The 57,247-nt window shown below is 60.1% G+C and carries 55 protein-coding genes (1 of these 55 cut by a window edge); 10 read left to right on the top strand and 45 right to left on the bottom strand.

Going from position 1 to position 57,247, the window contains the following annotated elements:
* Window positions 1-454 carry the final stretch of an HNH endonuclease signature motif containing protein gene (locus HMPREF2692_RS11325; protein ID WP_070823635.1) on the top strand. It extends 536 nt beyond the left edge of the window, so the window shows 454 of its 990 coding nt (coding positions 537-990); its start codon lies off the left edge, out of view; the stop codon is at window positions 452-454.
* Between the two features lie 50 nt (window positions 455-504).
* On the opposite strand, the gene nusB is transcribed toward HMPREF2692_RS11325, so the two are convergent.
* The 15 genes from nusB to aspS form a co-directional block, all read right to left on the bottom strand.
* Entirely contained in the window at window positions 505-984 is a 480-nt protein-coding gene (gene nusB, locus HMPREF2692_RS11320) for a transcription antitermination factor NusB (RefSeq protein ID WP_062038889.1), read from the bottom strand.
* Between the two features lie 8 nt (window positions 985-992).
* Entirely contained in the window at window positions 993-1,556 is a 564-nt protein-coding gene (efp, locus tag HMPREF2692_RS11315; RefSeq protein WP_062038886.1) for an elongation factor P, read from the bottom strand.
* An 82-nt stretch (window positions 1,557-1,638) separates the two neighbouring features.
* Window positions 1,639-2,730: a M24 family metallopeptidase gene (locus tag HMPREF2692_RS11310; protein ID WP_070823633.1), complete on the bottom strand. Its 1,092-nt coding sequence runs from the start codon at window positions 2,728-2,730 to the stop codon at window positions 1,639-1,641.
* Window positions 2,731-2,793: 63 nt separating this feature from the next.
* On the bottom strand, window positions 2,794-3,219 hold the full coding sequence (aroQ, locus tag HMPREF2692_RS11305) for a type II 3-dehydroquinate dehydratase (RefSeq protein WP_070456635.1): 426 nt from the start codon (window positions 3,217-3,219) through the stop codon (window positions 2,794-2,796).
* Between the two features lie 12 nt (window positions 3,220-3,231).
* On the bottom strand, window positions 3,232-4,302 hold the full coding sequence (gene aroB, locus HMPREF2692_RS11300; RefSeq protein ID WP_070456632.1) for a 3-dehydroquinate synthase: 1,071 nt from the start codon (window positions 4,300-4,302) through the stop codon (window positions 3,232-3,234).
* Window positions 4,303-4,315: 13 nt separating this feature from the next.
* Entirely contained in the window at window positions 4,316-4,852 is a 537-nt protein-coding gene (locus HMPREF2692_RS11295; RefSeq protein ID WP_070456629.1) for a shikimate kinase, read from the bottom strand.
* Between the two features lie 3 nt (window positions 4,853-4,855).
* Window positions 4,856-6,067, bottom strand: coding sequence for a chorismate synthase (gene aroC, locus HMPREF2692_RS11290; protein WP_070456626.1), 1,212 nt, complete (start codon window positions 6,065-6,067; stop codon window positions 4,856-4,858).
* A 51-nt stretch (window positions 6,068-6,118) separates the two neighbouring features.
* Complete coding sequence (locus HMPREF2692_RS11285; protein ID WP_070456623.1) at window positions 6,119-6,508, bottom strand: prepilin peptidase; 390 nt, start codon at window positions 6,506-6,508, stop codon at window positions 6,119-6,121.
* An 11-nt stretch (window positions 6,509-6,519) separates the two neighbouring features.
* Window positions 6,520-7,326: a shikimate dehydrogenase gene (locus HMPREF2692_RS11280; RefSeq protein ID WP_070823631.1), complete on the bottom strand. Its 807-nt coding sequence runs from the start codon at window positions 7,324-7,326 to the stop codon at window positions 6,520-6,522.
* Window positions 7,326-8,513 (bottom strand): endolytic transglycosylase MltG, encoded by a 1,188-nt coding sequence (gene mltG, locus HMPREF2692_RS11275; RefSeq protein WP_062038863.1) that lies wholly within the window; start codon window positions 8,511-8,513, stop codon window positions 7,326-7,328. The genes HMPREF2692_RS11280 and mltG overlap by 1 nt, the downstream gene beginning before the upstream one ends.
* Before the next feature lie 37 nt (window positions 8,514-8,550).
* On the bottom strand, window positions 8,551-9,093 hold the full coding sequence (gene ruvX / locus HMPREF2692_RS11270; RefSeq protein WP_061922754.1) for a Holliday junction resolvase RuvX: 543 nt from the start codon (window positions 9,091-9,093) through the stop codon (window positions 8,551-8,553).
* A 216-nt stretch (window positions 9,094-9,309) separates the two neighbouring features.
* Window positions 9,310-11,997, bottom strand: coding sequence for an alanine--tRNA ligase (alaS, locus tag HMPREF2692_RS11265; protein ID WP_061922756.1), 2,688 nt, complete (start codon window positions 11,995-11,997; stop codon window positions 9,310-9,312).
* A gap of 91 nt (window positions 11,998-12,088) precedes the next feature.
* Window positions 12,089-13,453 (bottom strand): replication-associated recombination protein A, encoded by a 1,365-nt coding sequence (locus tag HMPREF2692_RS11260; protein ID WP_062038854.1) that lies wholly within the window; start codon window positions 13,451-13,453, stop codon window positions 12,089-12,091.
* 3 nt (window positions 13,454-13,456) lie between these two features.
* Entirely contained in the window at window positions 13,457-14,626 is a 1,170-nt protein-coding gene (locus HMPREF2692_RS11255; RefSeq protein ID WP_070823687.1) for a phosphotransferase, read from the bottom strand.
* Between the two features lie 197 nt (window positions 14,627-14,823).
* Window positions 14,824-16,629, bottom strand: coding sequence for an aspartate--tRNA ligase (gene aspS / locus HMPREF2692_RS11250; RefSeq protein WP_070456610.1), 1,806 nt, complete (start codon window positions 16,627-16,629; stop codon window positions 14,824-14,826).
* Between the two features lie 195 nt (window positions 16,630-16,824).
* Between aspS and HMPREF2692_RS11245 the strand changes: the two genes are divergently transcribed.
* The 3 genes from HMPREF2692_RS11245 to HMPREF2692_RS11235 all read left to right on the top strand — a co-directional run bounded on the left by HMPREF2692_RS11245 (window position 16,825) and on the right by HMPREF2692_RS11235 (window position 19,653).
* Entirely contained in the window at window positions 16,825-17,745 is a 921-nt protein-coding gene (locus HMPREF2692_RS11245; protein ID WP_070823685.1) for a KPN_02809 family neutral zinc metallopeptidase, read from the top strand.
* A 126-nt stretch (window positions 17,746-17,871) separates the two neighbouring features.
* The gene (locus HMPREF2692_RS11240) at window positions 17,872-18,984 is read left to right on the top strand and encodes an LLM class flavin-dependent oxidoreductase (protein WP_070823629.1); all 1,113 of its coding nucleotides are present in this window, start codon (window positions 17,872-17,874) and stop codon (window positions 18,982-18,984) included.
* Window positions 18,985-19,653, top strand: coding sequence for an FMN reductase (locus HMPREF2692_RS11235; protein ID WP_062038844.1), 669 nt, complete (start codon window positions 18,985-18,987; stop codon window positions 19,651-19,653). It abuts the gene before it with no gap.
* Between the two features lie 12 nt (window positions 19,654-19,665).
* On the opposite strand, the gene HMPREF2692_RS11230 is transcribed toward HMPREF2692_RS11235, so the two are convergent.
* Together HMPREF2692_RS11230 and HMPREF2692_RS11225 are read right to left on the bottom strand one after the other, a co-directional pair.
* Window positions 19,666-19,848, bottom strand: coding sequence for a YbdD/YjiX family protein (locus HMPREF2692_RS11230; RefSeq protein ID WP_371326209.1), 183 nt, complete (start codon window positions 19,846-19,848; stop codon window positions 19,666-19,668).
* On the bottom strand, window positions 19,848-22,115 hold the full coding sequence (locus HMPREF2692_RS11225) for a carbon starvation CstA family protein (RefSeq protein ID WP_070823628.1): 2,268 nt from the start codon (window positions 22,113-22,115) through the stop codon (window positions 19,848-19,850). The genes HMPREF2692_RS11230 and HMPREF2692_RS11225 overlap by 1 nt, the downstream gene beginning before the upstream one ends.
* 432 nt (window positions 22,116-22,547) lie before the next feature.
* On the opposite strand from HMPREF2692_RS11225, the gene HMPREF2692_RS11220 reads away from it, so the two are divergent.
* The gene (locus HMPREF2692_RS11220) at window positions 22,548-23,957 is read left to right on the top strand and encodes an L-serine ammonia-lyase (protein ID WP_061922766.1); all 1,410 of its coding nucleotides are present in this window, start codon (window positions 22,548-22,550) and stop codon (window positions 23,955-23,957) included.
* Between the two features lie 79 nt (window positions 23,958-24,036).
* Window positions 24,037-24,711: a TetR/AcrR family transcriptional regulator gene (locus HMPREF2692_RS11215; protein WP_246823450.1), complete on the top strand. Its 675-nt coding sequence runs from the start codon at window positions 24,037-24,039 to the stop codon at window positions 24,709-24,711.
* Here HMPREF2692_RS11215 and hisS read toward each other — a convergent pair.
* The 3 genes from hisS to tpx form a co-directional block, all read right to left on the bottom strand.
* Window positions 24,708-25,988, bottom strand: a complete 1,281-nt coding sequence (gene hisS / locus HMPREF2692_RS11210) for a histidine--tRNA ligase (RefSeq protein WP_062038838.1) — start codon at window positions 25,986-25,988, stop codon at window positions 24,708-24,710. The two genes, HMPREF2692_RS11215 and hisS, sit on opposite strands and share 4 nt — an antisense overlap.
* A 5-nt stretch (window positions 25,989-25,993) precedes the next feature.
* Window positions 25,994-26,647 carry an MBL fold metallo-hydrolase gene (locus HMPREF2692_RS11205; RefSeq protein ID WP_070823626.1) on the bottom strand — a complete coding sequence of 218 codons (654 nt, stop codon included), beginning with the start codon at window positions 26,645-26,647 and terminating at the stop codon, window positions 25,994-25,996.
* A 77-nt stretch (window positions 26,648-26,724) separates the two neighbouring features.
* Window positions 26,725-27,225, bottom strand: coding sequence for a thiol peroxidase (tpx, locus tag HMPREF2692_RS11200; RefSeq protein ID WP_061922775.1), 501 nt, complete (start codon window positions 27,223-27,225; stop codon window positions 26,725-26,727).
* A 153-nt stretch (window positions 27,226-27,378) separates the two neighbouring features.
* Between tpx and HMPREF2692_RS11195 the strand changes: the two genes are divergently transcribed.
* A complete protein-coding gene (locus tag HMPREF2692_RS11195; protein WP_070456568.1) occupies window positions 27,379-28,242 on the top strand; it encodes a peptidylprolyl isomerase in 864 nt (287 codons plus the stop codon).
* A 297-nt stretch (window positions 28,243-28,539) separates the two neighbouring features.
* Window positions 28,540-28,845: a hypothetical protein gene (locus tag HMPREF2692_RS11190; RefSeq protein WP_061922779.1), complete on the top strand. Its 306-nt coding sequence runs from the start codon at window positions 28,540-28,542 to the stop codon at window positions 28,843-28,845.
* 202 nt (window positions 28,846-29,047) lie between these two features.
* On the opposite strand, the gene HMPREF2692_RS11185 is transcribed toward HMPREF2692_RS11190, so the two are convergent.
* From HMPREF2692_RS11185 to HMPREF2692_RS11115, 15 genes are all read right to left on the bottom strand, one after another.
* Window positions 29,048-29,227: a hypothetical protein gene (locus HMPREF2692_RS11185; RefSeq protein ID WP_061922781.1), complete on the bottom strand. Its 180-nt coding sequence runs from the start codon at window positions 29,225-29,227 to the stop codon at window positions 29,048-29,050.
* Window positions 29,228-29,314: 87 nt separating this feature from the next.
* Window positions 29,315-29,869, bottom strand: coding sequence for a hypothetical protein (locus HMPREF2692_RS11180; RefSeq protein WP_141741049.1), 555 nt, complete (start codon window positions 29,867-29,869; stop codon window positions 29,315-29,317).
* 100 nt (window positions 29,870-29,969) lie between these two features.
* Window positions 29,970-30,554, bottom strand: coding sequence for a DUF421 domain-containing protein (locus tag HMPREF2692_RS11175; protein WP_070823624.1), 585 nt, complete (start codon window positions 30,552-30,554; stop codon window positions 29,970-29,972).
* Between the two features lie 99 nt (window positions 30,555-30,653).
* A complete protein-coding gene (locus HMPREF2692_RS11170) occupies window positions 30,654-32,735 on the bottom strand; it encodes a bifunctional metallophosphatase/5'-nucleotidase (RefSeq protein ID WP_070823622.1) in 2,082 nt (693 codons plus the stop codon).
* A 217-nt stretch (window positions 32,736-32,952) separates the two neighbouring features.
* Complete coding sequence (locus HMPREF2692_RS11165; protein ID WP_371326283.1) at window positions 32,953-35,268, bottom strand: RelA/SpoT family protein; 2,316 nt, start codon at window positions 35,266-35,268, stop codon at window positions 32,953-32,955.
* 43 nt (window positions 35,269-35,311) lie between these two features.
* Window positions 35,312-35,866 carry an adenine phosphoribosyltransferase gene (locus HMPREF2692_RS11160; RefSeq protein ID WP_061922793.1) on the bottom strand — a complete coding sequence of 185 codons (555 nt, stop codon included), beginning with the start codon at window positions 35,864-35,866 and terminating at the stop codon, window positions 35,312-35,314.
* 50 nt (window positions 35,867-35,916) lie between these two features.
* On the bottom strand, window positions 35,917-37,566 hold the full coding sequence (locus tag HMPREF2692_RS11155; protein ID WP_246823449.1) for an ABC transporter substrate-binding protein: 1,650 nt from the start codon (window positions 37,564-37,566) through the stop codon (window positions 35,917-35,919).
* Window positions 37,567-37,599: 33 nt separating this feature from the next.
* Window positions 37,600-38,793: a protein translocase subunit SecF gene (gene secF / locus HMPREF2692_RS11150; RefSeq protein WP_061922797.1), complete on the bottom strand. Its 1,194-nt coding sequence runs from the start codon at window positions 38,791-38,793 to the stop codon at window positions 37,600-37,602.
* Window positions 38,794-38,795: 2 nt separating this feature from the next.
* The gene (gene secD / locus HMPREF2692_RS11145; RefSeq protein WP_201040720.1) at window positions 38,796-40,580 is read right to left on the bottom strand and encodes a protein translocase subunit SecD; all 1,785 of its coding nucleotides are present in this window, start codon (window positions 40,578-40,580) and stop codon (window positions 38,796-38,798) included.
* Window positions 40,581-40,813: 233 nt separating this feature from the next.
* A complete protein-coding gene (gene yajC / locus HMPREF2692_RS11140) occupies window positions 40,814-41,170 on the bottom strand; it encodes a preprotein translocase subunit YajC (protein ID WP_070433166.1) in 357 nt (118 codons plus the stop codon).
* A gap of 60 nt (window positions 41,171-41,230) precedes the next feature.
* A complete protein-coding gene (ruvB, locus tag HMPREF2692_RS11135; RefSeq protein WP_061922803.1) occupies window positions 41,231-42,316 on the bottom strand; it encodes a Holliday junction branch migration DNA helicase RuvB in 1,086 nt (361 codons plus the stop codon).
* Window positions 42,317-42,382: 66 nt separating this feature from the next.
* Window positions 42,383-42,997, bottom strand: a complete 615-nt coding sequence (gene ruvA / locus HMPREF2692_RS11130; RefSeq protein ID WP_061922806.1) for a Holliday junction branch migration protein RuvA — start codon at window positions 42,995-42,997, stop codon at window positions 42,383-42,385.
* A 101-nt stretch (window positions 42,998-43,098) separates the two neighbouring features.
* Window positions 43,099-43,680 carry a crossover junction endodeoxyribonuclease RuvC gene (ruvC, locus tag HMPREF2692_RS11125; protein WP_061922809.1) on the bottom strand — a complete coding sequence of 194 codons (582 nt, stop codon included), beginning with the start codon at window positions 43,678-43,680 and terminating at the stop codon, window positions 43,099-43,101.
* A 190-nt stretch (window positions 43,681-43,870) separates the two neighbouring features.
* The gene (locus tag HMPREF2692_RS11120; RefSeq protein ID WP_061922812.1) at window positions 43,871-44,626 is read right to left on the bottom strand and encodes a YebC/PmpR family DNA-binding transcriptional regulator; all 756 of its coding nucleotides are present in this window, start codon (window positions 44,624-44,626) and stop codon (window positions 43,871-43,873) included.
* 108 nt (window positions 44,627-44,734) lie between these two features.
* Complete coding sequence (locus tag HMPREF2692_RS11115) at window positions 44,735-45,628, bottom strand: acyl-CoA thioesterase (protein ID WP_070498584.1); 894 nt, start codon at window positions 45,626-45,628, stop codon at window positions 44,735-44,737.
* A 111-nt stretch (window positions 45,629-45,739) separates the two neighbouring features.
* Between HMPREF2692_RS11115 and HMPREF2692_RS11110 the strand changes: the two genes are divergently transcribed.
* Both HMPREF2692_RS11110 and HMPREF2692_RS11105 read left to right on the top strand, forming a co-directional pair.
* Window positions 45,740-46,222: a DUF3817 domain-containing protein gene (locus HMPREF2692_RS11110; RefSeq protein ID WP_062038794.1), complete on the top strand. Its 483-nt coding sequence runs from the start codon at window positions 45,740-45,742 to the stop codon at window positions 46,220-46,222.
* A gap of 13 nt (window positions 46,223-46,235) precedes the next feature.
* Window positions 46,236-47,516, top strand: coding sequence for a DUF2029 domain-containing protein (locus tag HMPREF2692_RS11105; protein ID WP_070823621.1), 1,281 nt, complete (start codon window positions 46,236-46,238; stop codon window positions 47,514-47,516).
* Window positions 47,517-47,522: 6 nt separating this feature from the next.
* Here the strand turns inward: HMPREF2692_RS11105 and HMPREF2692_RS11100 are convergent, their stop codons facing one another.
* From HMPREF2692_RS11100 to HMPREF2692_RS11055, 10 genes are all read right to left on the bottom strand, one after another.
* A complete protein-coding gene (locus HMPREF2692_RS11100) occupies window positions 47,523-47,987 on the bottom strand; it encodes a hypothetical protein (protein ID WP_070823619.1) in 465 nt (154 codons plus the stop codon).
* Between the two features lie 53 nt (window positions 47,988-48,040).
* Window positions 48,041-49,168, bottom strand: coding sequence for a glycosyltransferase family 4 protein (locus HMPREF2692_RS11095; protein ID WP_070823617.1), 1,128 nt, complete (start codon window positions 49,166-49,168; stop codon window positions 48,041-48,043).
* 14 nt (window positions 49,169-49,182) lie between these two features.
* Window positions 49,183-50,127, bottom strand: a complete 945-nt coding sequence (locus tag HMPREF2692_RS11090) for a phosphatidylinositol mannoside acyltransferase (RefSeq protein ID WP_070823615.1) — start codon at window positions 50,125-50,127, stop codon at window positions 49,183-49,185.
* 12 nt (window positions 50,128-50,139) lie between these two features.
* Window positions 50,140-50,766, bottom strand: coding sequence for a phosphatidylinositol phosphate synthase (pgsA, locus tag HMPREF2692_RS11085; RefSeq protein WP_061922830.1), 627 nt, complete (start codon window positions 50,764-50,766; stop codon window positions 50,140-50,142).
* Window positions 50,759-51,307, bottom strand: a complete 549-nt coding sequence (locus HMPREF2692_RS11080; RefSeq protein WP_062040476.1) for an HIT family protein — start codon at window positions 51,305-51,307, stop codon at window positions 50,759-50,761. The genes pgsA and HMPREF2692_RS11080 overlap by 8 nt, the downstream gene beginning before the upstream one ends.
* Window positions 51,294-53,357, bottom strand: coding sequence for a threonine--tRNA ligase (thrS, locus tag HMPREF2692_RS11075; protein WP_070823613.1), 2,064 nt, complete (start codon window positions 53,355-53,357; stop codon window positions 51,294-51,296). The genes HMPREF2692_RS11080 and thrS overlap by 14 nt, the downstream gene beginning before the upstream one ends.
* A 93-nt stretch (window positions 53,358-53,450) precedes the next feature.
* Window positions 53,451-54,737 (bottom strand): Dyp-type peroxidase, encoded by a 1,287-nt coding sequence (locus tag HMPREF2692_RS11070; RefSeq protein ID WP_070456539.1) that lies wholly within the window; start codon window positions 54,735-54,737, stop codon window positions 53,451-53,453.
* A 68-nt stretch (window positions 54,738-54,805) separates the two neighbouring features.
* Window positions 54,806-55,465: a copper chaperone PCu(A)C gene (locus HMPREF2692_RS11065; protein ID WP_070456537.1), complete on the bottom strand. Its 660-nt coding sequence runs from the start codon at window positions 55,463-55,465 to the stop codon at window positions 54,806-54,808.
* 83 nt (window positions 55,466-55,548) lie between these two features.
* Entirely contained in the window at window positions 55,549-56,127 is a 579-nt protein-coding gene (locus HMPREF2692_RS11060; protein WP_070456535.1) for a copper resistance CopC family protein, read from the bottom strand.
* Between the two features lie 296 nt (window positions 56,128-56,423).
* The gene (locus HMPREF2692_RS11055; RefSeq protein ID WP_246815636.1) at window positions 56,424-57,101 is read right to left on the bottom strand and encodes a Type 1 glutamine amidotransferase-like domain-containing protein; all 678 of its coding nucleotides are present in this window, start codon (window positions 57,099-57,101) and stop codon (window positions 56,424-56,426) included.
* Window positions 57,102-57,247: the final 146 nt, after the last annotated feature.

Below are 57,247 nucleotides of genomic sequence, written 5' to 3'. Positions count from 1 at the left end.
CATCGTGCGCCTGCCAGAGTTTATCGACGTCCTGCACGGCACGGGCGACGAGATCACCCTGCGGCTGACCAACGGCGCCACCATGACTGGAAAAGATTACCTGGAGCGCGTGCTTGCCGACGCCGGCCTCGGCGAGCTGTTTACGCTCATCCACCCGGTGGAAGGCCCGGTGAACCTATACCGCGCACAAAGGCACGCCAGCTCGAAGCAGCGACTTATGGCGGCCGCGGAAAATCCGACGTGTCCGTGGCCGGAATGCAACATCGGCGCCGATGAAGCCCAGGTCCACCACATGCACCCCTGGCGCTTAGGCGGCGAGACCAACATGGCGAATCTGACCACCTGCTGTGGCTACCACAACGGGGTTAACCAAGACGACCCGAACGCCCCGCCAGGCCGCGGGAGGCTAGACCGCATCGATGGTGTGGTCACTTGGCACCGCGGGCGCTGCTAAAAACGCGCAAAAGCGCTGCTCCTTAAGGGGAACAGCGCTTGTTGGCGTGCCTAATGTTCCTCTGACATGGGGTTGTCTGCGGACTGGGCTTGGATGACGTCGTCAAGCACGGCGTGAATATACGGCGGTGCCTGATGATTGGAGTACTCGGAAGCTAGCTCCACGCCCTCCACGAGTGCGGTTGCGTTCGGGACATCCTCGTTGAAAAGAATCTCCCACACGGCCACGCGCATAATTGCGCGGTCGACGGCCGGGATACGGTGCAGCTCCCACTCAGAAGAAAGGTAACGCTCGATGGTCTCGTCGATGGCGTCGAGCTCTTCGGCCGCGCCCTTGACGATGACCTGAGTGTACTCGGCAACCGGGGCGACGCCGTTGGCGTCCTCGCGGGCCAGTTGGACGCGGTCCTCGATGATGCTTACGGGATCGACGTCGCGGTTTTCTGCCTCGTACAGAATGTCCGCGGCGCGGCGGCGCGCGCGGTAGCGCGCCGTGTGGCGCTTGTAGTTGATGTCTTTTTGCTCAGACACGTTGCGCCCTAGTTGTTGACGCGGGAGAGGTACTCGCCGGTGCGGGTATCGATCTTGAGGACGTTGCCGATCTCAATAAACAGCGGTACCTGGATCTCGGCGCCGGTCTCGAGGGTAGCTGGCTTGGTGCCGCCGTTGGAGCGATCGCCCTGCAGGCCTGGCTCGGTGTGCTCAACCTTCAGGTCAACGGAGATAGGCAGCTCGCCGAAAAGAGCCTCGCCGTCGTGGAAGGAGACCTGCACACGCATGTTCTCCAGCAGGAACTTGCCGGCCTCACCGAACTTGTCGAAAGGCAGCTCGAACTGCTCGAAGGTCTTATCGTCCATGACAACGAAATTCTGGCCATCGTTGTACAGGTAGGTCATGTCGCGACGATCTACCGTTGCGGTCTCCACCTTGACGCCAGCGTTGAAGGTCTTATCGGTGACCTTGCCGGAGACGACGTCCTTGAGCTTGGTACGCACGAATGCAGGGCCCTTGCCCGGCTTAACGTGCTGGAACTCGACGATCTGCTGCAGCTTGTTGTCAATCTTGAGAACGAGTCCGTTCTTGAAATCGGTGGTATCAGCCATGGATCAAACTCCCAGTAAAAATAGTGGTGAAAACAGTGTTCCAGCATACCTTATGCAGGTTTGCCAGCATAACAGGGCCAAATTATAGAACCTGCAAGTCCTTCGGGAATGAAGTGATGATCTTCGGCACGCCGGAGGTGATGATAAGCGTATCCTCAATGCGCACTCCGCACTTGCCCGGTACGTAGATACCCGGCTCGATGGTAAGGGTCATGCCCTCGGCAAGTTCGCCCTTACCCGTTTGCGCAGCAGCCGGGCCCTCGTGCACGTCAAGGCCGATGCCGTGGCCGGTGGAGTGCACGAAGTACTCGCCGTAGCCGGCCTCGGTGATGATGTCGCGGCAGGCGGCGTCGACGTCGACAAGCTTGGCCCCTGGCACCGCCGCCTTGACGCCAGCCTCTTGGGCGCGCAGGACGATATCGTATATCTCGCGGGAGAGCTCGTTCGGCTCCCCGACCGCGAAGGTACGGGTGCAATCGGAGTTAAAGCCACGCAGGTGCGCGCCGAAGTCGATGGTTACGAGGTCGCCGGAGACCAGTACGCGATCGTCGGCGCCGTGGTGCGGCTTTGCGGAATTCGGGCCGGAGGCGACGATGGTATCAAAGCTCACGCGCTCAGAACCCAGCTTGCGCATGCGGTATTCCAGGTCTGCCGCGATCTGGCGCTCAGTGCGCCCCACTGCTACCTCGCTGGCAGCAACCAAGCCCTCCAGCGCTTCGTTGGCCAGCGCCGCGATGCGTTCGAGGCGCTCCAGCTCCTGTGGGTCCTTCACCAGGCGAATGTCTTCGATGACTCCGCTCATCGGAACCAGCTCCACTCCCTCAGGAGCTGCCTCTTCCAAGGCCTTGAACTCAGATACGGAGACATAATCGGCCTCAAAGGCCACGCGCAGTGGTCCCTCGAGGCGCCTGAGCAACGCCGGACCCACCGGGCGGCCCAAGACTGCTTCGAGGTCTGGGACTTCTTCTGCAATCTGGGTGGTATAGCGGCCATCGGTTGCCATCAGCGCCGAGAGGTCCTTGCGCAGCAGCAGGCCACCGTTGGAGCCGGAGAAGCCGGAAAGGTAGCGCACATGCACCAGGTGGGTTACCAAGACGGCGTCGATGCGCATGCCGGCTACCTCTGCAGCGAGCTTGCGGCGGCGGTCACTAAAGCGGGTATCAGCGAGTGTCATGTGTTAATCCTTTTCTTCTTGACGGTCAACCCATGATAACGCCCACCACCCGCGGGTTTGGGGCTAATCGCTGAGAAAATAACCGAGTGCGGCCTCGTAGCCGTAGATACCCAATCCGGCGATAACCCCGCGCGCGATCGGGCTTAAATAAGAATGTTGGCGGAACGGCTCGCGCGCGTGCACGTTGGAGATATGCACCTCGACGAAGCCGGCGCCGTCGGCAACCTCAGCAAGGGCGTCGCGCAGCGCGACTGAAGTATGCGTAAAGCCGCCAGGGTTGATGATGACGGGCCAGCCGGCGTCGGCAGCCTCGTGGACCTTATCGATGAGCTCGCCTTCGTGATTGGACTGGTAGAACTCCAGCTCTGCCTCACCTGCGGCCGCACGCATGCGCTTTTCGACGTCCGCGAGGCTCGTCGTTCCATACACTTCCGGCTGCCGCTTGCCCAGGCGGTTTAGGTTGGGGCCGTTGAGAACCAAAATCTTCATGTCTGCTCCGAACTAGTGGGAAATGGCTGCATAAGCCGCGCGCAATTCGGCCTCGGTGGCATCTTCGATGCGGGTGGTCTCGCCGATGCCGGTGAGGGCTACGAAACGAATAGCACCCCCGCGGTTTTTCTTATCCCTCGTCATGGCCTGGTAAAGCTCGTCGAAGTGGCCTGCTTCGTAGGTCGTGGGCAGGCCGAGCGAGCGCAGGATCTGGGTGTGGGTGTCCAAAACGGCGGCGTCGATAAGCCCGCGGGCGTGGGCTAGGTTGGCGACGAACATCATGCCCACGGCCACGGCGCGGCCGTGACGCCAGGTGTAGTCCTCGCGCAACTCGATGGCGTGGCCGAACGTGTGTCCATAGTTGAGGGTCTCGCGCAGGCCGGCCTCTTTGAGGTCCTCGCCCACCACGCGGGCCTTGACCGCGATGGAGCGCTCGATAAGCTCGGGCAGACCGCTAAGCGGGTCGAGGCAAGCGGCGGGATCTGCGAGGTAACGCGAGATGATGACTGGATCGTGGATGAAACCGGTCTTGACGATCTCCGCCGACCCGGCGACGATTTCATCCTCTGGCAGGGTGTGCAGGCGGTCCGAGTCTACGAAGACGGAATCGGGCTCGTGGAATGCCCCGACCAAGTTCTTGCCGGCAGCGGTGTTAATGCCTGTTTTGCCGCCGACGGCGGCGTCTACCATCGCCAGCAACGTGGTGGGCACCTGGATGACCTTGATGCCGCGCATCCACGTCGCGGCAAGGAACCCCGCGAGATCGGTGGCCGCTCCCCCTCCGAGTCCTACGATGGCGTCGCGGCGACTGAAGTTTGCCTCGCCAAGGCTGTCCCACAGACCACCCACGACGTCGAGGCGCTTGGCGGCCTCGGCATCGGGAATGGGCAGCAGGGTAACCACGACGTTGCGCGCGGCAGCCTCCGCGGCAAGCTGACGAGCGACGGCCGCGACGGCAGGCTGGAACACGATCCCCACTTGGCCCGCGCCGGTTGTGCTGAGCCGGTTTGCGATGGCTTCGGTCAAACCCGCGCCGACGGTGACCTCATAAGGGCTAGGGCCTGAAACTGGAATCGTGGTCATAAAAACTCGTTTCTTAAAGCGTGTCGATAAAGCCCAAGATGGCGCCGACTACCTGCTGTGGGCTGCGCTTATCGGTGCGGACCTTCAAGTTGGCGACCTGCTCGTAGTACGGCCTGCGCAACTCCAGCAGCTCAGCGTAGTGCGCCAGGGGGTCGGCGGCGGCGAGGACGGGGCGGTTGGCGTCGCCAAGCGTGCGGGTTACCCCTTCCTCCGGGGAAACGTCAAGGAAAATGACGGTGTGGCGGTCCAGGAGGTCGCGGGTGCCTTCATCGAGCACGGCCCCGCCGCCCAGGCTGACGACGCCGCGCGAACACAGCGCTTGCTTTACCACTTCCGCCTCCAGCTCGCGGAAGGCCGACTCACCCAGCGAGGAAAAGACCTCTCCACAGGCCGCGCCCTCGCGCTGTTCAATCATCTGGTCGGAGTCGACGAGTTCGCAGTTGAGGGAATGAGCTAAACGGCGCCCGATGGAAGACTTACCCGCCCCAGGTGGCCCAATGAGAACAACGCGGGGACGCGGGCTACCAGTCACGGAAACCGGTGTGGTCATTACTTACTCCTGTTCAAAAGCAAGACGCTGGGAAACATACTCATTGTAGGCGGCGATATTGCGCTTGGTCTCCATGACGCTATCGCCGCCAAACTTTTCTAGCACCGCGCGCGCGAGAACGAGGGCGACCATGGCTTCGGCGACCACGCCCGCGGCGGGCACCGCGCACACATCGGAACGCTGGTGGATGCCGGTGGCCGCCTTGCCGGTTGCCATATCCACGGTGCGTAGGGCGCGCGGGACGGTGGAGATCGGCTTCATGGCAGCGCGCAGACGCAGGGTCTCGCCGTTGGTCATGCCGCCTTCGAGACCGCCGGCGCGGTTGCTCAGGCGAGTAACGCCCGCGCCTTCCCGCACCATTTCGTCGTGGGCCTCGGAGCCGCGGCGGCGGGCCTCCTCGAAGCCGTCGCCTACTTCTACGCCCTTGATGGCCTGAATGCCCATGAGCGCAGCGGCGAGCTGGGCATCGAGGCGGTCCTCGCCGGAGATGTGCGAGCCCAGGCCAATGGGCAGGCCTTCGACAACGACCTCGACAATGCCGCCTAAGGTATCTCCCTGCTTTTTGGCGGCCTCAATTTCCGAAATCATCGACGCTTGCGCATCCTCGCCGAAGGCGCGCACGGGTGAAGCATCGATGGCGTCGAGATCCGCGTGCGTCGGTGTGGGGCCCGCATAAGGCTCCGAGGCGCCGATGGAGATGACGTGGGAGATAACCTCCACGCCGAGGGTCTCGCGCAGAAAGTTACGCGCGATGGTGGCGGCGGCCACGCGCGCGGCGGTCTCACGAGCTGAGGACCGCTCCAGGATCGGACGCGCCTCGTCGTGGCCGTATTTGACCATGCCTGCAAAATCCGCGTGGCCCGGCCGCGGGCGGGTCAGCGGGGCGCCACGGCCGGAAGCCATGGCCTTGGCGGTCTCCTCGTCGGACATGTCCAGCGCGTGTGGTGACATGATGGTGGTCCACTTTGGCCACTCGGTGTTACCGATCATGATCGCAATCGGGCTGCCCAGAGTCTTACCGTGGCGGATGCCAGAAAGGAGAGTTAATTCGTCGGCTTCGAACTTCATGCGGGCGCCCCGGCCATAGCCTAAGCGGCGGCGTGAGAGCTGGGCAGCGATGTCATCCTGCAATACTGGTACCCCGGACGGCATGTGCTCAAGCATGGCGATGAGCGCCTGGCCGTGGGATTCACCTGCGGTAGTCCAACGAAGCATGCGGGTTATTATCGCACGCCGCGCACACGCGGGCTAGCACTAGGGTCGAACTTAGAGCGCAATCACACACGCCGCCGCAGCCAGCAGCATTCCGGGCCCGTGCGGGGGTGCGGCGTCGCGGCGGGCAAGGCCCCATAACGCAGTGCTAAGCGACGCCCCCATCATCGCCAGCAACTGCCCCATCACCCCTGCTTCGTGGACGGTCCACATGCCCAGCGGAAAGGCGAGTTTAATGTCGCCGCCGCCGACCCCGCCGCGCCATAGTGCGAGTGCGAGGTAGAGCCCCGGCCAGATGAGCCCGGCCGGGGAAAAGATACAAAGCGAGATAAGGCAGGCGGGCAGGGTAAGCCAATTGGGTAGGCGTTTATAGCGGATGTCGAATATACACAGCATGACTATCCACGCGGCGATGCAGGCGTGGATATAAAAGTTTCCCCCCATGGGGCCACAGCCTAGCTCAAGGCTGCATCGAGGGCAGCGCGCATGGTGGCTTGCGGCGCGGGATGGCCGGTAAACTGCTCAAACTGACTGAAGGCTTGATGCGCGAGCATGACGTGGCCGCCCACCGTGGCGTAGCCGTTGGCGGCCGCATGCGAGACGAGCGGCGTGGGCCAGGGATCGTAGATGACGTCGAGGACTGGCGCGTGGGCTAGGTCAAAGAGGTGACCGTCGAGGGCCGCGGAGGGAACCGTGGAGACGATGAGGTCTGCCTCGCGCGCGAGGGCGGCGAGGTCAGCGTCGAAGGTGGCGCGATAAAGCTTGAGGCCGAGGGCGTCGGCAAGCGGGGCGAGCTCGGCGCGCCGGTCAGAGCGGTTCAGCACGGTGACGTCGGTAATGCCGCGCTGCGCCAGGGCCCAAAGCGCGGGGCGGGCGGTGCCGCCGGAGCCGATGAGAAGCGCGCGACGGGCGGTCTTTTCCCCCATTAGGACCGCCAACGCACCGGCGACGCCCTCGGTGTCGGTGTTGTCGGCGCGCCAGCCCTGCTCGGTGCGTACAAGGGTATTCGCAGAGCCAATGAGTTCGGCACGTTCAGTGCGCTCCGTGGCGCAAGAAAGGGCGGCGAACTTGCCCGGCATGGTCACGGAGAAACCGCGGAAATCAGCAGGCGCTTCCTCGAGAAAGCGCGGCAGCGACGCCGCCGTGACCTCAAAGCGGGTGTAGTCCCAATCCTCTAGCCCCAGGGCTGCATAACCGGCGTTATGCAGCACCGGGGACAAGGAATGGTCGATGGGTTGACCTAGAACCGCCGCGCGTGGCATTACTCGGCTGGCTTTGCTTCAGAATCCTCGCCACCCTGCACGCCGCCGCGCTGGGACTCGAGAATGCCGGAGTTGATGGCCTTATCGACGTTGGCCAAGTGCTCGTCGTAGTTATCGGTGAACACGGTGGTGCCATCAGCGTCGATTGTGGCGAAGAACAGCCAGTTGCCCTCCTCCGGGTGCTCCATGGCGTCGATTGCCTCAACGGAAGGAGAAGCAATCGGGGTATCCGGCAGGCCCTCCTTGGCGTAAGTATTCCACGGGGTTACCTCGGCGCGAGCTTCGTCGGAAGTCGCCAGCTCCACGTCCGGCAGGCCGTAGTTAACGGTGGAGTCCAGCTCCAAACGCATCGGCTCGTCCAGGCGGTTCAGGATGACGCGGGCCACCTTGCCGAACTCGCCGGCCGGGGACTCGCGCTCGACCAAGGATGCTGCAACCAGCAGCTCGTATGGGGTCTTGCCCATAGCCTGCGCGCGGTCGACGATGCCGGTCTCGTTGTAGCGCTCGGTAGAACGAGTAATCAAGTCCTTCAAGATGGCCTGCGCGTCCATGTTCGGATCGACCACATACTGGCCCGGAGCAATAAGACCCTCAAGGCGCTTCGGGTCCTCGCCACGGGAGCGAATCTTCTCCAGCGCCCATTCGGGCGCGCCAAGCTCGGCCGGATCGACGGTCGCCGCGACCTTCTCCAGTTCTTCCTTGGTCACGGAGCCGCCCTCTTGCTCAGAGACTTGCGCGATCAGCGAGTAGACGCCGTAGCGAACATCGCCGCCGACAACCTTAACGTCGGAAAGCGTGGCTCCGCCCTGCACGTCCAAAGGATCGACCTTGTTTTTGTCATCGAGCAGCGCAGAAACCGCCGCCTTTGCATTCATCTCCTCCTGCAGGCGGTAGAAGCCCGGCTGAATGCTGCCAGCGCGAGGGTTGGAGTTGGCCGCCGAGGAGAAAGCATCCGCGGTCTTGACCACGTTCTTTTCCACGAGCTCCGGGCCGAGCTGGCTCATCGACGAGCCTTCTGGGACCTCGACCAGCTGCACGGTGCCGTTGCCGGTTCCCTCATAGTCCATGCTGCTGCCTCCTCCAAGCAAGCGGAAGCCGATGTATCCCAGGGCGCCGATGATAAGCACCACGGAGGCCACCACCACGGCAAGGCCGCGCTGGCGGCGCTTGACGTGCTTCGGCTCCATGGAGCGCCCGATTCGTTCTTGGTTTCGGCTCACGTAACTAGTCTCCTGCTGTTGAAGGCTCGTGGGTGGTTGCATCTGCTTGAAGCGCGTTGTTACGTGCGTCCAACCAGGATTGCAAGATTTCTACTGCGGCTGCTTGGTCGATGACTTTGCGGCCCTTTTTCTCGGATACCCCTGACGCCCGCAGCGCTGTCGTGGCGGCGACTGTGGTCAGCCGCTCGTCAGCCATGCGGACAGGTGGTTGCCCTATCGTTACATCTTTTCCCAGCCTGCGGCGGATGCGAAACGCGATTTCCTTGGCGTGTTTGACACTTTTCGAGCCGTTGCCCTGCAGATCGCGGGGCAGGCCTACTACTACCTCTACCGCTTGGTACTCGTGAATGAGCTCCAAAATGCGGTCGATATCGCCTTTATCGCGGTCTTTGAAACCGGTTTCGCGAGCGACGGTCTCGACAGGAAGCGCCAGCTTGGCGTTGTTGTCAGAGACCGCGACACCGATGCGTACGGTGCCTACATCTAGCGCTAGTCGACGCCCATTTCCCGGGTCGTCCACCCCGGGAGTATCGGGTTGTACGGCCATGCTCTATGAATGTCCCTTCGCGGTTGGTTGCGACGCAAAAGTCGCAAAACGGTAACGATGACATGTAGATTCTAGTCATATTATTTGCGGCTATGGTGCGCAGGGGGCATAAGTTTTAGGTTATTGGCTGTTTAAAGGCCTAATACCTACCCCTATCGCGCAAAAATCCCCGCACCTTTTGGTCTAAAGATGCGGGGAGTTAAGCGGTTAAAAAATTTAAGCCTTTTCGAGTTCGTCTCGCAGGGCGTTGAACGCGGCCGGAAGGCCTTCGGCGTTAGCGCCGGAGCCTTGCGCCATGTCTGGCTTACCGCCACCCTTGCCGTCGATGTAGCCGGCGAACAGCTTGACCAAGTCGCCAGCCTTGATGCCGCGCTCGATGGCGGCTTTGGTGACGCCGGCGATAAACGGCAGCTTGCCGCCCTCATTCTCGGAGGCGAGGACAACCACGCCCGGCTTGTCGCCGAGGCGGTTCTTCAGGTCGGTGGCTACGGTGCGCAGGTCGCCGCCGCTGACGTTGTTCGGCAGACGGGTTGCCACGAGGCTAAAGCCGTTGACCTCGACGGCGGAGTTGACCATCTCAGCGGTCTGGGACATCAGCTGGGCCTTGTGCAGGTCCTCGATCTGCTTCTCAGCAGCCTTGAGGCGCTCGGTCAGCTGCGCGATGCGCTCTGGAAGGTCCTCGGACTGAATCTTCAGCTCGCGGGAAACGCCCTCCACAAGTGCGGTTTCCTTTGAGTAGTAGCGGAACGCATCCAGGCCAGAGTAGGCCTCGATGCGGCGCGCACCGGAGCCCACGGAGGACTCGCCCAGCACGGAAACCGGGCCGATCTCCGCCGTGTTGGTGACGTGGGTGCCGCCGCACAGCTCGATCGAGAACGGGCCGCCCATCTCGACGACGCGGACCTCAGAGCCGTAGTTCTCACCGAACAGCGCCATGGCGCCCATCTGCTTCGCCTTCTCCAGCGAGGTCTCGATGGTGTTGACGGCAAAGTGGGCGTCGACAGCCTGATTGGTGATGAGAGCGATCTCCTCCAGCTGGGCCGGGGTCAGCTGCTCGGTGTAGTTGAAGTCGAAACGCAGGTAGCCCGGGCGGTTCAAGGAACCTGCCTGAACTGCGGTTGGGCCCAGCACCTTGCGCAGCGCCGCGTGGATGAGGTGGGTGGCCGAGTGCGCCTGGACTGCGCCGTGACGCCACTTCTTATCGACCTCAGCGGTCACGGAAGCACCCAGGTCGATGCCGCCGGCAGTGACGGTGGCCTTATGGACCCACAGCTTCTTGCCGATCTTTTGGACGTCGCCCACCTCAAGCAGGCTCTCGCCCGCGTACAGGCGGCCGCGGTCCGCGGTCTGTCCACCGGCCTCAGCGTACAGCGGCGACTGGTCGAGGATGACCTCCACCTGCTCGCCCTCGTGGACCTCGTTGACCTTCTCTCCATCGCGAACCAGACCGATGATCTTGGCGTCGGAAGTAAGCGTCTCGTAACCGGTGAAGACGGTCGGGTTGTTATCGACCCACTCACGATAGAGAGAAAGGTCGGCGTGGCCGTGCTTCTTGGCCTGGTTATCGGCCTTCGCGCGGCGGCGCTGCTCTCCCATCGCGTCGTTGAAGCCATCCATGTCGACCTCAAGGCCGGCCTCCTGGGCCATCTCTAGGGTGAGGTCAATTGGGAAGCCATAGGTATCGTGCAGCTCGAAAGCCTTCTCGCCGGAGAGCACTTTGGAGGTTGCAGCACGCGAGGTGGACTTGAGCTCTGCAACGGCTTCGTCGAAAAGCTTAGTGCCCGACTCCAAGGTCTTGAGGAAGGCCTTTTCCTCCGCGATGGCAACGCGCAGGATGCGCTCGCGGTGCTCCGCAATTTCCGGGTAGGACGGAGTCATGGTGTCCATGATGGTGTTCATGAAGCGCTCCATGCTCGGCGCGGTAGCCCCCAGCAGGCGTGCGGAACGGATGATGCGACGCAGCAGGCGGCGCAGGATGTAGCCGCGGCCTTCGTTGCCCGGGGTAACGCCGTCCAAGATGAGCATCATGCCGGTACGGGAGTGGTCCGCGATGACGCGGAATCGGATGTTGTCCTGATCGCTTGCGCCCTCGCCGTACTTGGAACCAGAAAGCTCCTCCGCGGCGTCGATAACCGGGCGCAAAAGGTCGGTTTCGTAGACGTTGTCTACGCCCTGCAGGATGCAGGCTACGCGCTCGATGCCCATGCCGGTATCGATGTTCTTCTTCGGCAGCGGGCCCAGGATTTCGAAGTTGCCCTTGCCGATGCCCTCACCGCGCTCGTTCTGCATGAAGACCAGGTTCCAGATCTCCATGTAACGGTTGTCGTCGGCCACTGGGCCGCCCTCGGCACCGTATTCCGGGCCGCGGTCGTAGTAAATCTCGGAGCACGGGCCGCACGGGCCAGGAATGCCCATGGACCAGTAGTTATCCTCCATGCCCAGGCGCTGGATGCGCTCCTTCGGCACGCCTACTTCGTTGTGCCAGATATCGGCAGCCTCATCGTCGTCCAAGTAAACGGTAACCCACAGACGCTCCGGATCGAGGCCAAAACCGCCGTCCTCCACGGAGCCGGTAAGAAGGCCCCAGGCGTTTTTGATTGCGCCTTCCTTGAAGTACTGGCCGAAGGAGAAGTTACCGGCCATCTGGAAGAAGGTGTTGTGGCGGGTGGTAATACCTACCTCTTCGATGTCCAGGGTGCGCACGCACTTCTGGATGGAGGTTGCCAGGCCGTTGGGAAACGGCGGGTTCTGCTGGCCGAGGAAGTACGGCTTGAACGGAACCATGCCGGCGTTGACGAAGAGCAGGTTCGGGTCGTCCAAAATGAGCGACGCGCTGGGAACCGCCTCGTGTCCGGTATTCACGAAGTGCTGGGTAAAGCGTTCCCGGATCTCATGAGTCTTCACGAGCTAAAAGTCCTTCACTGTTTAAGCGGTACGTAACAGCGCTCAACTTTACCCGTATCGCTTCCTAGCACGGGTATCGGGGGAGAAAACTTTAGCGCCGCTTGCCGCGGATGATGTTGCGCAGCCGCCCCAGGTAGTCATGGATGCGCTTCTCGGCACCATGTTCGGTGGGTTCGTAGTACAGCGCGCCTTCCAATTCATCCGGGAGGTACTGCTGCTTAACGACGCCGCGCGGGTCATCATGCGGGTAAACATACCCCACGGCATTGCCGAGCTTTTTCGCTCCTTCGTAGTGGCCGTCGCGCAGGTGGGCCGGGACGTGACCGATGCGCCCAGCTTGCACGTCGGCTTGCGCGGCGCTGATTGCTTGGATCACTGCGTTCGACTTCGGTGCGGTGGCCAGGTGGATGGTGGCTTGGGCCAGCGGAATTCGCGCTTCCGGCATGCCGATCAATTGCGCGGCTTCGGCTGCTGCCACGGCGGTTTGCAGCGCGGAAGGGTCGGCCATGCCGATGTCTTCGGAGGCATGCACGATAAGACGGCGTGCGATAAAGCGCGGGTCCTCGCCAGCCTCAATCATGCGCGCCAGGTAGTGCAGCGCGGCATCAACATCCGAGCCGCGGATCGACTTAATGAACGCAGAGACGACGTCGTAGTGCTGGTCGCCGTCGCGGTCATAGCGCACGACGGCGCGGTTGACGTTGTCACGGATGACTTGGGCGGTCAATTCTCCACCGTCGGCCACGGCCTCGGCCGCGGCTTCCAGGTAGGTCAGCGTGCGACGGGCGTCGCCGCCGGCGAGCAGCACGAGCTGGTCGAGCGCTTCGTTGTTTGCGCTAATGCGCCCGCCCAGGCCACGTTCGCTGGTGAGGGCGCGTTCGGCGAGTGCTTTCAGGGAGGCGTCGTCTAGCGGCTGCAACTGCAGCAACAACGAGCGCGAGAGCAACGGCGCCACCACGGAAAAGGAGGGGTTTTCCGTGGTCGCGGCGACGAGCAACACGGTGCGATTTTCTACTGCCGCGAGCAACGCGTCCTGCTGGGTCTTGGAAAAGCGATGCACCTCGTCGATAAACAGCACGGTGCGGCGGCCATGGATGAGTTCTTGGCGTGCTCGGGTGATGACCTCGCGCACCTGCTTGACTCCCGAATCCAAGGCGGATAGGCCCACGAAGTTTTGGCCAATCGATTTTGCGATCAGCGAGGCGATGGTGGTCTTGCCAGTACCGGGAGGGCCATACAAGATGACAGAAGCCTCGCCGGAGCCTTCGATGAGCCGGCGCAGGGGCTTCCCTTCTTCAAGTAGGTGGCCTTGACCCACAACCTCATCGAGGCTCTGCGGGCGCATCCGGGCCGCCAATGGCGAGCCGGAATGGGTGGCAAAGATTTCTTGGCCAGGCAGCGGTGCTGAGGCCTCTGCCCCGCCGGGTGCTGGACCAAACAGAAAATCCTGGCTCATGGCCTAGCCCTCACGCAGACGGCTGGCTACGGTCTGGCCAAACTGCGCAACCGGTTCGCATGCGGCGGAATCGCACTTGGCGGAATACCTCGCCAACGCCTCAAAGGTCTCGTACAAGTCGCGGCGGATGAGAGTTTCCTCTTCGCTAAATGGACCCTGGTCTGCAGGACGCAGCAAGGAATGGCGTGCGTCGTGCTCGATGCCTGCGGAGCCTTCCGAAAGAGCCACAACGCCCTCGATACCGCCGGCGTACATCGTGGTCACACTGGACAAAGCCCAGCCGATGAGCGAGGCGACGATGAGCTCGTGGAGCTCGATATCGTCCCCAAGACGCGGCCATACCTGCACCACGCGGCGCTGCCAGGCGGAGATGAAAATCTCGGCCTCTTCATCCGAAATCGGGCGCGCGAAAAGAAACTGCGGGAAGCCGGCGATGACACAGGCGACGTCGAAGCCGACACTGCGATAGCCCGCCCACTCATAATCCAAAAAGGCTAGGTTTTGGGAAACGATGACGTTATCGGGCGACAAATCAAAAGGCGTAAATGCGCGCTCGCGACCGATGGACAGCGAGCTTGCCGCCTGTTGCGCCAGCTCCACAAAGTCTGCGGGCGCCGGCAGGCCAGCATCGGCCAGGATGTCTGCTCCAATGAAGATCGAGCGCTGCAGGGATTCATCGCGCAGCGACTGATGCTCGGCGTATTCCGGGTGCTGGCGCAGCATGCGGTTCAGCAGCGTCTCGTAGTCCTGCTCGCGGTCTGCGGTACCCACATGCATCTGGCCCAAAGAACGCCCCAGAGAACGCAGGATCTCCTTGCGGTCCTCGTCCTGCGCTTGGGTGAGAACATCGGCCAAGGTGTCGCCCTCACCGACGTCGGAAAGCACCAAAATGCGACGATCCAAATCATGGGCAAAAAGCACCGGGCCCGGGCGCACGTCCTCGCCCAACGCGGTGGTGAACTGGTACGCCACGACCTCGCGGAGAAGCGCGGCGTCATCAATCGCATGCCCGGTAGAAGGGTTGTATTTGATGACCACGGAGCGGTGCGGCAAAAATGCCGTCGGAGTCATCCGCGCGCGCAAGACGGTGGCGTTGCCCGAACCGCCTAGGTCAGTTACCTGCGTAAACTCGGCAACCCCGCCGTAACGGCGCGAAAGCAACTCGGCGGCCATCTCCACGACCTCGTCTTGGGTATAGGCCGTGTCAGTAACGTCCGTATTCTCCGTGGTCACTTCATCTTCCTTTACTTGATCGCTGAGCTTAATGTCAGCCGCGCTCGCAGCAAAAGCGGGGCACCGCCTGATGCGGTGTGGTGAAACACTTTCCCGCAGATTCGGCCCTGCCCCGCTTTAAAAGCAAGCTTTAGCGCTTACTTCGCTGCAGCCTTTTCTTCTGACTTCTTTTCCGGCTTGAAGTCGACGCCGGTCTCCTTGCGCTGTGCGGCAGGGATCGGTGCCGGGGCGTCGGTTAGCGGATCGACGCCGCCGCCGGACTTCGGGAAAGCAATGACGTCGCGGATGGAGTCGAAGCCGCCGAGCAGGGACACGATGCGGTCCCAGCCGAATGCGATGCCGCCGTGTGGCGGTGCGCCGTACTGGAATGCGTCGAGCAGGAAGCCGAACTTCTCCTGTGCTTCTTCCTCGCCGATTCCCATGACGTCGAAGACACGCTTTTGCACATCCTGCTGGTGGATACGGATGGAACCGCCGCCGATCTCGTTGCCGTTGCAGACGATGTCATAAGCGTAAGCGGTAGCCTCGCCCGGGTTCTGGTCGAAGGTGTCGAGGTACTCCGGCTTCGGGGAGGTAAAGGCGTGGTGCACGGCCGTCCACTTGGAGTGGCCCAGGGCAACGTCACCGGATGCGGTGGCGTCGGCAGCCGGCTCGAACAGTGGTGCGTCGACGACCCAGGTAAAGGCCCAGTCGCCTTCCTTGATGAGGTCGAGCTTGCGGGCGATCTCGCCACGGGCTGCGCCGAGCAGAGCGCGGGAGGACTTAGTGTCGCCTGCGGCAAAAAAGATGGCGTCGCCAGGCTTTGCGCCCACGTGAGCGGCGATGCCCTCGCGCTCGGCGTCGGTGATGTTCTTGGCCACCGGGCCGCCCAGGGTGCCATCCTCAGCAATGGTGATGTAGGCAAGGCCCTTAGCGCCGCGCTGCTTTGCCCATTCCTGCCAAGCATCGAACTGGCGGCGCGGCTGGGATGCGCCACCTTCCATGACGACGGCACCGACGTACTCGTTCTGGAATACGCGGAAGGTGGTGTCCTTGAAGAACTCGGTGCACTCGACGATCTTGATGTCAAAGCGCAGGTCCGGCTTATCGGAGCCGTAGTACTTCATCGCATCAGCGTAGGTCATACGCGGGATCGGCGTGGTGATTTCGTAGCCGATGAGCTTCCACAGCTCGGAGACGATCTCCTCGGCTAGTGCGATGACGTCGTCCTGGTCCACGAAGGACATCTCGACGTCGAGCTGGGTGAACTCCGGCTGGCGGTCAGCGCGGAAATCCTCGTCGCGGTAGCAGCGCGCGATCTGGTAGTAGCGCTCCATGCCGGCAACCATGAGCAGCTGCTTGAACAGCTGCGGCGACTGTGGCAGGGCGTACCAGGAGCCTGGCTTCAGGCGTGCTGGGACCAGGAAGTCACGGGCGCCTTCTGGGGTGGAGCGGGTCAGGGTTGGGGTCTCGATCTCGGTGAAATCGTGTGCGTCGAGCACCTTGCGGGCTGCACGGTTTGCCGCAGAGCGCAGACGCAGCGCGTCGCCCTGGGTCTTACGGCGCAGATCCAGGTAGCGGTACTTCAGGCGCGCTTCCTCGCCGACCTCTCCAGAGGTGGATGGGTCATCGATCTGGAAAGGCAGTGCTGCGGACTTGTTGAGGACCTCGAGCTCGGTGACGTTGACCTCGATCTCGCCGGAAGGCAGGTTCGGGTTCTCGGAGCCTTCTGGACGCGGCTCGACGACGCCGGTTACCTTCACGCAGTACTCAGAGCGCAGGTCGTGTGCATGCTCTGCAACTCCGGATTCGCGGAAAACAACCTGGGCGATGCCGGATCGATCACGCAGGTCAATGAAGATAACTCCACCGTGGTCGCGACGGCGGGAAACCCAACCGGTGAGAGTAACAGTCTCGCCTGCGATGTCCTTGCGGAGCTCGCCAGCCAAATGAGTGCGCAGCACTAGCGTTCAGTCCCTTCTATTTCGATTTTTTACCCTCTCCCGCCACGCGTAGACAGCACGCGCCGGAGAATGGCAAAACTTGAACGCGCCCAAGTCTACAACCCCGCCTAGTATTTCGTTTCGATGAGGCAGCTACAGAAAGTATCTATATTTTCTGGCGGCACAATGCGCTGGACATATGGCATTATCAATGGCATGACATTTCGTTCGGATGCAGAATTCAACAACACCCGCGCCCGCTCTGGTGGCGGCGGGCGCCGCGGCGGCACCATTGCGGCAGGGGGCGGCCTGGGCACTCTCGTCCTCATCGGTTTGTTCCTGATCATGGGCGGAAACCCATCCGATCTTGATCAGTACTTCGGCACCGAGAATGACCAGGGCCAAATAGCGCAGGAAGAAAACGGCACAGACGCAAACGGCAACCCCACCGGAGAGCTTGCCCACTGCCAGACCGCTGAGGACGGCAACAAGTACGACGACTGCCGCATCATGTACGCCGCCCAGTCCATCGACCGCGTTTGGGCGGACCAACTTCCAAAGCAGGCCGGGCTGGAATACACCGAACCCGGAATGGTCATCTTTCACGGCGCCACCACGTCCGGCTGCGGCCAAGCATCGGCCGCCACCGGCCCGTTCTACTGCCCGAGTGATCAGACGGCCTATTTCGATACCGCCTTTTTCGATCAACTCACCCAATTCGGCGCCGAGAACGCCCCCCTGACGCAAATGTATATCGTGGCCCACGAGTTTGGTCACCACATTCAAAACCTCGAGGGAACGCTGGGTCTTTCCAATTACAACCAACCGGGCGAGGATTCCAACGCCGTCAAGATTGAGCTGCAGGCAGACTGCTACGCAGGCATCTGGGCAAACTATACCGATGACAATACGAACATGGGCCTGCAAGAGATTTCGAAGCAGCAGCTCGAGAACGCAGTGACCGCCGCTGCCGCTGTTGGCGATGACAACATCCAGCAGCGCTCCGGCGGCCAGGTCCGCCCCGATCAGTGGACACACGGTTCTTCCGAAATGCGCTCCAAAGCCTTCTTGGCCGGCTACCAATCAGGCGAGATGGCGCGGTGCGACTACCTCGAGCGCAATGCTTATAACGGCTAAACACTTATAGCGCCTAAAGTCTAGGTCCCGCCTAAAAATGACAGGGGTGCGTGGGAATTTCCCACGCACCCCTGTTGTTGACATGTCATATACACTAAAGTTCTAAGCCACACTCAAGGGAGCAGCATGCAATTCGGAATCTTTAGCATCGGCGATGTCACCGCGGACCCAACCAACGGCATCAGCCCCAGCGAGGCCGAGCGCATCCGCAATATGACCGAGATTGCGCTGAAGGCCGAGGAGGTTGGCCTCGACGTCTTTGCGACCGGCGAGCACCACAACCCACCCTTCGTGCCCTCCTCACCGACTACCCACCTGGCATATATCGCCGCACAGACAAAGAACCTGCAGCTATCCACCTCCACGACGCTTATCACCACCAATGACCCGGTAAAGATCGCCGAGGACTATGCCTTCCTGCAGCACCTTTCCGGCGGCCGCGTAGATCTCATGATGGGCCGCGGCAACACGGGCCCGGTTTATCCGTGGTTTGGCAAGGATATCCGCGAAGGCATCCCACTGGCGGTGGAGAACTATCACTTGCTGCGCCGGCTGTGGCGCGAGCCGGTGGTTAATTGGACGGGCAAGTACCGCACGCCTCTACAGGGGTATACGTCTACCCCGGCGCCCCTTGACGGCGTGCCGCCTTTTGTCTGGCACGGCTCCATCCGCTCGGTGCAGATTGCCGAGCAGGCCGCCTTCTACGGCGATGGGTTCTTTCACAACAACATCTTCTGGAACAAGGAGCACACCGCGAAGATGGTAGGCATCTACCGCCGCCGCTTCGAGTCCTACGGTCACGGCCGCGCGGATCAGGCCATCGTGGGCTTGGGCGGCCAGGTCTTCATCGGCGAGACCGAAGCCGAGGCGAAGAAGTTCTTCCGCCCCTACTTCGATAACGCACCGGTCTACGGCCACGGCCCTTCCCTGGAGGAGTTCACCGCGCAGACGCCGCTGACTGTAGGCACGGTGGAGCAGGTCATCGAGCGCACCATGCAGTTTGCCGATTGGGTGGGCGATTACCAGCGCCAGCTTTTCCTCATCGATCACGCGGGCCTGCCGCAGGAGGTAGTACTGAAACAGATTGAAATCTTGGGCACCCAGGTGGTTCCGGAGCTGCGCCGCCGCATGGAGGCCCGCCGCCCGGAGCATGTGCCTTCGAATCCGCCTACCCACGCAAGCCTGAAGGCCAACCCCGCCGCACCCCATTTCAAGGTCAACCCCGGAGAGGAGAACTAGATGCGTTCACTGGTCGTTGTTACCGCAGGGCTATCCACGCCGTCATCAACGCGCGCGCTTGCCGACGCCCTCTCCCAGGCCGTGTGCTCCCAGGTCGGCGCCCGAGGCGAAGGCGTGGAGACCACCATGATTGAACTCCGTGAGCTTGCCACCGAGCTCGCCGAGGCCATGACGAACTGGGGCTCCACCACTCCCCGCCTAGATGAGGCAAAGCGCGCACTATCGACGGCGAGCGCACTGATTGCGGTGACCCCGATTTTCCAGGGCAGCTACTCGGGCCTTTTCAAGCTCTTCTTCGACACACTCGATCCGCACGCCTTGGAGCACCTGCCCACAGCGATTGCAGCCACGGGCGGGTCTTCGCGGCATGCGTTGGTGCTCGACTATGCATTGCGTCCGCTGTTTAACTACCTGCATGCCACAGTGATCCCCACCGGCGTCTTCCAAGCCACCGAAGACTTCGGCACCGCAGAAGGTACACGCAACGCCCAGCGCATCGAGCGCGCGGCCAAGGAGCTTGCCGATCTCATCGTGGCTCCCACCGACCGCGTCGCAGGACTAGCCGCCCCGAACTTGGCAGAGCCTTCCCCACGTCCCACCGGATTGGACGTGGAAGAAGAGTTCACGCCGTTTAGCGCGCTGCTGAAAGGCCACGACGGCACCGCCTAGCCACAGCGTCATCTAGCAGCACCGCGCACCGGGGTTGGCATCCTGCTCGGCGTAGCGGGCACGCCAATATTCGCGCTCGGTTGGAATCACGGCGTCGGGATGATGCGCTTTAAGGTGAGCGCAGTACTTCGCGTAGGCGTGATCGCCCATGAGCTCGCCGACGTACCAGGTGATTTTCTTGAGCGCGCTAATCACTAATGCCCTCCAGTTTCTTCGAAGCTCATGTTGTACTGCGCGGCTACTTCCTTCTCCCGCTTGGTCGGCATCATTCCACGAGGCAGGAACAGCGTGGACGGGATGTCCTCGGTCTCCGAATCCACTGGCTCGATACCGGCTACGCGCTGCTTGACCGCCTTGATACACGACATCACTGCCGCACCAATAACGGCTAGGACAAGCACGGCGAAGAGGATAGATAGACAGCCTTGGATGAAGGTATTACGCACCACTGCGTCAATTTCTTCGACGGACTTTGCAGACCCGAACTCGCTAAGCCCCTGAGCCGCGGCGTCTTTGAAACGCGCGTGGTTAGCCCAATAGCCGATGGTCGGATCGGAGCTGAAGATCTTCTGCCAGGACGCGGTCATGGTCACGATGAGGTCCCAGGCCAGCGGGATAAGCGGAATCCAGACCCACTTATAAAGACCCTTCTTGACCACCACGACCACGACGAGTGCGAGCGCCATCGCAGCTAACAGCTGGTTCGCGATGCCGAAGAGCGGGAAGAGCACGTTGATGCCGCCTAGCGGATCGGTAACGCCCATGATGAGAATGGCGCCCCACAGCGCACAGACGATGAAAGTGGAAAGGTAGGTCCCGAGCTTCCAGCTTTGGTCGCGGAACTTGCCCAGGCCCGGGATGCCTCCCAAGGAGTCGGACATCATAAAGCGTGCCACGCGGGTGCCAGCGTCCACCGTGGTGAGGATAAACAGCGCCTCGAACATGATGGCAAAGTGGTACCAGAAAGCCTGCATGGCTGGATTGCCCAGCATCTGCGTCATGATTTCGGACATGCCATAAGCCAGCGTTGGCGCGCCGCCGGTACGGGAAACGATGGACTCCTCGCCCACTGCCTGGGCTGCGGCGGTTAGCTGCTCGGCGGTGATGCCAGCGCCGGGCAGGTTGAGGGTGCCTACGAAGTCGGCCGCACCTTCCGCAGTACCTTGCGTCTTCGGCGCTGGGGAGTTCATGGCGAAGTACATGTGGCGGTCAATGATGACCGCGGAGATAAGCGCCATGACCGCGACGAAGGACTCCATGATCATGCCGCCGTAACCGATGGCACGCATGTGGGATTCCTTCTCAATGAGCTTTGGCGTGGTACCCGAGGAGATCAGCGCGTGGAAGCCAGAAAGTGCGCCGCACGCAATGGTGATAAACAGGAACGGAAAGAGGTTGCCGGAGAAGACTGGGCCATTTCCGTCCGTGGCGAAGCTGGTCACTGCCGGCATGTGCACGGACGGGCGCTCAATCACGATGGCGATGGCAAGCAGCGCGATGACGCCAATCTTCATGAAGGTAGACAGGTAGTCACGCGGGGCAAGCAGCAGCCAGACCGGCAGGATAGCTGCCACGATGCCATAGCCAATGATGGCAAAGGCTAAGGTCTCCTTGGACCAGGTAAACATGCTGGCACCGAGCTCAGTATCGGAGACCCAACCGCCGCCGATGATGGCGGCAAGCAGCAGGATGACGCCAATGACGGAGACCTCAGAGACCTTGCCAGGGCGGATGTAGCGCAGGTAGAGGCCCATGAACAAAGCGATGGGGATGGTCATCGTGATGGAGAAGACGCCCCACGGCGAATCCGCCAAAGCGTTGACCACGATGAGCGCCAGCACTGCGATGATGATGATCATGATGGCGACGGTGGCGATGATGCCCGCGATGCCTCCAATTTTACCCATCTCATCGTTGATCATTTGGCCCAGCGAGCGGCCCTTGCGCCGCGTGGAAACCCACAACACCAGGTAATCCTGTACCGCGCCCGCAAAGACGACGCCGAGGACGATCCATAGTGTGCCCGGGAGATAGCCCATCTGCGCCGCCATGACCGGGCCGACAAGCGGGCCCGCGCCGGCAATAGCGGCGAAGTGGTGGCCAAAGAGCACGCGGCGATCGGTAGGCAGGAAGTCCTTACCGTCGTTGGCGTACTCGGCAGGAGTCGCACGATTATTGCGCGGCTTTACCACCTGGTACTCAATAAGGCGTGCGTACAGGGTATATCCGATAATGTAGGAGCCAACGGCGGCTAGGACCAACCAGACGGAGTTGATGGTCTCACCGCGGTGGAGAGCGAGCACTCCCCAACCGGCAGCCGCAGCGATAGCGGCAATCAAAATGACGATCTTCTCAACGTTGCCGATGACCTTTTCCGGCTTTACGTCGATGGGCTGTGCCTGGCCGTCGACTTCAACAAATTCGATGTCGGACCGCGGTTCGGGTCCGGTCTTGATACTCACGATAATCTCCCGAGGAATCAGACAGAGCAGATGAAAGAACTTTTATCCAGCCACAGTTGTTAGGCACGCTGAATTGCTTAACTATTGTGAACCGAGATACTAATCAGTATTCATTGTGTGCAAAGATCACACAATAAAATTCAATAATTTCTATCGGCTTATCCCCCAAAATCGCTTGACCTTGGTCACACCCACCCCGAGGGGTTAACAACGCTGCCTCCACGTAGTGAACTACTGCCAAAGCGGTAACATGGAGAAACTGTATGCGCGGCCTTCCGGAAAAAGTCCTCGTCACAGAGAATTTCGGCCGCAGCAAGATCGCAATTAACACGGGTTTAGCCACAGCCTGCCCCCTAGAAATACTCCCCCCACCTACCCCCAATTTAATTTCCAAACTCACAAAGCAAACTCACAAAGGAGGCACCGCCCAGCATGGCAATCAGCGTCACCGACATTTTCTCCATCGGCATTGGCCCATCTTCCTCGCACACCGTCGGCCCAATGCGCGCGGCCCTTGCGTTCCTGAAAACGCTGCCGGAGCATCCAGCCAAGGTGCACACCGAGCTGCGGGGCTCGCTTTCGCTGACTGGCCGCGGCCACGGCACCGACCGCGCGGTGATTCTGGGCTTGGCCGGCTGGGATCCGCTGACCGTCCCGGTTGACGCTGAACCGCGTTCCGATCAGCCCATTCCGAGCAAAGGCATGACCGACGGCCCGCTGGGCGCGATGGAATATTCCATCGAGTTCAACAACGAGCCGGTCCCCGAGCACCCGAATTGCCTCATCTTCGATGCCTGGGATGCAGAGGGCAACCTACTGGCCGAGCACGCCGAGTACTTCTCCGTCGGCGGCGGATTCATTCTCTCCCGCGCGGAACTCGACGCCGAGGTCGCAGCCTCCGCCGAGGTACCTGCCGGCATGGCAGCGGCCGAATCCACCGACGATGTTCCTTACCCATTCACCACGGGCGAGCAATTGCTGGCGCTGTGCGAAAAGCACGATTTGAAGATCTGGGAGATTGTCGCCGCCAACCAGGAAGCGCTCCATAAAGAAGACGGCGGCCTCGAATACGTCTACGCGCACCTGGATTTGGTGTGGGACATCATGCGCGAGTGCGTCACCGACGGCATCTCTACCTCCGGCATCTTGCCGGGCGGCCTGCAGGTCCCACGCCGCGCGCCGGGCATGTACAAGCAGCTAATGGAGGGCCACGACGATAAGACCTGCGGTTTTTCCGCTATGGAGTGGGTCAACCTGTTTGCGCTCGCCGTCAACGAGCAAAATGCCGCCGGTGGCCGCGTCATCACGGCCCCAACGAACGGCGCCTGCGGCATCATCCCAGCGGTGTTGCACTATGCCCGCGACTTCAAGCCGAACTTCACCCGCGATTCCGCCCGCCGCTACTTGCTTACCGCGGGTGCCATCGGCATGATCATCAAGCACAACGCCTCGATTTCGGGCGCCGAGGTGGGCTGTCAAGGCGAGGTAGGCTCGGCGTCGTCAATGGCGGCGGCCGGCATGGCTGAACTGCTAGGCGCAACGCCGGCGCAGATCGAAAATGCAGCCGAGATTGCGCTGGAACACAACCTCGGCCTTACCTGCGACCCAGTCGGCGGCCTCGTGCAGATTCCGTGCATCGAGCGCAACGCCATCGGCGCGGTCAAGTCCATCAACGCCGCGCGCCTGGCGCGCATGGGCCAAGGCACGCACCACGTTTCTCTCGACGCCGCCGTGCAGACGATGGCCGATACCGGCCGCGACATGCTGGCGAAGTACAAGGAGACCTCCATTGGTGGACTCGCAAAGACCCTGGGCTTCGCCGTCACGCAGGTGGAGTGCTAGTGCAAAAAAGGCTTGCGTGGCAAAAGGTAGTCTTATCGCTAACACACAGACTCTAACCTAGAAAGCGATACCTACCTCCATGCGAGCCGATGCGTTACGCCGCCGAATAGCCATCATCGAGGCGGCATGCGCCATGTTTAAACGCCATGGCAACTCGGTCTCCCTTGAAAAGATTGCCCAGGAAGCAGGCGTGGGCGTCGCCACGCTCTACCGCAACTTCCCGGACCGTGAAGGGTTGATTCACGCGTGCGCGGAACACATGAGCGATGATTTTCTGGTCTTCCAAAGTCGCTTGATTAAAGGCTTCGAATCCGATCCTTCGGACGCGGAAAACTTCGTCCTGGACTATGCTCTCAAGCTCACGGAAATGGGTTTGACCAGCCTCATCCCTTCCTTCGCGCCGGAGGACTTAGATACCCTGCCGGAGGATTTGCAATTGAAGCGCGACCCGTTGCAGGAAAACGGCGAAAGGTTCATCGAGCTCGGAAAGCAGCACGACGTAATTGGCCCAGGCGTGGGGCACCTCGACTTCGTGGTGGGAATCTTAACGCTGGTGCGCCCCAGGAAGGTGCACGTGGAGAACTACGTGCCCGATATCCAAAACGTATGCTGCGCATCTACTTGGCAGGCATCAAAAGCGGCATGGCGAACGCATAGTAGCAAAACAAAAGGCGCCTTCACTCCCCAACCGATATGTGGGAAGGAAGGCGCCTTTGGCATCTCAGCGAGATGCCCTTTAACGTCGTTGGCTTAATTCAGCTGGCTGCGCAGGTGCTCAACGAGCGCGTCAATGGCGACGTCGCTTTGCTCATGCGCGGCAAGGTCCTTGACGGCGACAACGCCGTTTTCGAGCTCCTGCTCGCCCAGGACAAGCGCGAAGCGAGCGCCGGCACGGTCCGCGCCCTTCATCGCCCCCTTGAGGCCGCGGTCGCCGAAGGACATGTCAGCGGAGATGCCGGCGTTGCGCAGGTCGTTGACGATGCCTGCCATACGGCGCTTAGCATCGGCGCCCAGTGCCACGCCAAAGACCTCAACGCGCTGGTCGACGCCGTCGAGCTGGATGCCCTCAGCCTCCAGAGCCAAGATGGTGCGGTCGACGCCGAGGCCGTAGCCGATGCCGGAAAGCTCCTGGCCTCCCAGCTGAGACATCAGGCCGTCGTAGCGGCCGCCTCCACCGATGCCGGACTGCGCGCCGAGCAACGGGTGCACGAACTCGAAACAGGTCTTGGTGTAGTAATCCAAGCCGCGGACCATGCGCGGATTGATGGTGTACTCGATGCCCATGTCATCGAGCAGGCCGGTGACCGTCTCGAAATGCTCACGGCACTCGTCGTTTAGGTGATCGAGCATCAGCGGGGCGTCGGCAAGCTGCTCCTGGACCTCAGAACGCTTGTCATCGAGGACACGCAGCGGGTTGATCTCCGCACGCTTGCGGGTTTCCTCATCTAAGTCGAGCTTGAACAAGAACTCCTGCAGCTTCTCGCGGTAAGCCGGGCGACAGTTCTGGTCACCCAAGCTGGTCAGCTCGAGACGGAATTGGCTCAGCCCGAGGGAACGGAAGGAGCGATCTGCCAGGGCGATGACCTCGGCGTCGAGCGCGGGATCGTCAACGCCGATGGCCTCGACGCCGACCTGCTGAAGCTGGCGGTAGCGGCCAGCCTGCGGGCGCTCGTAGCGGAAGAAAGGTCCGAAGTAGTTGAGCTTGACCGGCAGTTGGCCGCGGTCAAGGTTGTGCTCAATGACCGAACGCATAACGCCTGCGGTACCTTCTGGGCGCAGGGTTACCGAGCGGTCGCCGCGGTCTGCGAAGGTGTACATCTCCTTGGAGACCACATCGGTGGATTCACCAACACCACGCGCGAAAAGCGTGGTGTCTTCGAAGATCGGAAGCTCGATGTGCTGGAAGCCGGAGAGATGAGCCTGATGGACCAGGTTCTCACGCACCTTGTAGAAGGTCGCCGATTGCGGCGGAATGTAGTCCGGGACTCCCTTGGGAGCGGACAGGGCCTTAAACTGCTTCTTATCACTCACGCGTATCAGAGTACATCCCGTAGCGTGGCCAAGAATGGATTAGTTGCCCTTTCGGCGTCCATCGTGGTGGTTGCGCCGTGTCCGGGCAGGACAGCGAGCTTGTCATCGAGCCTCCAGACAGGCCCGGCAAGCGAGAGCTGCATCGCGCTTGGGTCAGAGTGCTCCAAGTCGGTGCGCCCGATGGAGCCTTTAAAGAGGACGTCGCCGGAAAGCACGAATTCCTCGGCAATAATAAGGACGGAGCCCGGCGAATGCCCCGGGGCATGCTCGATCCGGAACTCATAGCAGATGAGTTCCAAGGGCTTGCCGCCGTGGAGCTCGCGAAGATCGTCGATGGCGAGCATATTCGCGGCGTCGAAAAGCAGCTGCGATTCCGGTGAGACCCCGGAACCGTCAACAAGCATGAACGCGTCCTTGGGGTGGATGTACACCGGAAGGTTGAGCTGCTTGGCAAGGTCACCTGCCTCGCGGGTGTGGTCGAGGTGGCCATGGGTCAAGACGATAGCTTCGAAGTTAAGGCCATGCTCTTTACCCAAGTCGAGAACACGTTGCATCGCGTGCATGCCTGGGTCAACCACGAAAGCGCGGGAGCCATTGGCCACCACATAGGTATTGGTCTTGTAGGGCCCAGCTGCGAAACCTAAAACGCTCAAAGTCATAAAACGCAGTCTAGCGCCCGCCCCAATGCAGTGGGGCCAGGCGCTAGATGAGATTTAGTGAGCTTTTACTCGCCGAATTACTTGCCCAATGCCTCGATCGCGGCGTCGTAGTTCGGCTCGGTGGTGACTTCATCAACGAGCTCGGTGTAGATGACCTTGTGCTCTTCATCGGTGACAACAACGGAGCGAGCCAGCAGGCCCTTCAGCGGAGAGCCCTGCAGAGTAATGCCCAGCTTCTCGCCGAAGTCAGAGCGGAAATCGGAAGCGCTAACGACGTTCTCGATGCCCTCTGCTGCACAGAAGCGCTCCTGCGCGAATGGCAGGTCACGGGACACGGACAACACGACGGTGTTGTCTAGGCCGGCAGCCTTCTCGTTGAAGGAACGCAGCTGCGCTGCACACACGCCGGTGTCTACGGACGGGAACAAGGAGATAACCAGGCGCTTGCCCTCGAAGTCCTGGTTGGTTACCTCGGAAAGATCGGTGCCGACGAGCGTGAACTCTGGCAGCTTCTGCCCTACCTCAGGTAGGTTTCCGGCGATTTCGGTTTCGTTTCCATTGAATTTAACGTGAGCCATGGCGCCCCACCCTACTGAAGGATCTCCCGTCGTGCCACGACGGGCAAATACGATCCGTTGGACCAGACGGGCTAGACTCTGTCAGGTATAGCTCGAGCCCACTGGCTTAGAAGCTAGCGTTTAACTCGAAATCCATCGCCAAAGGACCATTAAATGCCCAACAACAAACAGCGTGGCGAAGAAGCGCTAAACCAGCTCGACCGTGAGCTCAAGGCCCGTGACCGCAAGGAAAAGACCCGCCCTCTGGGCGTCGTCGCGGCCTCGCTCGTAGTTATCCTCGCCTTGGTCGGCGGCATCTACTTCTTCGCCACCCGCGATAATTCCGATGAGAAGGTCGTGGCCGAAGAATCCAGCGCCGCAGAGACCACTGCTCAGGACACCCCGGATGCCAAGCCACTGTCCGGCAAGCGTGCTGAGGCACTGCCTGCGAGCGTGCAGTGCACCTACGAAAAGGACGGCCAGGATGCCAACGGTGCGAAGGTTCCGGACGGCAAGGATGTCTCCACCAAGGGAACGGTGAAGGTTAACTTCGCTACCAACAAGGGCGACATCGAAATGGAGCTCGACCGCGCTAAGGCTCCGTGTGCCGTCAACGCAATTTCGGACCTGGCGGATCAGGGCTACTATGACGACACCATCTGCCACCGCATGACCTCCGGCGTCTTGAGCGTCCTGCAGTGCGGTGACCCAACCGGCACCGGCTCCGGCGGCCCTGGTTTTAGATTCGCCAACGAGTACCCAACCGACGAGACTGATGAAGCTGACACCAAGAACCCGGTGACCTACCCGAAAGGCTCCATCGCCCTGGCCAACTCCGGCGTGGACACCAATGGCTCCCAGTTCTTCGTCAACTACGCCGACTCCATGCTCACGCCTGAGTACACCTACTTCGGCGACCTGACCGACAAGGGCCAGGAGACCATGGACAAGATCGCCAAGATCGGCGTCGAAGGCGGTGCCTCCGACGGCAAGCCGGCCGAGGAAATCAAGATCAAGAAGGCGTCTGTCGAAGCCTAAGCGCCGACAAATAGATGTCCTTTCGTCTCCCCCTGGGCACCCCTGATGGGTATGCCCAGGGGGCTTCGTCTTACATGCACCTTTTTCAGAGGTAGCTGAGATTTTCTTATGCGTGCGCAGGCCTTTTCACAAAATAGGCTCTATCATCTAGTGCATTTTTCCTATTTCTCCTGCACACAACATACCTACAGATACTTCACAGGATGAACTTTTTCGCTTTTTCGGTTGCATATCTTCAGGGCCGGAACTAACATTCGTGGGGTCTTTGAAATTCCCAAACTCTTAAGGATTGAACACATGAAGTTCTTCTCCCGCAAGGCACTGGTTGCAGCTGCTGCAGCCGCTACCATCTCCTTCGGCGGCGCTGGCGCTGCTATGGCTGCAACCCCAGCCGCAACTACTTCCACTACCACAACGGCTGCTCCTACTACTACTCAAACCCCTACGGAGACCAAGACCCCTGAAAAGGAAGGTTCCTCTTCCTCTTCCTCCGACGATTTCACGGCAAAGGACGTCAAGGAGTGGATCGGCGTTGCCACCGCAGTCATCACCGCCCTCGGCGCACTGTTCGGCTTCGTCAACAAGTACTTCAAGATCTTCTAAACTCGATCCGAAGATCTAGAACAACCGCTCACCATTTGGTGGGCGGTTTTCTTATGCCTGACCTGCTGTGGTTTCAGTGATGCACCGGACGGTTTCAGCTAAGCACCGATGCCAGAGAACGCATCACGCGCAAAACTAAACCCTCGATGCAAACAACGGCATCGAGGGAATTCCTATTTGAGTGCTCCTCAATAAAGCTCTGCTAGCGCACAATTCGTCGAATACCGAACACGCCCAAGACTTTCTCCCACCAGGGAAGGTTACGTGGCTCATTCAAACGCTGCATGTATGCCTTCATGAAGAAATGTGCCTCTTCCAGCGCTTCAAACTCTTCGTCAGAAATCGCCTGAGAATTCTGAGCAGACCTATCTGCAATCGTCATGGCACGTCCCTCCTCTTTCGGTGCCCTTAACCTTACATCGCTGATACAGCGTAATCCACCCTTTTTCCTGGGTAAAGATTGAGGCGTTTACGCTTCCTCACTAGATTCCGTCGTCGAGTGCTCACGCTCTACACCATTCTCATAATTCTCCTTGATGTATTCCGATATTGCTTGGACAAACGTCTCGTCTTCATCGGAGCGATCAGACATTGTCACGAGCGTTGGCAACAACTGCCATCCTGCTCGACGTTTTCTTTCGTCGCTATCAAGAGTTAGATTCATTGCCCACTCGATTCTGTTGTAGTAGGCATCGCGCCTATCTGAACTTTGTTTTTGCTTGAACGAACGCCAGGCGATTACGAGACCTACAACAGCAACAATTGCGTTCGGAATCGCCCCACGGTAATTCACGAGCTTTAAAATGACATCTTTCCACTCGTCACCCGTAAGCCACCAAGTCAGAAGGAATGCTGCAGCAACTCCGATGATAACAATGACGAGCAATATGCAAAGTGCGCCAGGCAAGGAAACAGACCACCCTATAAGCCTGTCTCGAGTCTTCAGCGATCGATCCTGACTCTTCGGTGTCATTGGCTCCGCCATCTGCGTGTTAGGGGGTTCTTCCTCATTAGTGTCGCTCATCAGAAGAAAGAATATTCGAAAAAGATTAAGTTGTCAGAAGTCCGGAGCTTTTATCAGAGCTTTCCAGGTAGCTTGGCATTACGAACAGCCCAATGCACAGCTACTTCTCCCCTGGTTTGTCGTCCATGCCCTCGATGAGCTCAGCGCCGAGGATGTCGCGGAAGAGGTCGGGGTCGACGAATTGGCCGATTTTGATGACGGAGATTTGGCCGGTGGGCTCCAGGATCATCATCTGGACATCGCCGCGGCGGCCGAGTCCGGCTTTGCGGGTTGCGGAATTTACGTCGCTGACGGTGATGTGAGCGAAATGCATGTTTTCACGCACCAGCTCGCCGTTGTAGACCAACAGCACGGGACGGCGGTCAAGGTAGCGGGACCAGCCGATGTAGCGGCGGATGGTGCCGAAGGCGGCTTCCAGGACCATGAGCGTTAGAAGACCAATGACGCCGGCGGCAAGGGTCGGTGGATTGCCCACGATGACACGGCCGGCCACGGCACCGAACATAATGATGATGACGGCATCGGAAGCAGTCATCGACGTCAGCACGCGGGTGCCAAAGAGCTTGACCAGAATCATAAAGGCCAAGTAGATACCGATGGTGGCAAGAAGGACCACGGGAATGCGGTGTGGCTCAATGCCTAATTGATAAGCCGACTCACGCCCGATTAAATCCACAATATCCACGTCAAACTACTCTACTATCACGCATTTCCTTTACGGAGCTTGGATAGACAAAGGCACCGTGGAGAAGATTCCACGGTGCCTTGCTTTAGACTGCAGTGCTTAGATGTTGAACTGCTTGCGCAGGTTCTCAATGAAAGCACGCACCGGCGCCGGCAGCATGTGCATGTTCATGCCCACCACGCCGATGATTCCCACGATGGCAGCGATGACGCCCGCAGCAATGCCCAGGCCCTTGGAAGAACCGGAGTTCAGGGAGGAAAGGGAGCTCAGCGAGGAGCTGTCGGCAGTATCGCCCTTGCCAGGCTCGTCGCTGCAGGTGGCGTCGTCAAGCGGCAGCGTTGCCTTAGTACCAGCGTCGGTGGTGATTTCGAGCGGGGTATCGCAGGTGAAGTCCGCCGGCACGTTAAGCTTCAGCGTCGCGCGGCCGCGCTCACCGAATTGGTCGTCGCCGTCCTGCTTCGCGTTGTCGATATCCGCAGTGGCGGTCTCCTCCCCCAGCTTGACCGTGGCGGTCTTTGCCATCGGCTCGCCCTCAGAGGTGTAGTTGAGGGAGGACAGCTCCACGGTGATCTCATTGCCCGGCTTAACCTCGCCGGTGATGTGTGCGCCAATCTGGCCCTGACCCTCACGAGCGGCTGGCTTGCCAGCCTTGATGTAATCAATCATGGCCTGAGTGTCCATGTAGCCCAAGTCCACAACATCCTTGATGGCGCCCTCAGCGAAGTAGCCGTCGCCGCCGCCGATGAGGAAGGTGGACAGCGCGATGGTGTAGTCCTTGCTCGGGTCGACCTGCTCACCGTCGATGGTCACGGACTTAATGCGGCTACCGTGCTCACCGGTCTGGTCATAAACCACTTGCACGTTATCGGAAAGGCCCATGGCCAGGCGCGGACGAGATGCGCCTTCCTGCCACTGGTTCTCCAGAGCCTTGATGAGGTCAGCGCCGGAAACCTTGCCGTAAGCCACGGCGTTGCCGAATGGCTGCACCGTGAAGACATCCTTGTAGGTGACCTCGCCTGCAGGCAGGTCCGCGCGCACACCACCGGCGTTCATGACGCCCAGGTCGATCTCCTTGCCCACGGCCTTCGCCACAGATTTGCGCTGTGCCTGCGCGATGAAGTTGTTCAGGGTGGATTCCACGCCGCGGTTGGAGCCCGAACCCTTGCCCTCATCGGAGCCACGGAAGAGCGCCTCTGGCATGGTGCCCACGACGTCAGCACCGAGCTCCTCCGCCTTGGCCGCAGCTTCATCGACGATCGCGGCGATTTCGGCATCCTCGCTAAGCGAAGCCGCGTCCGTCGCGTCGTACTGCTTCATTTTGATGTCGGTGACCTTCTTCGCCTTGGTGTCGAAGGTGATATCCAGGTCGTTGAGCAGCTTGCCGTACTCGTGGCCCTGCGCCCACTGCAGCGGCAGGGCGCCCTCGCGGGCGACCTCGCCCTGGGTCTTCACGTGGGTATCGCCGCCGAAGAGCGCATCAACGTCGGTGCTGAATCCGTCGGCGAACTGCTGGGCGTCCTCGTGGAAGAGCGCGATGACGACGTCAGCCTCGCCGGATTCCTTCAGGCGCTTTGCCTCTTTATTGGTGGCCTCAACTGGGTCGGTGAAGGTCACGCCTGGAATCATTGCCGGGGCAACCTTGAACTCGGTGTTCTGGGTAACGGTGCCAACAAAACCCACCTTGACGCCGCCGATTTCCTGGACGATGGAAGCATCGAGAATCGGCTTGCCATTCTGCAGGACGTTTGCGCCCAGGATCGGGAAATCGGAGTGCGGCTGGATACGGTCCCGCAAGTCATCGACGCCCTTATCAAACTCGTGGTTGCCCACTGCGGTAGCATCGAGGCCCATCGCGTTGAGAACGTCCATGGTGTACTCATCCTCAGAGATGGCGGAGATATATGCAGAACCGCCCACGTTATCGCCGGAGGAAGTCAGCGCATATTCTTGGCCTTCGTTGACCTTCTTAATCAGCGACTGCAGCAGAGCCGCGCCCATCTCATCGCCGGGCTTTACGGTCTTGTCCTTGGGCAGGCCATTTTCCAAATGACCGTGGATGTCAGTGATGTTGCTGACGGAGATAGTCACGGTGTTGTCCTGCGCGAAGGCAGGGGCTCCGCTGAGAGCGACGGCAGTAACGGTAGAGGCAGCGAGCAGCTGGCCAAAGCGACGAAATTTCACGAGTTCTCCTGTTTCATGAGAGAGGTACGAACGTCTTGTTTATAGTCGCTTTGAGGCACCTTTGCAGTCCACATGAATGCCATTACCTGGCGTTTTACCGGGCATGCCCGGAAAGTTCACCTGCCCGCAAACCGCCAGCTATATGGCATTAAGAAACTCTCACCCTAGGTTGGGTGAGGGTGACGGCGTCCCGCCGTCACGGTCTGGGCTTTACCTTCTAGCCCGTTACGCGGTAGACGTCGAAGACGCCCTCGGTGTTGCGCAGCGTGGTCATAAGCTGGCCCAGCTGCTTGGTATCCGAAATGGAGAAGGTAAAGCGCATCGTGGCGATGTGGTCATCACCGCGATTGGAGCTCATGGACAACACGTTGAGCTTCTGCTCACTGAACACGCCGGTCAGCTCAGCCAGCAGGCCTTGGCGGTCGATGGCCTCGAGCTGGACGCTCGCAGCAAACTCGCCGGCGGCGCCCTTGCCGGAGGACCACTCCACCTTCATCATGCGCTCTGGTTCCTGCTTGAGCTTTTCGGCATTGGTGCAGTCTGCACGGTGAACCGAAACGCCGCCGCCACGGGTGACGAATCCAAAGATGGCGTCGCCAGGCACGGGCTGGCAGCAGCGCGCCAGCTTAGCCATGACGTCGGGGCTACCCTCCACCAGGATGCCGGTTCCCTTCTCGGAATCGGTGGTGCGTTGAGTGCGGGAGTTCTCCAACTCCGTGAGCGAAGTACGTGACGCCAGTGCCTCAGCGGCATCGTCTTGGTCGCCGAAGAGCGACATCAACTGGTTAGCCACGTGCTGGGCCGAGACGTGGCCCGCGCCGATTGCCGTATAGAGCGAATCGACGTCTTCAAAGTGCAACTGCTCTGCCACTTGGCGCATCGAGGATGCGGTGAACAGGCGGTGCATCGGCAAGCCTCCGCGCTGGATTTCCGCGGCCAAAGCGTCGCGACCGGCCTCTAGGTGCTCCTCGCGGCGCTCCTTGGCAAACCACTGGCGCACCTTCGCCTTCGCACGCGGCGATACCAGGAACTCCTGCCAGTCGCGCGAAGGACCGGCATTCTGATCCTTCGAGGTAAAGATCTCTACCTTGTCGCCGGACTTTAGCTGGGATTCCAACGCCACCAGCTTGCCGTTGACCTTCGCACCGATGCAGCGGTGCCCCACCTCAGTGTGGACGGCATAGGCAAAGTCCACCGGCGTGGACCCGGCTGGCAGAGTCACCACATCGCCCTTGGGCGTGAAAGCAAAGATCTGCTTGGTGGTCAGGTCATAGCGCAGCGAGTCTAGGAACTCGTTCGGGTCCGCGGCTTCCTTCTGCCAATCCAGCAGCTGGCGCATCCACGCCATCTGGTCGACTTCGGCATCGCCGGCGCCGTTCTTGCCCTTTTTCTCCTTGTAACGCCAGTGTGCGGCCACACCGAACTCGGCGTTGTAGTGCATCTCGTGCGTGCGCACCTGAACTTCCAGGGTGGAGCCGCCTTCTGCAATCACCGTGGTGTGCAGCGACTGGTAAACGCCGAAGCGCGGGGAGGAAATATAATCCTTAAACCGGCCCGGCAGCGCTTGGTAGAGCGCGTGGACCACGCCGATGGCGGCGTAGCAGGAGTTGACGTCATCGACCAAGATGCGGATGCCCAGGAGGTCGAAGATCTCCGCAAAGTCGCGGCCACGGACCATCATCTTCTGATAAATGGACCAGTAGTGCTTCGGGCGGCCCATGACCTCGGCCTGAATTCCGTTTTCACGCAGCGCCGCACCGACCTGCTTCTGGATCTCCTTAAGGGCGCGATCGCGCGAAGGCGCGCGATCTGCCACCATGCGCACAATCTCGTCGTACTTCTTCGGGTACAAGATGGCAAAGGAAAGGTCTTCCAGCTCCCACTTCACGTTCGCCATGCCGAGGCGGTGCGCCAGCGGCGCGATGACGTCAAGGGTCTGGCGCGCCTTCTTTGCCTGCTTCTCTGGCGGCAAAAAGCGCATGGTGCGCATATTGTGCAGGCGGTCGGCGACCTTGATAACCAACACGCGCGGGTCCGTAGCCATGGCCACGATCATCTTGCGGATGGTCTCCGCCTCCGCGGCGGCGCCCAGGGCGACCTTGTCCAGCTTCGTCACGCCGTCGACAAGCCGGGCAACCTCAGGGCCGAAGTCGCGCGTGAGGTCATCCAACGAGTAGTCGGTATCTTCCACCGTGTCATGCAGCAGCGCCGCAACGATGGTGGTGGTGTCCATGCCGATCTCCGCGGCAATCGTCGCGACCGCCAGCGGGTGCGTAATGTACGGCTCCCCCGACTTGCGGAATACCCCCTCATGGAGGCGCTCAGCAGTGTCATAAGCATTGTTGAGCGCTTCTGCATCGGCCTTGGGGTGAAACTGCCGGTGAATGGACATAAGCGGGTCCAAAACCGGGTTGATCTTTACCCTGCCGCCGGTCAAAGACCGCGCTAAACGGGCAGACATGCTGCGCATGCCGCCATTGGGGCGCTTTGTCGACTTCTCAGTGGTCACGGCGTCGCCCTCCTCGTAGGTCATGGGGGTGATGTGTTTGGCCTAGTACGGCCTTAGCCACATCATTCTAGTCGGTCGCGCCCGCCTGATTGAGCACTACCAGCGGAACATCTGCCAATCGCTCGCGGCCGGCTAGGCCATTGACCTCTAGCACCACGACGTTTCCGGCAACTTCCGCACCCGCGGACTCCAAAAGCAACTTCGCGCCGTAGAGGGTGCCACCGGTTGCCAGCACGTCGTCGACAAGCACGACACGCTTGCCCTTGATGTCCACGCCATCGGCCGGAATCTCCAGCGCCGCGGAGCCGTACTCTAGGGTGTATTCCTGGGTCAGTACTGGTGGCGGGAGCTTGCCCTTCTTGCGGATGGCCAGAATTCCCAGGCCCAGCTTATAGGCCACGGCTGACCCCAGCAGGAATCCGCGGGCATCCAGGCCGCCGATCATGTCGGCGCCGAGGTCCTTACAAGCCTGCGCAAGGCCATCGACGACGGCTTGGAAAGCATCGGCGTCGGCTAGCACGGGCGTGAGATCCTCAAAGAGGATGCCCTCCTCCGGGAAGTCCTTCACTAGGCGGACTTTTTCCGCCAGTGCACGTGCAGCATCTGAATAAACTTCACTCACGGTCTAAAAATCCTCATCAAAAATCAGTGTCAAGTGGAAAGGTCTGCGCACTAGCTCGCGGAAGCGCTCACGGCCCAGCGGTCCATGTTCCAGCCAATGCCCGCGCTGCCAGTGTAAGGCACTACTCCCTTGACGTTGCGATCCACGATGAACACGCGCGGCTGCGCTGCCACCGGAATGGAAGGCACATCCTCCCAGAGCTTTTCCTCCGCGCCTCGAATCTCCTTCAGATTCGAGATATCGGCATCGGGCGTGGTGTACTCGCTCATTGGATCGACAGGACCCAAGAAGACGTCGATGGTAGGCGTCCATGTAACCGGATCCATCTCGAGGTAATGCTGGGACATGTACTCGGCGGACTGGTCCTCGATGGTGATGCCGGCCGGCTCGCACATGGCCTTAATTTCCTCCACCATCGCGGCATAGCGCTCATCGGGGCCTAAGTAGCCAATCTTGATGGTATTGCCCGAAAGTTCCGAGGCCTTGGTCATGTCCATCTTCTTGTGCGCATCCGCGATATCGCTAAGGTGTGTGCCTACCGGGTCGGAGTGACGCAGGGTGCGCGTGTAGACCGGCGGCACGTCCACGCCGGAGATGTCCGAGCTGACCTTGGCCAGGCGGGACTGGTCGATGCAGGCCGCGAAGGCTTGACGCGCCCACGGCTCCTGAAAGACGCCAGCCTGCGACAGCGTCAACGTATCGGTCAACCCGCCGACGGTGGGCTCAACCTCATAGGGGCTTTCCTCGTCGGCGGCCGGCAGCCACTTCGGCTTAGCGGAGCCTGCGTCGACAACGCGCAGGTTACCAGACTCCCGCAGCGCCTTGGCATCTGCGGTATTTGGCCACACCACAACCTTGTCAGTAGCGGGCTGATCACCAAAGTATTCCTCGTTGGCGCGCAGGATGACCTCGCCGGACTCCCCGACCTTATCCACGACGAAGGGGCCAAAGGAAACCTGCAGCGCGGGATCAAAGTCCTCGGCTGTCGTGGAGAAACCGTAGCGCCAGGTCTCGGCGACCTGTTGCAAGGACGCAGGATCCTGCGTGGACAGCGCCGCGTTGAGCTCTTCTAGGTTCATCCCGGCCTTCTTAGCCACGGCATGCGCCGGCATAACGGTGCCCGGGCCAAAGAGGTAACGCCACCTATCGCCTTGGTCCTTGTTGAAGGTGATGGTGAACTTCTTCGCGTTGGGTGCGCAATCAAATTGCGCGATCTCGCTAGTAAGCGGCATGTGCGAACCAAACTCGGCCGGCATGACGCCAGCGGTATATGCCAGCAGGTAGTCATCGCAGGTCACAGGAATGCCGTCGGAGAAGGTTGCCTGCTCCGACAAGGTGAAATTGACCTGCTTATATGGGTTCTCCGGGCTGGCCGGTATCTCCTCGGTCTGCACCAAGTCCGAGTTTGGAATCATCTGCCCCGATGGGCCCGGCATGTAGATGCCTGGGTATAGGCGGCTCGACAGCTGGGCCGCATTCGTAGCGTTGCCAAAGGACGTTCCCGCATTGGTGGTGGCCAGGCGGGTATTGACCATGTAGCCGAAGTAATCGGTGGATTTGGGTCCGGCGTTCTTTGCATCCTCCGCGGAATCCTCGCCCGGTCCATTCGAACACGCCGTTGCGCTTAGCCCGACAACGGCGAGGAGCGCCATCGCAGCTCGCTTGCTCCAATGACGCTCGTTCTGTGGTGTGTTTACCACGGTAGTACTCGCTCCTTTTTCGCCCCGTTGTACTTAACGGCCCGGGCGCCAGCTTGCGCCAGCGCTGCCCGGCGTATCCAGGTTACGCGGGGTGCCATTCTCGCCAGTGCTTGGCGACGCCGCCTTCTCGCCTGTTGCCGCACGCTGCGGCGAAGCCACGGTTCGCGAACCCTTGGCTGCCTCTGTTGTGTCTTCTTCGGTGGCATCCTCGCCGTGCTCGGCGCGGAAGGCCTTGACGGCAGCATTGTGCTTCTTTACTGCCTTGCGGCGGTTAGCCAAGGTAACCAGCAATGGAGTAGCAAGGAAGAGCGAGGAGAAAATGCCCTCGATAACGCCGATCAGCTGGATAAGCGCGAGATCGCGCAGAGTGCCGATGCCCATGAGCCAGACCGCGATAACAAACAGCGCGATGATTGGCAGCACGGAGATGATCGAGGTGGAAATCGAACGCATGACGGTCTGGTTCGTAGCCAAGTTGGCCAGCTCGCCGTAGGTGCGCTTGCGCTGCCCCTCGAAGCCTTCGGTGTTCTCGTTGACCTTGTCGAAGACGATGACAGAGTCATAGATGGAGAAGGTCAGAACGGTCAGCAGACCAATAATGACGGCCGGGGAAACCTCCAAGCCGAACAAGGCGTAAATGCCGGCGATGATCACGCCGTCGAGAATCAGCGCCAAAATGGCGGCGAAAGCCATGTCGCGCTGCAAGCGCACTGCCACGTAGATGGTGGCGGCGACCAAGAATACGAGCATGGCCAGCAACATGCGCTCGGTGATGGAAGAACCCCAGGACTCAGAGACCGTGGAGGAGCCAATCGCATCCGGAGTGGCCTCGCCGGACTCATCCTTCGGCTCGTACTTTTCAAAGATGGCCTGGCGAGCGGTGTCGACCTGCTCCTGGGATAGGCGCTCGGTGGTGATCTCCAAGGTGCGGGAATCGCCAGCACCGACGATCTGCACCATCTCCGGCTCGATGCCGGTTGCTTCCTCGAAGGTGTCTCCTACCTGCTCGGCCACGAGGTCGCCTGCAGGCATGTTGAGCTTGGTACCGCCCTCGAAGTCGAGGGAAAGGCTAAAGCCGCGGATGGCAATCGCCAGGATGGCAGCAACCACGAGGGCTGCGGTGATGGCGTACCAGGTCTTGGAACGGCCAATGAAATCGAATCCGCCCTCGTCCTCGTAGAGGCGGTCCAGCTTGGAAATTTTGTGGGACTTAACGCTAGAGGTCATGCTTACTTCTCCTCCTCGGACAGGCGGGACGCATCGGATTTTCCTGCCGCCGGGGTCTTTGCGTAGTAGCCGCGGGCGCGGCGCTCCTCGACGAGCGCGTAGATGCCGCCGAGACCATTCATTGCGGGCTTCGCAGCCGCAGGCTTGCCGCCGATGAGCTGCATGAGCGGCGCCATGACAAGGAAGGAAACAACCAAGTCGAAGGCAGTGGTAAGGCCCATGGTGAAGGCGAAGCCCTTAACCTCACCGATGGAGAGGAAGTAGACGATGACGGCGCCGATGAGCGTCACGGCGTTACCTGTGACGATGGTGGCACGCGAGCGCTCCCAGGCCTTGGTGGCGGCGGAACGGAAGGAGCGGCCCTCGAGCAGCTCATCCTTGATGCGTTCGTAGTAGACCACGAAGGAGTCAGCCGTGGCACCCACACCGATGACCAGACCAGCGATGCCGGAAAGATCCAGGGAGTAACCAATCCAGCGGCCCAGCAGAACCAGGGCGCCGTAGGTCAGGATGCCGGAGGCAACCAGGGTGATAAGGGAAACGCCAGCAAGTGCGCGGAAGTAGTACAGGGAGTATGCAGCCACGAGGAGGAAGCCGACGATGCCGGCGATAAGGCCCGCCTTCAAAGCTGCCTTGCCCAGTGATGGCGGAACAGTCTCGACGGTGCCGCCAGGCTCGCCGTTGGAACCGGTAAAGGAAAGCGGCAGTGCGCCGTACTTCAGGTTATTAGCCAGGCTACTTGCTTCTTCCTGGGAGAAGTCACCGGTGATGGAGGTAGCAGAACCAACCGGGGTTGCTCCCTGGATGACAGGTGCGGAGATAACCGCGGAGTCAAGGGTGATGGCAACCTGCTTCTGCAGGTTCTCCTGGGTCAGCTTGGACCATGTCTCGGAGCCGTTCGGGCCATCGCCGTCCTTGAACGCGAAGCTGATTTCCATCTGGCCGGTCTGTGAGTTCAGGCCACCGTCGATCGGCTTGTTGGTGTCGATCTCGTTACCGGTCAGGCGAGTGCCGTTTGGATCCTTAATGCCCTCGAGAAGCGGGGACGGCGCCAGAATGTACGGCGTCTTATCAGCAAAGTCACAAGCCACGAACTGCTTGGCTGGATCGTCGGTGCCGGCGAGCGGATCGGTATCGGCGTCGCAACGCATCAGTGCGGAAGCCGCGGAGATAGTCGTGGCGTCTTCAGACTGGCGGTCCTTGAGCAGCATCTTAGTCATCTCATCGCGGAAGTCTGCCTTTTCAAGCGAGTTGGAAGGCTCTTCCTTTGGCTTAGCGGTGACCTTCGGTGCCTCGGATTTCTTAGCATCCTTGTTACCAGCCTGCTCTGCGCCCTGCTGGATTGCATCGTTGACCTTCTTCAGGGATTCATTGGCCTGCTCAGGGGTGATAACGCGGTATTCCACCCAGCGGTTAGCCATATCCTGCAAGGTGTCTTCCAGCTTGGACATATCCGGCATCGTCTGCTGCGCAACAGGGCGGAACAGAAGCTGGGAGGTCTGGCCCACTGCCTGTGCCTGGGAGGCGTCCTCGCCAGGGACGGTGATAACGAGGGTGGATCCGTTAATAACCACCTCGGAGCCAGAAACGCCCATACCGTTGACGCGCTGTTCAAGGATGTCGCGTGCCTGCTTGAGCTGATCCGGCGTCGGTTCCTCTCCCTGCGGCACGAGGGTCACGCGGGTACCGCCCTGCAAGTCGATGCCGAGCTTCGTCGAAGCCTCGCGCGGGCCGGTTAGGAAAATAAGGGCGTAAATAGCAACGACGATTAGCGCAAACAAGGCCATGGCGCGCTTGGGCCATTGCCTGTTTTTGTTGCGCAATGCGCCACGATTTTTTGCGGACAAGAAGTTCTCCTGTGCAACTAGAAACAGGGTTTAACAAATTAAAAGTGAATAATTCGTGCGGCCAATGTTTTACTGGCGCACGAGCACGATCCCTCATGATACGTCATGGACGGGCCATTAACTCAACGGGATCTCAGCTGTAGCACTGAGTGTGACCAGTGCTACACCAGCAGCTAACGCTGCGAATCCTCAGCAGACTCAACTGACTCAACAGGCTCAGCGGTCCCATCCGCAACGCGTGCATTGTCGACGTCGCGGGCCTCGCCAGGCTGCTCGGCTTCAACGGTGCGCACGATGGCCATCTTGTCGAAGGTTGCGACAACGCCTTGGGCAATCTGTAGCTGCACATCGCCTTCGGTGGTGGCAACCACGGTGCCGTGCATGCCGCCCGCAGTAATAACTTCCTGCCCCGGGGCCAGGTTCTCCTGGAGGTTGCGCAGCTTGTTCTGGTGCTCCTTCTGCTTCCGCATAGTCATGAAGCTAGGCAGGATAATAAGGAGGGCGATAACGAGTAGAAATGCGTATTCCATAACAGGACAGTGTGCCAGAAACCCACATCTAGCGGCTGCCAAAACGCCGCGACGCGGCTTCTAAAACAGCGTCTCGCCCAACGTACCCTCGGGCGGTTCCAATCCAATATGGCGCCAGGCGGCTGCGGTAGCCACGCGGCCCCGGCCAGTGCGGGCAACCATGCCGGCGCGCACGAGGTACGGCTCGCAGACTTCCTCCACCGTGGAAGGCTCCTCACCCACCGCTACTGCGAGGGTGTTGACACCAACCGGGCCGCCGCCGTGGCCCTTGATGAGTGCTTCCAGCACCGCGCGGTCGAGGCGGTCCAGACCTTTTTCATCGACGTCGAAGACGGCCAGCGCGCCCTGCGCTGCGGCGAGGTCAATGTGGCCGTCACCGTTGACCTCGGCAAAGTCACGCACGCGGCGCAGCAGGCGATTCGCAATACGCGGCGTACCGCGCGAGCGAGAACCGATCTCTACGGCAGCATCTTCATCGATGGAAACGTCCAAAATCTTTGCCGCACGGGTGATTACTCGTGTCAGATCAGCAGTGTCGTAGTACTCCATCTGCGCAGTGAAACCAAAGCGGTCACGCAACGGGCCGGTTAGCATGCCGGCGCGGGTGGTAGCGCCCACCAAGGTAAAAGGCGGAATCTCTAACGGGATGGAAGTAGCACCAGGGCCCTTGCCCACAATGACATCGATGCGGAAATCCTCCATCGCCATGTACAGCATTTCTTCTGCCGGACGTGCGATGCGGTGGATCTCATCGATGAATAGGACGTCACCCTCCATCAGATTAGACAGCATGGCAGCCAGGTCACCGGCACGCTCTAGCGCTGGGCCGGAGGTCATGCGCAATGACGTGCCGAGTTCCTGCGCAATGATCATCGCCATGGTGGTCTTACCCAGGCCAGGCGGGCCCGAGAGCAACACGTGGTCTGGAGTTACCCCACGGTTCTTAGCACCCTTCAACACCAGTGAGAGCTGTTCGCGCACTTTGGGCTGGCCGATGAATTCCTCAATGGACTTCGGACGCAAGGAACGCTCAATGTCGTGCTCACCCACCTGCTCGCTCGCGTCAACGTCGAGGTTGCGCTGCGGCACGCTCGGGTCAGCTAGCCCCTCAGGGAGCTGAAACTCAGTGCGTTCTACATCGGACATGCATTCTCACTTAATTTAGATAGTCGGGCGGGGGTTCAGGCTCAAAGTGAATATGAACTGCGAAAGTTACTTCTTGCGTCCCAATTGTGCCAGTGCGCCGCGCAGGACGGTGGAAGTCTCTGCTGCCGGATCTGTCTCCACAATAGATTCCACGACGGGCCGCGCCGCCTTATCGCTAAAGCCCAGTCCAACGAGCGCTTCCACGACCTGCTCGACTACCGGTGCATTGGCCACAGCGGAAGTACCCGTTGTAGCTTCGCCGGCCCCTGCTTGCGGGGCAAAGACGCTGACCTTGTCCTTCAGCTCTAGCGCTAGGCGTTCTGCCATGCGCTTGCCCACTCCAGGAATAGACTGCAATGTCTTTGCATCACCGCTAGAGATTGCCGCTGCCAACTGCCCCGCTCCCATCACGGACAGCGCCGCTACCGCCAGCTTTGGCCCCAAGCCGGAGACGGACTGCAGCACGTGGAACATCTCGCGGTCTTCATCGTTGCCGAAACCGTACAAAGTCATGGAGTCTTCCTTGACCACCATGGAGGTAAGCACGGTGGCTTCCTCCCCGCGGCGCAGGCTTCCGAGAGTTACTGGGGTGGCGAGAAACTTATACCCCACGCCCGCGCATTCGATGACAGCGTGGTCGAGGCCGATGGTCAACACGGTTCCGCGTAGCGAGGCAATCATGTGGGTGGGGCTCCTTTATTTGACGGGATGAAATCTAAAGCGAAGAAACAGTAAGTAAAGCAGTGCGAGTCTAGATAGCGTCATGCTGGCCAGCGCCGCGGCTAAGTACCAGACGATGTCCGCGGCTTATTGGCCCGGCCCTTCACGCCGCTGGTCTTAGGCCAAGAGCCGGTGCTCTCCCCCACGCGGGCCAAAGCGGGTGCACGCCAACAGTGACAAACGGCAAGCGCTAGGGCATCGGCGGCGTCGGCAGGCTTGGGTGCTTCACTCAAGCCAAGGATACGGGTAATCATTACCGTCATCTGCTTCTTATCGGCGCGGCCATTGCCGGAGATGGCTTTCTTTACCTCAGACGGGGTGTACATGTGCACTGGGATGTTGCGCTCAGCAGCAGCAAGCACCACTACGCCAACCACATGGGCGGTCTGCATGACGGTGGAGACCTCGCCGCGTTCGAAGACGCGCTCGATAGCGACCACATCGGGACGGTAATCATCCATCCACTCTTTAACTGCCACCGAAAGACGCAGCAGACGCTCGGTTAGCTCTTTATCGCTCGGCGTACGTGCCACACCGACTGCCACGGGAATCACCGCGCGGCCGCGCCCAGCCTGGACCACCGAAAGGCCACAGCGGGTAAGACCTGGGTCAATGCCCATGACGCGCAAGCCTTCAAGGTTCACGGCAAGCCTTTCTGTGGGTAGTTGAATTTGGAATCCGAGCGAAGTTCAAGAAAAAGATCCAACCACATCATACACACACATGTTCTAAAAATGGAGCGGGGCCAAAACGAGCAACCGCGCCTTTTCTCCTTATCGCCTAAGCAGGGCGGAGAATAAAGCGCGGTGCGAAGTAGCAGAGCCTGACTAAATGCTAGTCCTGCTCGAGCTCAGCCAGAACCTCTTCAGAAAGATCCATGTTGGTGTAGACGTTCTGCACGTCATCAGATTCTTCCAGTGCGTCGATGAGGCGGAAGATCTTGCGAGCGTCAGCGGCACCCAGCGGAACCTCAACGGATGCGCGGAAGTCGGTGTCATTGTCGTCGACCTCGATGCCAGCCTCAACCAGGGCTTCCTTAACTGCCGGGATATCGCCCGGCTGGCAGACAACCTCGAACTTCTCGCCCAGGTCGTTGACCTCTTCAGCGCCTGCTTCCAGAACTGCCATCAGGACGTCATCCTCGCTCAGCTCGCCCTTGTTGACCAAAACAATGCCGGTGCGGGAGAACATGTAGGCAACGGAACCGGACTCGCCGAGGTTGCCGCCGTTCTTGGACATTGCGGTGCGAACATCGGTGGCTGCACGGTTGCGGTTATCGGTAAGGCACTCGATGAGCATTGCCACACCGTTCGGGCCGTAGCCCTCGTACATGATGGTCTCCCAGTCGGCACCGCCGGCCTCTTCGCCGGAGCCGCGCTTACGGGCGCGCTCGATGTTATCGTTCGGCACGGAGGCCTTCTTGGCCTTCTTGATCATGTCATCGAGAGTCGGGTTAGCAGCCGGATCGCCACCACCGGTGCGGGCCGCGACCTCGATGTTCTTAATCAGCTTGGCAAATTCCTTGCCACGCTTGGCATCGTTAGCAGCCTTCTTGTGCTTGGTAGTAGCCCATTTGGAGTGTCCGGACATTTCATCCCTTTCATTGTGGCTCTATGAAACTGCCTGCAATTATACGGACGGGCGTAGAGCAGTTGAAAACAGCCCCCACCGTTTTCCGGCGTTTGAGTGAATATTTTTCTAGACGTTTTGCCAATTGCCGTTGTGCGAGCCTACCTGCATGCCCTCGCGCACGGTTCGGGTAAGCCCTTCCTGGACCACCACGGCAACCAAATCCCCGCCTTGGTTAAAGATCTTTCCGGTGGCCAGACCGGTCGCATTCTGCGCGGATGGTGATTCCTGCACATACAGCAACCACTCATTAACACGCACTGGACGCAGGAACCAGATCGAGTGATCCAGGCTGGCAAGCTGTACTTGCTCGCCTTGGTGTGGCAGCAGAGAAGCACGGATTAAGGTCATGTCAGACATATAGGCAAGTGCCGCACGGTGGGCATCCTGGCTGCTTTCTGACGCCGCAAATTCTTGCGAGGTATTGCGGAACCACACGTAGCGGAACCCAGCGCCTGTGGCTTCGGCAAGTTCAGGGTCACGGCTTTCCTGCGGGACCAAACGGATATCCCAGTCTTCCCACTCGCGCAGGATGATGCGGGTGGAATAAGGAGCACCACCGCCGGCGGCGGCCGCCTCCTCCGGGCCCATAACCTCCGGCATGGCGTCCTGGTGCTCAGGACCAAAGTCATCGGCGATGTGGAAACCCGCGTTGAGCATGAAAATCAGGCGATCGTCTTGAAAGATGCGCACCTGACGGGTAGCAAAGGAACGGCCGTCCCGCACGCGCTCTACCTCGGCACGCGCAGGCGCGGCGGCATCACCTGGGCCCACGAAGTAGCCATGCAAGGAATGCACGAGCTTTCCTTCAACGGTGTGCTGGGCTGCAGCGAGCGCCTGGGCCACCACCTGCCCGCCAAAGGTGCGCGCAATCTGGGACGGAACCATGGGCACGGAAAAGACATCACCCTGAGCCTTTTCGTTCAGCGGCGCTAGATCAATAACCTCGCACACCTTAGCCATTACCTACGCGGGACTCCCCTCTTTGCTCAACGCGCAACCTTAACGTGCGCTCTTCACATGCAACCCTGTCAACTTTACCTGTGCGCCGGGCTAGCGCGTAGGATATGCCGCATGTCTTTTTTACGCCCTGCTCGCCTGCACCGCGTCGTTGCCTACCTGGAGATGTTCACGTGGGCATTTCTTATTTTCTCTATGGTCCTGAAGTACTCCGGCGTGACGGAGGCTCTAACTCCTATCGCGGGCGGTATCCACGGTTTTGGTTTCCTCTGCTTCATCGTCGTGGGCGTCATGGTGTGGATCAATAACAAGTGGTCCTTTGGCCTGGGCATGTTGGGGCTTATCGTTTCGGTCATACCTTTTGCCGCACTCCCGTTTGCGCTATGGGCGGACAAGCACGATAAGTTCCTGCCGCATTGGCGCTTTAGCGATTCTGAGCAGCCGCACGGCCTTGCCGAGCAGCTTTTGGCCCAGGTAGTGCGCTTCCCAGTGCGCACTCTGAGCGTGTTCGTCGTAATCATTGCGCTGGTCTTTGGCGTTCTGCTGATGCTCGGGCCACCCGTCGATGTCGAATCCACTATCGAGTCGAACATCTAATAGCATTACTTAGGTGAAAATTTTTCGTTCCGTTCCAGCAGTTTGGACTGGCTGGATTTGTTTCCGGCTTATCCTCATCGGACTGCTGCAATGGAACAACGTCCCGCTAGGAGATATTTCCTATTACTTCTCCGAGCGTTTTGGGACAAACTCCTCGGATATGACCGAGTACCCGCACCCTGGCACGTGGCCTTCAATTCTCGTCGGCTGGTTGAGCGGCCCGAATCAGACCAGCTTTACCGGTATTTTTACAGGGCTGTGCCTGCTTGTCGACGCCGCTTTCCTCATGGTCTTGCTTCACGGCTGGCGCCGCAAGCCGCAGGCCTTCGTCGCCGCATGGTTTTGGGTTATCTTTGGAACCGCAGTGGGTCAGGTCTTTGTCTGGCGCCTCGATATTTTTCCGGCTCTGGCAGTTGCTGCCGCAGGAATGCTTCTTGGCCGCAACTCGCGGCTTGCGGCGGCGTTGCTTGGCCTTGCCACCACGATGAAGCTGTGGCCCGGCGTGCTCGCCGCAGGCCTGGTTGGCCGCTTCAATGCCCGTGCGACTTGGCAGCGCCTTAGCGCGTTCGTCGCTTCCATCGTGGGCATCTGCATGCTCGTCATCGCTTTCAATGACGTCGAGCGCCTCATTTCCCCGCTGCGCTACCAAGGGGTACGGGGACTGCAGGTGGAATCGATACCTGCAACACTTCCGGTATTTGCCTCGCATCTTTTCCCGGACACTTGGTCCATCGGCTACGCTGCCTCCAAGAGTTTTGAAATCACCGGCCCTTGGGTTAGCGCGCTGTTAGTTCTTAGCAACGTTTTGACCTTGGCGATGCTGTTTTTCGCTATCGGCTTCGCACTCATGCGCTTCCGCAACGGCAACTGGGGTGCGCGCAGCACGCTGGCCTTTTTCATCACGATGATCTGCCTGCTTTTTATCAGCAACAAGGTCTTTTCCACCCAGTACATCATCTGGCTCGGCCCGATCTTGGCGATAGCGCTCAAGCATGCCTGGCCGCGTGCCTCATCGGTTGCACATCAACTTATCGACGAAAAAGTAGGCAAAGTGCTGCGCAACCTCGCACTGTGCACGCTTGCTGCGGCTGCACTGGGCACACTGGTCTACCCGTTCAACTATGACGCGGTGCTTTACGCGGGCCGCGACGGCCTCTTCCCTGCCTTCTTGTTGCTGGCGCGCAACGTGCTCATCCTCGTGATGACAGGCCTTGCTTTGTCTTGGCTGCGCTTGGAGCTCAAGCGCGAAAACACTAGCTCTACCAAGCAAGCAGCCAAGCAAACAACCCAGTAGCAGGAACTACTCAGTGATCCGCAGCTGGCTGAGCTCGAAGAACTCCGGCAGCGGTGCCGTGCCGCCCAGGCGGAACATGCGCACAAGGGGGCGTAGGCGTAGCGAGCGGGTATCGCTGACGGCTTCGTTGTAGAAGCGATGAGCAAGGTGGATGCGCCCCTCGGCGTCGGCAAGCAATGCGGGACGCTCGGCAAAGCGCTCGTTGACCGCGATAGACAGCTCCCGCTCGTGGGCCGAACGCGTCTCAAAATGGCCCTGGGTAAGCTCGCTCGACTCCGCGCGGGAGGCAACCTCCTCCAGCTCCGGCGCTAGTGCTGCCACGACGGCGGCGCGGCGATCAAGGGTGGCCTCCAACTGCGCCAAAGCCGCATCCGTGCGGATGTGCAGGGAGTTCAACCGCTGCGCGGTGAAATAGGCCCACATCAAGATGAGCACGAGCGCGACGGTCGCGATAACCAGTTCTACTGCCATAGTCTTTTCCTGCTCTTAAATCTGATGTGGGTAAAGGGCGGCAACGCCCGCTTCTACTTGGTGCGGACCTTAGTTCCGTCCTGCACAGTCTCATAAACCTGCATCACGGCAGCGGCCACGTGGTCCCAATCGTAGTTGCGAGCGCGCTCGGTACCGGCTTCAATTAAAGCATTGCGCTTATCTTTGTCTTGCAGGACAAGGCTGAGCACCCGCGCGAGGTCGCGGGCATCCTCGTTGCGGAACAACGCACCGGCTGGGGTCTCAGAATTGGCATCGCAAACGGCGGCAAAGGCTTCAAGATCGGAAGCTACCACCGCGCAACCTGCAGCCATCGCCTCTACCAGGACGATGCCGAAGCTTTCGCCGCCGGTGTTAGGAGCGACATAGATATCAGCGCGGCCGAGGATCTCCGCCTTTTCCACATCACTCACGCGGCCAACGAAATCCACTCCCTCAACCTCACGCGGGCGGCCGCCGCCCATGACGGTGACCTTGACGTCCGTGTCCACCATCGTGAGGGCCTCCAGCAAAATATCCAGGCCCTTGCGTGGCTCGTCGAGACGCCCCAAGAACACAATCTCGGGCACCTTCTGCCCGGATTGCCCTGGCTGCCCTTCTTGGTCTGGTTGCGCAGCGACGCGCTTGCGGGCAGCCGCATACACGGAGGTATCCACGCCATTCGGAATAAGTACTGGGTCGCCGCCGAGTTGTTCCACCTGCCAGCGGCGGGCCATCTCTGAGACGGCAATGCCGCCGCGCACCTTCTCCAGAATTGGTGTGAGGAAAGGCTTGGCCAGCTTCAACACGAGCGAGCTAGAAGCCGAGGCGTGATAGGTCGCCACGATGGGACCTTTGGCTTGTGCCAACGCAACCATGGAGTAGCTCGGCGAGTTCGGCTCATGGATGTGCAGCACGTCGAAGTTGCCGCGTTCGATAAACTTCTTGGCGTTGCGCTTTACCTGCGGGCCTACGGACAAGCGGGCCACGGAGCCGTTGTAGGTAATCGGAATGGCGCGCCCGCCTTTCATAACAAAGCTCGGCAGCTGTGTCTCCGGCGCTGCTGGGCCAAGGACCTCCACGTGATGGCCTTGCTCGATAAAGACGGTGGCCAAATCCAAGATGTGGGCCTGCACGCCGCCTGGCTCATCAAAGGAATACGGGCATACGATTCCGATACGCACTACTGCCTACTTCCCTACTTTTTACCGTTATCTTCGAGCTTTTCTTGGGACGTACGCTTGTCCTTGGCCGCGCGGCGTTTAACGTCTGCGTTCCACTGCGGCTGCAGCATATGCCAGTCCGCCGGGTGAGCCTTGATGTTCGCGGCGAAGCCATCGGCCAGGCGTTGGGTAGTCTCCTGCACATTGGTGACTTCCACCTGCGGACTGACGGAAAGGCCCCAGCCTTCATCCTCGAACCAGGAGTGGACCACGTGCAATGCCGCCCCGGTTTCCATGGCCAAGCGGGCCGGGCCGGCAGCCATGTTGGCTTCCTCGCCCATGAAGTCGACCGTGACGCCAGTGCGAGTGAGGTCGCGCTCGGCCACCAAGCAGACCACGCCACCTGCTTCCAAGACTTCCTTGAGCCGGCCAAACGGTGAGGTCTTCTCTCCTGTCAGGGCGATGACCTCAAAGCCTAGGGACTCGCGGAAGTCCACGAAGGCGTCGAAAAGCACCTCCGGCTTAAGCCTTTCTGCAACCGTTGTGAATTGGCCATAGTGGCCCACCAGAAACACCCCGGCCATGTCCCAGTTGCCAGTGTGCGGAAGCGCCAAGATGACGCCTTTGCCGCGGGCCATGGACTCGTCGAAGTTCTCTAAGCCCTGCAAACCGGAAAGCAGCTTGGCGTGCAGATCCGGGTCCTGATGGATCGACGGCAGGCAGAATGCCTCCCGCCAGTAGCGCATATAGGAACGCATGGAATTGCGCACCAACTCGCGCGTGACGTTTTCTGGGCCCACCACGCGCGCTAAGTTTCGGCGCAGTTGCTCCATGCCGCGGCCATCATCGCTGGCGCGGTCTGCGCCCCAGTCAAAAAGACGCTTGGCCCACTTCTCCGGCAACAAACGCACCAGCCGCCACCCGGCTAAGTAGCCGGCGGCAGACAGCTGCTCACGGTCTAATCCAGGAAGAAGGGCCATAGGCATTAATCCTTAAAGGTCTGGGGTGAAACGGGCCTTCGTGTCCTGGCGGGCAGCCTGGACCATGCGCTGAATGACGGTAAAGATGGAACCGAATACAAGGATCCACAGGGCGATCTCGATGGCGTCGGGAACGCCCAAGCCCTCCAAGCCAATACCGGCCAGGCCGATGATGAGGCGCTCTGGGCGCTCGATCAGGCCGCCAACCATCTTGAAGCCAGAAGCCTCGCCACGGGCCTTGATATAGGAAATGACCTGCGAAGAAACCAGCACGATGAGGCAGGCCACCACGTGGATGGGGCGAGCGTTATCGACGTAGACCAGCCAGTACAAGATGGCAGAAAACAGGGCGCCGTCGGTGATGCGATCACAGGAGGCATCGAGAGTCGCGCCGAACTTGGACCCGCCCGTGGTCATGCGGGCCATCGTGCCGTCGAGCATGTCAAAGGCTGCAAAGAGACCAGAGAGCACTGCTGCCGCGAACAGGTGATCGAGAGGAATGCAGACGACTGCGATAGCAATGGTGACAAGAGTGCCGACGATGGTGACCACGTTGGGGGTCAGCCCCATCTTCAGAAACAGCTTTGCCACGGGTTCCACGACGACTGCCGCTGGCTTTCGCCCGTGAACGCTAAGCATGCGAATCCTCCTCATCGATCTCCCGCCAGCCTTGGGCCAAAAGGGCGCGAGTCTCTTGTAATAACTGAGGCAACACTTTAGTGCCCTCCAAGACAGTCATAAAGTTGCTGTCACCGGCCCACCGGGGAACCACATGCAAATGTAAGTGATCTCCCACGGAACCGCCAGACGCCTTGCCCAAGTTGAAGCCCACGTTGATTGCTTCCGGCTTGGACACGCGCTTTAAAACACGTACCGCCTTTTGGGCAAAAGCCATAAGCTCGTGGGATTCCTCTAGAGTCAAGTTCTCCAGCTGGGATTCCTTGCGATAAGGCACCACCATTAGATGTCCCGAGTTATAGGGAAAAAGGTTCAGCAAAGCGTAGACATACTCGCCGCGGGCAATGATTAGCCCATCCTCATCGCTGCCCTTGGGAGCCTCAACGAAGGGGTCCTTCGAACGCTTCGAGATATACGCCATCCGGTAGGGAGCCCACAGCCGCTCAAGGCGGTCTGGTTCCCCTGCCCCGGAATCGACGAATTGCTCGTTAGCGTCGTGCACTGATCAACTCTTCGTTCGGCTGCTCGTTGATGCGCTCAGCAACCCATGCGGCGATGAGCTCGATAGCCTCATCCACCGGCACGCCGTTGACCTGCGAACCGTCCAAGAAGCGGAAAGAGACAGCATTTGCGTCGACGTCGCGCTCGCCGGCGAGCAGCATGAAAGGCACCTTGCCGGTGGTGTGATTGCGGATCTTCTTCTGCATGCGGTCGTCAGAGGTATCTACATCGGCACGGATGCCGCGCTTGCGCAGCTTCGCAGCGATCTCCTCCAAGTGCGGGGAAAACTCGTCTGCAACCGGGATGCCAACTACCTGGTGCGGAGCCAGCCATGCCGGGAATGCGCCGGCGTAGTGCTCCAGCAGCACGCCGAAGAAGCGCTCGATGGAGCCGAACAGCGCGCGGTGAATCATGATCGGGCGCTGCTTGGTACCGTCGGACGCGGTGTACTCGAGCTCGAAGCGCTCCGGCAGGTTGAAGTCCAGCTGCACGGTAGACATCTGCCAGGTACGGCCGATGGCATCGCGCGCCTGCACGGAGATCTTCGGCCCGTAGAAGGCAGCACCTGCAGGATCCGGAACCAGGTCCAGGCCGGACTTTTCAGCCACCGACTGCAGGATGGAAGTCGAACGCTCCCAGATCTCGTCAGTACCGACATACTTGTTCGGATCCTTGGTGGAAAGCTCGAGGTAGAAGTCATCCAGGCCGTAGTCCTTCAACAAGGAAATGATGAAGTCCAAAACCTTGGTCAGCTCTTCTTCCAGCTGCTCCGGGGCGCAGTAGATGTGGGAGTCATCCTGGGTAAAGCCGCGAGCGCGGGTCAGGCCGTGGATAACGCCGGACTTCTCGTAGCGGTAGACAGTACCGAACTCGAACAGGCGCAGCGGCAGCTCGCGGTAAGAACGGCCACGGGAAGCGAAGATGAGGTTGTGCATCGGGCAGTTCATCGGCTTCGCGTAGTAATCCTGCGGCTGCTTGGTGCAGTTACCGTCCTCGTCATACTCGCCGTCCAAAGCCATGGCCGGGAACATGCCGTCCGCGTAGAAGTCCAGGTGGCCAGACTTCTTGAACAAGTCACCCTTGGTCAGGTGCGGGGTGGAGACGAAGGAGTATCCATCCTCAATGTGACGGCGGCGGGAGTGCTCTTCCATCTCCATACGCACGATGGCGCCGTTCGGGTGGAAGACCGGGAAGCCGGAGCCAATCTCATCCGGGAAGGAGAAAAGGTCAAGCTCCTGGCCCAGACGGCGGTGGTCACGCTTTTCTGCCTCCGCAATCATGTGCTGGTAGGCCTCAAGCGCCTCCTTGGACTCGAAAGCGGTGCCGTAGATGCGCTGCAGACCAGCCTTGGACTGGTCACCGCGCCAATAAGCAGCCGAGGAACGGGTCAAGGTAAACGCCGGAATGTACTTGGTGGTTGGCAGGTGCGGACCACGGCAGAGATCGAACCACTCCACCTCGCCGGTGCGCGGGTTGATGTTGTCGTAGTGCGTCAGATCGCCTGCTCCAACCTCTGCTGCCTCATCGGAGTCTGGGTCAACGTTGCCCTTGTCCTGGATGAGCTCCAGCTTGAATGGCTCTTCAGTAAGTGCCGCCTCTGCTTCCTCGTTGGAGGAATACACGCGGCGTTCAAAGCGCTGACCAGTCTTGATGATCTTCTTCATGCGCTTTTCGATCTTCTTCAGATCCTCCGGCGTGAAAGGCTCGGCGGTCTGGAAGTCGAAGTAGAAGCCGTTTTCAATGGCCGGACCGATACCCAGCTTGGTACCCGGGAACTCAGCCTGAACTGCCTGTGCCATCACGTGTGCAGTGGAGTGACGGATGACAGCGCGGCCGTCCTCCTCGCTTGCTGCAACTGGGGTGAATTCGGCGTCGGCAGTCGGCGTATGCGAGAGATCGTAGAGAGCTCCATCGGCGCCGCGTACGACGACGACTGCCTCTGGGCCCTTGTTTGGAAGCTCGAGCTCCCGCATTGCTGCGCCTACGGCAGTGCCTGCTGGCACCTTAAAAGGCTCGTAGTTCACCGGTACAGCTGGAATCATTTCCGCCATTTAGACTTGCGCTCCTTATGCGCTCACGCTTCGATCGACATACCTGGCCGACCAAAGCTAATCGTAGAGTTACAGCGAAAGATTCTACCCCGCTTAACCCTCAAGAAGCGACTCGCCCCAGTAGGAGTTAGAGGTGGTACCGGCCGGTACAAAGTACATGGCTGAGCCGATGTGGGTAATCCACGTATTGAGCAAATCTTGCTCATCAAGGCGGGCTTGAATGGGCTCAAATTGCTTACTCGGATCCTTTTGATAACAGATGAAAATCTGCCCTGCATTAGACAGCTCACCTGGGTTTTCCGCGCTCGGTGGGAGGTTGTAGTTGAACGGCCGGCGCAGAATCTTCTGCTCCGGATGGTCCTTCGGCGGATGGGCGCGCGCCACGTGGGATGCCGGGTCAATTGCCTTCAATCCGAACTTATCGCGCGCGTTGAGGTCCACGGCATCGAATTCCTCGGTGCCGTGCATCGGCGCACCGGAGTCCAGCTTGCGGCCAGTGGAGTTTTCCCTGGAAGCGCGGTCAAGCTCTTCCCACGCGTCCAGATTCATGTGGATTCGGCGCACGACCATGGCGCTGCCGCCGGCGAATTTTCCTTTATCGATCCAGACCTGCTCCCGGAATTCCTCTGGAGTGTGCGGATTGACAGTGCCATCCTTTTGCCCGAAGAGATTGCGCGCGGTCTCCCCCTTCTTCGCGGCGCCGTTGGCATGACCAAAGCCCTGCTGTACCCACTTGGTGTCCACGTAGCTCGCACCCGCACGGGTCATGTGCCGCATCACGTGCGCCGCCGTTAGCGGATCATCGCTGCAAATCTGCAGCACCACATCGCTTTGGCCCCATTCCGGGCGCAACTTATCGCGCTTGTACGCGCGCACATCCCGGAGCCACTCCGGCTTGGCGACGCCCGTCCGGGCAAAGAAGCCTTCTCCCCAACCGCAGGTCACGGTAAGGCTAGCCGGGGTTTGCGCTAGCTCCGGCTCCAGGCTGCCCAAGGGGTTTTCTGCGGTGCACAGTCGGCGTGCGTCCTCAGTCCACAACCGCATCAGTGCCTTGGCGCCTCGCTTGGTGGTGGAATCTTTTAAGTCAAAGCCCACGAGCGCCACGTGTGCCTGCGGCGGGGTCTCGATTCCGGCCTGGTGCTCGCCATCGAATGCGACGATATTATCGCCCATGATCTCGGCTGCTTCATCCTGCGCTGGCTGCCCAGCAGCAGCTGCCGCACCAGACCCAGAGTCAGAATCGTCGCGAGAAGGTGAAGCGCAGCTGGCCACCGCCACCGCGCTGGCCGCGACGGCGCCGCCAACCAGCAGGCCGCGTCGGCTCAAAAACTCCGTGGTCTCACGCGCGGAGGAAGATGCAGATTTTAAGGACTCATCCATGTTCTTTTCCCTACTACTCATTCCAATGCTGGCGCGTGAGTAATCCACCCGCGCGTCGGCTTTAGCCTTTAGTGGTGCGAGTGCTCGCCGTGCTCCATCGAACCGTGGTCCATAGAGCCATGATCCATCGAACCGTGATCCATGCCCGACATGTCGCCGTGGTCCATAGAGCCATGATCCATGCCAGACATGTCGCCGTAGTTCTCATCGCCGGCGCCGATTTCGCGCACCGGCACCTCACCGGCCTCGACCTTGGAACCGTCCTCAAACAAGAGGGTGACCTTGACCGTCTCGCCCGCCATGACTGGTTCCTTCACACCCATCAGCATGAAGTGCTCGCCGCCTGGCTTGAGTTCTGCGGTGCCACCGGCCGGAATCTTCAGGCCGCCCTTCTTTTCCTGCATTACACCGTCAACAACCTCGTGCACCTGGTTCATCTCGGCGTCGATGGAGGAGCTAAAGCCAGTGACGGTGATGTCCTTGTCGGAATCGTTATGGATGGTGCCGAAGATGGCAGTCATCTCCGCATCCTCAGCCATGGCGCGAACCACGCCGTCCTCGATGGTGACATCGCCTGCCTGCTTATCGGAGGCGCTTGCGCTTGCCGGAGCCGCGCTGGTTGCAGCTTCCTTTTCGGCACCGGAATCCTGCTCGCTGTTGGAGCAGCCAGCCAGCCAGAGTGCGCTGACGGCAACGGCAGAAACAACGATATTACGCATCTTCATCATTAGATGTCTTTCTTGTCCAAGCTTTAAGGCGCGAAGGCACTCGTTTTATTTGTGCCTTGCCTGCGTCTTAAAAGGGGTGGTTTTTAAGAGTCCAGGTCATTTGCCCGGCGCATCTTTGCACCGGCCATGATGACCACGGCGACGATAGCCAGAACACCGACGATGCCCAGCGCCCACAGTGCGGCGGGCGGCAGGCCCTCGGAGTTGGTTTCATCTTGTTTAGCAGCAGCGTCATTCGCGTCATCGCCGTCTGCGGCATCGCCCGCTGCGCCGTCGGCAGAGCCGGCAACGCTAAACGGAACGGAACCACGGGTTGCATGCCCGTCCGAGGAGGTGATCTGGAAGCCCACCTGGTACTCGCCAGGTCCCGGCTTTACATCGTCCGGAACCTCGATGGTGAGCTCACGCTGTTTGATTTCGGGCTCGGCGTCGAAAAGCACCTCGCCCGTCTTAGTGTCGGTGACGGCGAAGGTGTTGAAGTCGTCCCTAGGTACTGCGGAAAACTCCAGAGTGATCTCCTCCGGAAACTCCTGCAGCGGAGAATCACTGACCACATTGCCGCCGATCACAGAGTCGTGTGCCAAGGCTGCAGGCGCGGACATGGCGAGCATGGACGCGGCAGCACCGAGCGCAAACAGACTGGTGGAGCGACGAAAGTGCATAGTTTTCTCCTCGAATTGCATGGCTTGCGAATGGGTAAATACATGCTATAACCGCACCCGAAACAATGGCCAATAACCTAAGCCTTGCTTAAAGCAAATCAGGATACCAACAAACTGAACGAGCAGCGGTTGCCTTAGTAGTCGCTGCCCCATTCGACTTAGTTCCCAGTGTCATAGGAAATGTGTTAATGCACACTATTTTCGGTAAATGGTTAACGCCTCCAGGTGGAAATTGACGCACCCGCCAATCGACGCCACGCCCGGTGGGTATGGCTGCCTGTACGAGATAGGACCTTCTAGATCAATTCAACGCAATCATCATTAATCAGCAGCGCCTGCCCATCACGCAAAAGCACCAGGTTCCAGTCTTTTCCGTACTTTTTAACCGTTTCACTAATAACCGAAATTGTGTATGGGCCAGTAGTTCCCTGTGCGTGAGGAACTACAACATAGGGAGTAAGTGATAGAGCCGTACGATCATGCAATTCGGGAACAGCACCTGGATCATCCATAACGGAAATCGGTTCGACCGATGGCCCGGCAAGGACCGCACCCGCCGAGCTGCCAGCATATGGCAAACCGCCGCGAACCGCTTCAGAAAGCAGTTCGAAGGCACCAGACTTCTTTAACTCATACAGTACGCGGTAAGCATTACCGCTTGCGACGTAGACACAATCCGCCTTCTTTACTTGAGTCTCAAACTCTTCAAGCGTGGTATTCGCAACGGTCAGTGAAACAAAGTCGGATGCAATAGAAGCCACTTCTTCCCGCTCCTTCTGTGCAAACGGCACTTCTTCCATCCCCACAGCAGCGTCATCGATGTACAAGATTTTGCCGTGTAAGAATTCGCGCAGCTGCGGATGAAGGTAGGACGCAAGAAACAGTTTCATGGTGCCAGTATGCATGAGCACTCCAAGCGGCGCAGCAATAAGCTCTGCAGGAGCTGCATTCTTCGCCACTGGAATACAGCTCATCCGCATCAAGGTAATGCCAAAGGGGCTAAAGAGTCATAAGTGCTCTTGAAACTTTCAAAGTGCACGACGAAAACGCTCCTGTCAGGAATCCCGAACAGGAGCGTTCTTATTTGAGCGGATGACGAGACTCGAACTCGCGACCCTCA

The sequence above is a fragment of the Corynebacterium sp. HMSC036D03 genome (assembly GCF_001836185.1).
GTDB lineage: Bacteria > Actinomycetota > Actinomycetes > Mycobacteriales > Mycobacteriaceae > Corynebacterium > Corynebacterium simulans.
The sequence above is the reverse complement of the archived record's forward strand: the minus strand, read 5'-3'. Positions and strand labels throughout refer to the sequence as shown.

Excerpts from the sequence above, each read along its gene's own strand:
- pgsA (WP_061922830.1), bottom strand. The coding sequence starts at position 50,766 with ATGCTTAGCGTTCACGGGCGAAAGCCAGCGGCAGTCGTCGTGGAACCC.
- HMPREF2692_RS11195 (WP_070456568.1), top strand. The coding sequence starts at position 27,379 with ATGCCCAACAACAAACAGCGTGGCGAAGAAGCGCTAAACCAGCTCGAC.
- HMPREF2692_RS11065 (WP_070456537.1), bottom strand. The coding sequence starts at position 55,465 with ATGATGAAGATGCGTAATATCGTTGTTTCTGCCGTTGCCGTCAGCGCA.
- mltG (WP_062038863.1), bottom strand. The coding sequence starts at position 8,513 with ATGGAGCCGAAGCACGTCAAGCGCCGCCAGCGCGGCCTTGCCGTGGTG.
- aroB (WP_070456632.1), bottom strand. The coding sequence starts at position 4,302 with ATGACCACGATTCCAGTTTCAGGCCCTAGCCCTTATGAGGTCACCGTC.
- HMPREF2692_RS11220 (WP_061922766.1), top strand. The coding sequence starts at position 22,548 with ATGGCAATCAGCGTCACCGACATTTTCTCCATCGGCATTGGCCCATCT.
- HMPREF2692_RS11205 (WP_070823626.1), bottom strand. The coding sequence starts at position 26,647 with ATGACTTTGAGCGTTTTAGGTTTCGCAGCTGGGCCCTACAAGACCAAT.
- ruvA (WP_061922806.1), bottom strand. The coding sequence starts at position 42,997 with ATGATTGCCTCGCTACGCGGAACCGTGTTGACCATCGGCCTCGACCAC.
- HMPREF2692_RS11055 (WP_246815636.1), bottom strand. The coding sequence starts at position 57,101 with ATGAGCTGTATTCCAGTGGCGAAGAATGCAGCTCCTGCAGAGCTTATT.
- HMPREF2692_RS11285 (WP_070456623.1), bottom strand. The coding sequence starts at position 6,508 with ATGGGGGGAAACTTTTATATCCACGCCTGCATCGCCGCGTGGATAGTC.
- HMPREF2692_RS11260 (WP_062038854.1), bottom strand. The coding sequence starts at position 13,453 with ATGAGCCAGGATTTTCTGTTTGGTCCAGCACCCGGCGGGGCAGAGGCC.
- HMPREF2692_RS11245 (WP_070823685.1), top strand. The coding sequence starts at position 16,825 with ATGACATTTCGTTCGGATGCAGAATTCAACAACACCCGCGCCCGCTCT.
- HMPREF2692_RS11255 (WP_070823687.1), bottom strand. The coding sequence starts at position 14,626 with ATGGCCGCCGAGTTGCTTTCGCGCCGTTACGGCGGGGTTGCCGAGTTT.
- HMPREF2692_RS11235 (WP_062038844.1), top strand. The coding sequence starts at position 18,985 with ATGCGTTCACTGGTCGTTGTTACCGCAGGGCTATCCACGCCGTCATCA.
- HMPREF2692_RS11165 (WP_371326283.1), bottom strand. The coding sequence starts at position 35,268 with ATGACCTACGAGGAGGGCGACGCCGTGACCACTGAGAAGTCGACAAAG.
- HMPREF2692_RS11110 (WP_062038794.1), top strand. The coding sequence starts at position 45,740 with ATGTCTTTTTTACGCCCTGCTCGCCTGCACCGCGTCGTTGCCTACCTG.
- HMPREF2692_RS11295 (WP_070456629.1), bottom strand. The coding sequence starts at position 4,852 with ATGACCACACCGGTTTCCGTGACTGGTAGCCCGCGTCCCCGCGTTGTT.
- HMPREF2692_RS11180 (WP_141741049.1), bottom strand. The coding sequence starts at position 29,869 with ATGAGCGACACTAATGAGGAAGAACCCCCTAACACGCAGATGGCGGAG.
- efp (WP_062038886.1), bottom strand. The coding sequence starts at position 1,556 with ATGGCTGATACCACCGATTTCAAGAACGGACTCGTTCTCAAGATTGAC.
- HMPREF2692_RS11060 (WP_070456535.1), bottom strand. The coding sequence starts at position 56,127 with ATGCACTTTCGTCGCTCCACCAGTCTGTTTGCGCTCGGTGCTGCCGCG.
- aroQ (WP_070456635.1), bottom strand. The coding sequence starts at position 3,219 with ATGAAGATTTTGGTTCTCAACGGCCCCAACCTAAACCGCCTGGGCAAG.
- HMPREF2692_RS11310 (WP_070823633.1), bottom strand. The coding sequence starts at position 2,730 with ATGACACTCGCTGATACCCGCTTTAGTGACCGCCGCCGCAAGCTCGCT.
- yajC (WP_070433166.1), bottom strand. The coding sequence starts at position 41,170 with ATGGAATACGCATTTCTACTCGTTATCGCCCTCCTTATTATCCTGCCT.
- HMPREF2692_RS11115 (WP_070498584.1), bottom strand. The coding sequence starts at position 45,628 with ATGGCTAAGGTGTGCGAGGTTATTGATCTAGCGCCGCTGAACGAAAAG.
- thrS (WP_070823613.1), bottom strand. The coding sequence starts at position 53,357 with ATGGCGGAAATGATTCCAGCTGTACCGGTGAACTACGAGCCTTTTAAG.
- HMPREF2692_RS11070 (WP_070456539.1), bottom strand. The coding sequence starts at position 54,737 with ATGGATGAGTCCTTAAAATCTGCATCTTCCTCCGCGCGTGAGACCACG.
- HMPREF2692_RS11120 (WP_061922812.1), bottom strand. The coding sequence starts at position 44,626 with ATGTCCGGACACTCCAAATGGGCTACTACCAAGCACAAGAAGGCTGCT.
- ruvX (WP_061922754.1), bottom strand. The coding sequence starts at position 9,093 with ATGGCCGTACAACCCGATACTCCCGGGGTGGACGACCCGGGAAATGGG.
- HMPREF2692_RS11090 (WP_070823615.1), bottom strand. The coding sequence starts at position 50,127 with ATGGCCCTTCTTCCTGGATTAGACCGTGAGCAGCTGTCTGCCGCCGGC.
- HMPREF2692_RS11240 (WP_070823629.1), top strand. The coding sequence starts at position 17,872 with ATGCAATTCGGAATCTTTAGCATCGGCGATGTCACCGCGGACCCAACC.
- aroC (WP_070456626.1), bottom strand. The coding sequence starts at position 6,067 with ATGCTTCGTTGGACTACCGCAGGTGAATCCCACGGCCAGGCGCTCATC.
- HMPREF2692_RS11190 (WP_061922779.1), top strand. The coding sequence starts at position 28,540 with ATGAAGTTCTTCTCCCGCAAGGCACTGGTTGCAGCTGCTGCAGCCGCT.
- secF (WP_061922797.1), bottom strand. The coding sequence starts at position 38,793 with ATGACCTCTAGCGTTAAGTCCCACAAAATTTCCAAGCTGGACCGCCTC.
- HMPREF2692_RS11280 (WP_070823631.1), bottom strand. The coding sequence starts at position 7,326 with ATGCCACGCGCGGCGGTTCTAGGTCAACCCATCGACCATTCCTTGTCC.
- tpx (WP_061922775.1), bottom strand. The coding sequence starts at position 27,225 with ATGGCTCACGTTAAATTCAATGGAAACGAAACCGAAATCGCCGGAAAC.
- HMPREF2692_RS11215 (WP_246823450.1), top strand. The coding sequence starts at position 24,037 with ATGCGAGCCGATGCGTTACGCCGCCGAATAGCCATCATCGAGGCGGCA.
- ruvB (WP_061922803.1), bottom strand. The coding sequence starts at position 42,316 with ATGTCCGATGTAGAACGCACTGAGTTTCAGCTCCCTGAGGGGCTAGCT.
- HMPREF2692_RS11100 (WP_070823619.1), bottom strand. The coding sequence starts at position 47,987 with ATGGCAGTAGAACTGGTTATCGCGACCGTCGCGCTCGTGCTCATCTTG.
- secD (WP_201040720.1), bottom strand. The coding sequence starts at position 40,580 with ATGGCCTTGTTTGCGCTAATCGTCGTTGCTATTTACGCCCTTATTTTC.
- HMPREF2692_RS11185 (WP_061922781.1), bottom strand. The coding sequence starts at position 29,227 with ATGACGATTGCAGATAGGTCTGCTCAGAATTCTCAGGCGATTTCTGAC.